Annotated in this window: 49 protein-coding genes (2 of these 49 only partly in view); 26 read left to right on the top strand and 23 right to left on the bottom strand. The window is 44.0% G+C overall.

All coding sequences use genetic code 11. The features are described from left to right. The 9 genes from G7092_RS28915 to G7092_RS28875 all read left to right on the top strand — a co-directional run. Positions 1-179, top strand: the final stretch of a protein-coding gene (locus G7092_RS28915) for a SusC/RagA family TonB-linked outer membrane protein (RefSeq protein ID WP_166095513.1). It extends 3,163 nt beyond the left edge of the window; the window shows 179 of its 3,342 coding nt (coding positions 3,164-3,342); the start codon falls outside the window, past its left edge; it ends in the stop codon at positions 177-179. Between the two features lie 11 nt (positions 180-190). Continuing rightward, positions 191-1,639 (top strand): RagB/SusD family nutrient uptake outer membrane protein, encoded by a 1,449-nt coding sequence (locus G7092_RS28910; RefSeq protein ID WP_166095510.1) that lies wholly within the window; start codon positions 191-193, stop codon positions 1,637-1,639. Positions 1,640-1,658: 19 nt separating this feature from the next. After that, positions 1,659-2,342, top strand: coding sequence for a fasciclin domain-containing protein (locus G7092_RS28905; protein WP_166095508.1), 684 nt, complete (start codon positions 1,659-1,661; stop codon positions 2,340-2,342). An 82-nt stretch (positions 2,343-2,424) separates the two neighbouring features. Further along, a complete protein-coding gene (locus G7092_RS28900) occupies positions 2,425-4,119 on the top strand; it encodes a glycoside hydrolase family 28 protein (protein ID WP_202985452.1) in 1,695 nt (564 codons plus the stop codon). 71 nt (positions 4,120-4,190) lie between these two features. Further along, entirely contained in the window at positions 4,191-5,642 is a 1,452-nt protein-coding gene (locus G7092_RS28895; RefSeq protein ID WP_235953966.1) for a polysaccharide lyase 6 family protein, read from the top strand. A 15-nt stretch (positions 5,643-5,657) separates the two neighbouring features. Further along, positions 5,658-7,712: a discoidin domain-containing protein gene (locus G7092_RS28890; protein ID WP_166095505.1), complete on the top strand. Its 2,055-nt coding sequence runs from the start codon at positions 5,658-5,660 to the stop codon at positions 7,710-7,712. Positions 7,713-7,924: 212 nt separating this feature from the next. Then, a complete protein-coding gene (locus tag G7092_RS28885; protein WP_166095502.1) occupies positions 7,925-9,352 on the top strand; it encodes an alpha-L-fucosidase in 1,428 nt (475 codons plus the stop codon). 2 nt (positions 9,353-9,354) lie between these two features. After that, positions 9,355-10,155 (top strand): hypothetical protein, encoded by an 801-nt coding sequence (locus tag G7092_RS28880; RefSeq protein ID WP_166095499.1) that lies wholly within the window; start codon positions 9,355-9,357, stop codon positions 10,153-10,155. 34 nt (positions 10,156-10,189) lie between these two features. Further along, positions 10,190-11,074: an AraC family transcriptional regulator gene (locus tag G7092_RS28875; protein WP_166095497.1), complete on the top strand. Its 885-nt coding sequence runs from the start codon at positions 10,190-10,192 to the stop codon at positions 11,072-11,074. Between the two features lie 399 nt (positions 11,075-11,473). Here the strand turns inward: G7092_RS28875 and G7092_RS28870 are convergent, their stop codons facing one another. From G7092_RS28870 to G7092_RS28850, 5 genes are all read right to left on the bottom strand, one after another. After that, complete coding sequence (locus G7092_RS28870; protein WP_166095495.1) at positions 11,474-12,457, bottom strand: NAD-dependent epimerase/dehydratase family protein; 984 nt, start codon at positions 12,455-12,457, stop codon at positions 11,474-11,476. 107 nt (positions 12,458-12,564) lie between these two features. Beyond that, positions 12,565-12,795 (bottom strand): hypothetical protein, encoded by a 231-nt coding sequence (locus G7092_RS28865; RefSeq protein WP_166095492.1) that lies wholly within the window; start codon positions 12,793-12,795, stop codon positions 12,565-12,567. A 75-nt stretch (positions 12,796-12,870) separates the two neighbouring features. Next, complete coding sequence (locus G7092_RS28860; protein ID WP_166095489.1) at positions 12,871-13,236, bottom strand: response regulator; 366 nt, start codon at positions 13,234-13,236, stop codon at positions 12,871-12,873. A gap of 150 nt (positions 13,237-13,386) precedes the next feature. Continuing rightward, positions 13,387-14,016, bottom strand: coding sequence for an NAD(P)H-dependent oxidoreductase (locus tag G7092_RS28855; RefSeq protein WP_202985451.1), 630 nt, complete (start codon positions 14,014-14,016; stop codon positions 13,387-13,389). 108 nt (positions 14,017-14,124) lie between these two features. Beyond that, positions 14,125-16,371 (bottom strand): transglycosylase domain-containing protein, encoded by a 2,247-nt coding sequence (locus G7092_RS28850; RefSeq protein ID WP_166095487.1) that lies wholly within the window; start codon positions 16,369-16,371, stop codon positions 14,125-14,127. Between the two features lie 117 nt (positions 16,372-16,488). Here G7092_RS28850 and G7092_RS28845 point away from each other — a divergent pair, with 117 nt between their 5' ends. The 3 genes from G7092_RS28845 (at position 16,489) to G7092_RS28835 (ending at position 18,726) form a co-directional block, all read left to right on the top strand. Beyond that, a complete protein-coding gene (locus G7092_RS28845; protein ID WP_202985450.1) occupies positions 16,489-17,568 on the top strand; it encodes an Mrp/NBP35 family ATP-binding protein in 1,080 nt (359 codons plus the stop codon). Positions 17,569-17,694: 126 nt separating this feature from the next. Beyond that, entirely contained in the window at positions 17,695-17,973 is a 279-nt protein-coding gene (locus tag G7092_RS28840; RefSeq protein WP_166095485.1) for a NifU family protein, read from the top strand. A 114-nt stretch (positions 17,974-18,087) separates the two neighbouring features. Then, positions 18,088-18,726, top strand: a complete 639-nt coding sequence (locus G7092_RS28835; protein WP_166095483.1) for a peptidase associated/transthyretin-like domain-containing protein — start codon at positions 18,088-18,090, stop codon at positions 18,724-18,726. A gap of 106 nt (positions 18,727-18,832) precedes the next feature. Here G7092_RS28835 and def read toward each other — a convergent pair whose 3' ends face one another. Continuing rightward, on the bottom strand, positions 18,833-19,405 hold the full coding sequence (gene def / locus G7092_RS28830) for a peptide deformylase (RefSeq protein ID WP_166095480.1): 573 nt from the start codon (positions 19,403-19,405) through the stop codon (positions 18,833-18,835). A gap of 23 nt (positions 19,406-19,428) precedes the next feature. Continuing rightward, positions 19,429-20,655, bottom strand: coding sequence for a M16 family metallopeptidase (locus G7092_RS28825; protein WP_317170017.1), 1,227 nt, complete (start codon positions 20,653-20,655; stop codon positions 19,429-19,431). A gap of 155 nt (positions 20,656-20,810) precedes the next feature. On the opposite strand from G7092_RS28825, the gene hpt reads away from it, so the two are divergent. Further along, the gene (hpt, locus tag G7092_RS28820; protein ID WP_166095476.1) at positions 20,811-21,347 is read left to right on the top strand and encodes a hypoxanthine phosphoribosyltransferase; all 537 of its coding nucleotides are present in this window, start codon (positions 20,811-20,813) and stop codon (positions 21,345-21,347) included. 110 nt (positions 21,348-21,457) lie between these two features. Here hpt and mfd read toward each other — a convergent pair whose 3' ends face one another. Next, positions 21,458-24,814 carry a transcription-repair coupling factor gene (mfd, locus tag G7092_RS28815; RefSeq protein WP_166095473.1) on the bottom strand — a complete coding sequence of 1,119 codons (3,357 nt, stop codon included), beginning with the start codon at positions 24,812-24,814 and terminating at the stop codon, positions 21,458-21,460. 233 nt (positions 24,815-25,047) lie between these two features. Here mfd and G7092_RS28810 point away from each other — a divergent pair, with 233 nt between their 5' ends. The 3 genes from G7092_RS28810 (at position 25,048) to G7092_RS28800 (ending at position 26,377) form a co-directional block, all read left to right on the top strand. Next, on the top strand, positions 25,048-25,461 hold the full coding sequence (locus G7092_RS28810; protein WP_166095471.1) for a DUF4199 domain-containing protein: 414 nt from the start codon (positions 25,048-25,050) through the stop codon (positions 25,459-25,461). Continuing rightward, positions 25,454-25,768, top strand: coding sequence for a DUF2752 domain-containing protein (locus G7092_RS28805; protein ID WP_235953965.1), 315 nt, complete (start codon positions 25,454-25,456; stop codon positions 25,766-25,768). The genes G7092_RS28810 and G7092_RS28805 overlap by 8 nt, the downstream gene beginning before the upstream one ends. Positions 25,769-26,014: 246 nt before the next feature. Further along, on the top strand, positions 26,015-26,377 hold the full coding sequence (locus tag G7092_RS28800; RefSeq protein ID WP_166095468.1) for a TM2 domain-containing protein: 363 nt from the start codon (positions 26,015-26,017) through the stop codon (positions 26,375-26,377). Between the two features lie 225 nt (positions 26,378-26,602). On the opposite strand, the gene G7092_RS28795 is transcribed toward G7092_RS28800, so the two are convergent. Next, positions 26,603-28,258: a M28 family metallopeptidase gene (locus G7092_RS28795; RefSeq protein WP_166095466.1), complete on the bottom strand. Its 1,656-nt coding sequence runs from the start codon at positions 28,256-28,258 to the stop codon at positions 26,603-26,605. A 706-nt stretch (positions 28,259-28,964) separates the two neighbouring features. Then, positions 28,965-31,415 (bottom strand): phosphoenolpyruvate synthase, encoded by a 2,451-nt coding sequence (gene ppsA, locus G7092_RS28790; protein ID WP_166095463.1) that lies wholly within the window; start codon positions 31,413-31,415, stop codon positions 28,965-28,967. 307 nt (positions 31,416-31,722) lie between these two features. On the opposite strand from ppsA, the gene G7092_RS28785 reads away from it, so the two are divergent. Then, complete coding sequence (locus G7092_RS28785; protein WP_166095460.1) at positions 31,723-32,613, top strand: helix-turn-helix domain-containing protein; 891 nt, start codon at positions 31,723-31,725, stop codon at positions 32,611-32,613. Between the two features lie 160 nt (positions 32,614-32,773). On the opposite strand, the gene serS is transcribed toward G7092_RS28785, so the two are convergent. Continuing rightward, entirely contained in the window at positions 32,774-34,045 is a 1,272-nt protein-coding gene (gene serS / locus G7092_RS28780; RefSeq protein ID WP_166095458.1) for a serine--tRNA ligase, read from the bottom strand. Positions 34,046-34,195: 150 nt separating this feature from the next. Between serS and rsmI the strand changes: the two genes are divergently transcribed. After that, positions 34,196-34,918 carry a 16S rRNA (cytidine(1402)-2'-O)-methyltransferase gene (rsmI, locus tag G7092_RS28775; RefSeq protein ID WP_202985449.1) on the top strand — a complete coding sequence of 241 codons (723 nt, stop codon included), beginning with the start codon at positions 34,196-34,198 and terminating at the stop codon, positions 34,916-34,918. Positions 34,919-35,136: 218 nt separating this feature from the next. Next, positions 35,137-36,765, top strand: coding sequence for an apolipoprotein N-acyltransferase (lnt, locus tag G7092_RS28770; protein ID WP_166095453.1), 1,629 nt, complete (start codon positions 35,137-35,139; stop codon positions 36,763-36,765). 424 nt (positions 36,766-37,189) lie between these two features. On the opposite strand, the gene G7092_RS28765 is transcribed toward lnt, so the two are convergent. From G7092_RS28765 to G7092_RS28740, 6 genes are all read right to left on the bottom strand, one after another. Further along, complete coding sequence (locus G7092_RS28765; protein ID WP_166095451.1) at positions 37,190-38,044, bottom strand: BadF/BadG/BcrA/BcrD ATPase family protein; 855 nt, start codon at positions 38,042-38,044, stop codon at positions 37,190-37,192. Next, the gene (locus G7092_RS28760; protein ID WP_166095449.1) at positions 38,041-38,421 is read right to left on the bottom strand and encodes a response regulator; all 381 of its coding nucleotides are present in this window, start codon (positions 38,419-38,421) and stop codon (positions 38,041-38,043) included. Before G7092_RS28760 ends, G7092_RS28765 begins: the two co-directional genes overlap by 4 nt. A 66-nt stretch (positions 38,422-38,487) precedes the next feature. Then, on the bottom strand, positions 38,488-39,804 hold the full coding sequence (locus G7092_RS28755) for a TolC family protein (RefSeq protein WP_166095447.1): 1,317 nt from the start codon (positions 39,802-39,804) through the stop codon (positions 38,488-38,490). A 50-nt stretch (positions 39,805-39,854) separates the two neighbouring features. Beyond that, positions 39,855-42,980: an efflux RND transporter permease subunit gene (locus G7092_RS28750; protein ID WP_166095445.1), complete on the bottom strand. Its 3,126-nt coding sequence runs from the start codon at positions 42,978-42,980 to the stop codon at positions 39,855-39,857. A gap of 113 nt (positions 42,981-43,093) precedes the next feature. Beyond that, the gene (locus G7092_RS28745; protein ID WP_166095442.1) at positions 43,094-44,176 is read right to left on the bottom strand and encodes an efflux RND transporter periplasmic adaptor subunit; all 1,083 of its coding nucleotides are present in this window, start codon (positions 44,174-44,176) and stop codon (positions 43,094-43,096) included. Between the two features lie 34 nt (positions 44,177-44,210). Beyond that, positions 44,211-44,645, bottom strand: a complete 435-nt coding sequence (locus tag G7092_RS28740; protein WP_166095440.1) for a MarR family winged helix-turn-helix transcriptional regulator — start codon at positions 44,643-44,645, stop codon at positions 44,211-44,213. A 306-nt stretch (positions 44,646-44,951) separates the two neighbouring features. Between G7092_RS28740 and G7092_RS28735 the strand changes: the two genes are divergently transcribed. Then, positions 44,952-46,754: a M61 family metallopeptidase gene (locus tag G7092_RS28735; RefSeq protein WP_235953964.1), complete on the top strand. Its 1,803-nt coding sequence runs from the start codon at positions 44,952-44,954 to the stop codon at positions 46,752-46,754. A gap of 441 nt (positions 46,755-47,195) precedes the next feature. After that, the gene (locus tag G7092_RS28730; protein ID WP_166095438.1) at positions 47,196-48,521 is read left to right on the top strand and encodes an APC family permease; all 1,326 of its coding nucleotides are present in this window, start codon (positions 47,196-47,198) and stop codon (positions 48,519-48,521) included. Positions 48,522-48,532: 11 nt separating this feature from the next. Here the strand turns inward: G7092_RS28730 and G7092_RS28725 are convergent, their stop codons facing one another. Beyond that, positions 48,533-48,946 carry a hypothetical protein gene (locus G7092_RS28725; protein WP_166095435.1) on the bottom strand — a complete coding sequence of 138 codons (414 nt, stop codon included), beginning with the start codon at positions 48,944-48,946 and terminating at the stop codon, positions 48,533-48,535. A 388-nt stretch (positions 48,947-49,334) separates the two neighbouring features. Next, positions 49,335-50,864 carry a glutamate--tRNA ligase gene (gene gltX / locus G7092_RS28720; RefSeq protein WP_166095433.1) on the bottom strand — a complete coding sequence of 510 codons (1,530 nt, stop codon included), beginning with the start codon at positions 50,862-50,864 and terminating at the stop codon, positions 49,335-49,337. Between the two features lie 181 nt (positions 50,865-51,045). On the opposite strand from gltX, the gene G7092_RS28715 reads away from it, so the two are divergent. Together G7092_RS28715 and G7092_RS28710 are read left to right on the top strand one after the other, a co-directional pair. Next, positions 51,046-52,266: a sensor histidine kinase gene (locus tag G7092_RS28715; RefSeq protein ID WP_166095431.1), complete on the top strand. Its 1,221-nt coding sequence runs from the start codon at positions 51,046-51,048 to the stop codon at positions 52,264-52,266. Further along, entirely contained in the window at positions 52,244-52,759 is a 516-nt protein-coding gene (locus G7092_RS28710; protein WP_166095429.1) for a DinB family protein, read from the top strand. The genes G7092_RS28715 and G7092_RS28710 overlap by 23 nt, the downstream gene beginning before the upstream one ends. Before the next feature lie 115 nt (positions 52,760-52,874). Here G7092_RS28710 and G7092_RS28705 read toward each other — a convergent pair whose 3' ends face one another. The 3 genes from G7092_RS28705 to G7092_RS28695 all read right to left on the bottom strand — a co-directional run bounded on the left by G7092_RS28705 (position 52,875) and on the right by G7092_RS28695 (position 54,710). Further along, the gene (locus G7092_RS28705; protein WP_166095427.1) at positions 52,875-53,249 is read right to left on the bottom strand and encodes a DUF6249 domain-containing protein; all 375 of its coding nucleotides are present in this window, start codon (positions 53,247-53,249) and stop codon (positions 52,875-52,877) included. Positions 53,250-53,397: 148 nt separating this feature from the next. Next, entirely contained in the window at positions 53,398-53,898 is a 501-nt protein-coding gene (locus G7092_RS28700) for a hypothetical protein (protein ID WP_166095425.1), read from the bottom strand. A gap of 122 nt (positions 53,899-54,020) precedes the next feature. Then, positions 54,021-54,710: an SIMPL domain-containing protein gene (locus G7092_RS28695; protein ID WP_166095423.1), complete on the bottom strand. Its 690-nt coding sequence runs from the start codon at positions 54,708-54,710 to the stop codon at positions 54,021-54,023. Positions 54,711-55,057: 347 nt separating this feature from the next. Here G7092_RS28695 and G7092_RS28690 point away from each other — a divergent pair, with 347 nt between their 5' ends. Both G7092_RS28690 and G7092_RS28685 read left to right on the top strand, forming a co-directional pair. Further along, positions 55,058-55,639 carry an RNA polymerase sigma factor gene (locus G7092_RS28690; RefSeq protein WP_076376698.1) on the top strand — a complete coding sequence of 194 codons (582 nt, stop codon included), beginning with the start codon at positions 55,058-55,060 and terminating at the stop codon, positions 55,637-55,639. Next, positions 55,636-56,142: an anti-sigma factor family protein gene (locus tag G7092_RS28685; RefSeq protein ID WP_166095421.1), complete on the top strand. Its 507-nt coding sequence runs from the start codon at positions 55,636-55,638 to the stop codon at positions 56,140-56,142. Before G7092_RS28690 ends, G7092_RS28685 begins: the two co-directional genes overlap by 4 nt. Positions 56,143-56,501: 359 nt before the next feature. Here G7092_RS28685 and dapF read toward each other — a convergent pair whose 3' ends face one another. Continuing rightward, entirely contained in the window at positions 56,502-57,287 is a 786-nt protein-coding gene (dapF, locus tag G7092_RS28680) for a diaminopimelate epimerase (RefSeq protein ID WP_317170016.1), read from the bottom strand. A 188-nt stretch (positions 57,288-57,475) separates the two neighbouring features. Here dapF and G7092_RS28675 point away from each other — a divergent pair, with 188 nt between their 5' ends. Beyond that, positions 57,476-57,671: the 5' portion of a Do family serine endopeptidase gene (locus G7092_RS28675; protein ID WP_166095418.1), read on the top strand. The gene runs 1,343 nt beyond the window's last position; the window shows 196 of its 1,539 coding nt (coding positions 1-196); it begins with the start codon at positions 57,476-57,478; its stop codon lies beyond the right edge, outside the window.

Genomic DNA, 57,671 nt, shown 5'->3' with positions numbered 1-57,671 from the left:
CGCGCTATAAGCTCCAAAACATCGGAGCCTATATATACGGTGCAAACCTGCTTACCTGGACAAATTACTCTTGGTATGATCCTGAATTTTCTTCCAGCTCCGCCCTCACCCCGGGTAATGATAATGGCCGTTATCCGCGCAGGCGCGAGTTTGGTTTTGGTATAAATGTTAATTTCTAATTCATCGAGATATGAAAAAAATATTAAGCGTTACTTTTTTAACATTGATGATCACGGTATCGGGCTGTAAAAAGCTGCTTGATCAACCCCCTAAAAGTCAGTTGGGAAGTGATAAGTTCTGGAAAAATGCAGATGATGCCAAAGCAGGCGTTGCAGGTATATATGATGGTGTTCAGGATATGTTTAACAGCCAGTTTATTTATTGGGGCGATGGTCGTAGTGATAACCTCACATTCCACCCAACTTATAATGATGGCCTGCCTTTGGCTATTAATGTATTAACACCCAATACAAACGGTGCTGATTGGACGCTGCTTTATACCACCATAAGCAGGGCCAACTTTGCTATAAAATACATTCCAACTATACCGGTAATTGATCCGGCATTGTCAAAAGATTACCAGGCGCAGGCGCTGGGCATCCGGGCTTATTGTTATTTCTGGCTGATAAGGCTTTGGGGCAATGTACCGCTATGGACCGAACCCTATGAAGACCTGAGTACCGACCCCTATAAAGGGGTAACGCCAGCAGCTGATATTATGAAAAATGAGATCCTGCCCGATCTGCTCAAGGCTTATGATCTGTCTGACAAAACCGCGTCGGTTGTTTGGAACCTGAATTCCGGGGGAATTGCAGCCATGCTGATGGATGTGTATATGTACAACCACGATTATACCAACGCGTTGTTATGGTGCGATAATCTATTAGCCTTAAAACGCTACAGCCTGGAGCCAACGGCTACCTGGAAAAACATCTTTACATCGCCTACCAACTCGAAAGAAGATATCTGGAGCTTGAACTGGGATTTTACAGTTGATGGCGGCAATAAAACATCACAGGAAATTGGAGCAGGGGATACCAACAGCGATTTTGCCGTTGACCCTGCATTGTGGACCTATTTTACAACCACAACCGCCGATATCCGTGGCGCCCAGAGCATTGATTTTAAAGTGAACAATCACGATAAAATATGGAAATATTATGCTCCAAACCTGGATAAAAACGGCAACCAGATCTACCCGAATTCGCCGCAGGCCAACCTGTTGTTCCCTTTATATCGTTTGGCTGATATTTATCTTTTACGTGCTGAGGCTTTAAACCGGACAGGTGACCTGACCAACGCGCTTGTTTACTTAAACATGGTACATACCCGTGCCGGTTTGCCTGCTTATAAGGCAAGTGATTTTACCAGTGCCGATGACATGCTTTATGGCAATCCGGTAAACGGGAATGGCATTCTGCGTGAGAGGCAACTGGAATTCTTTTGCGAGGCTAAACGCTGGTTCGATCTGCAACGCAACGGTATCATCGTTTCAATAATGGATCCTTTAATTAAAGCAAGACAAGTACAAAAGGGCTTCCCTCCAACGGGTTTTGGCGATATCCGGAAGATATTCTGGCCAATCAATCAGAATGTATTGAATGCCAACACTAAACTCACTCAAAATCCACCTTATTAATTTATATCAAATGAAGAAGATGAAACAAGCACTTGTATGGCTTGCAGGGATGGGCCTTTTAATAAGCATGGCCGGCTGTAACCTGGCGGGATTAAAATTACAGGAAAATGCCGACTATCACCCCTATGTGCTTGATCCGCATATCAACAAAACCACCTGGCAGTATATTAAGGACCGCAGCTACAACTTTGCCGGGAAGGATACCATTTTTAAGCTCATGCGCCAGGCAATCGAATATTCAGGGATCGACACCAATTTATATATTAAAACCAATTGTACGTTTGTGCTATTGCATAATGATGCTGTTTTCAGAACAACGGTAGTAAATAAAGCGCCAACCATAACGGCAGATTGTTACTGGGGCAAATACCTGGTAAACGGCAAGCCGGGTACCAAATGGAGCGATTATCCTAAAGAACAGGTGAAAAACTACCTGTTGTATTTAATTGTACAGGGAGCATATTCATTTAATAATTTAACACCAACAAATGTGGTGGCCACCACGCTGCAACCTCAAAATTACGATCCGCTAAACCCAACATCGATCATGACCTTGCGGGTTAATAACGATCAGAACTTTACCATGCGGTTAAATGATTTTTCAAATTCAGTAGCTTATGTGAGTGTGCGTACCAGTAATATTCTGCCCATCAACGGGGCTATACAGGTAATTGACAGGGTTCTTTTTTATCAAACAAAATAGTACAGTGGTTTAATTGGTTCGCCGGTCTCGGCGGGGCTCCCCGCTGTGGCCGGTTCTTTAAACACACCGAAATTAAAAGCAAATGACAGATAAACACGACAACTCCGTAACCCGTCGTAATTGGCTGGGTACTATGGGCAAGATATCGCTGGCAACAGGGCTAACAGCGGTCAGCGCAGGGTCATTTGGAGCAGAACGCCCGGTTAAGGTAAAAGCAACCAATAATGATATTGGCGCGAGGGTGTATAACATTCGTGATTTTGGCGCCAAAGGGGATGGTAAAACACTGGATACCGCAGCCCTGCAATCAGCTATTGATGCTTGTAATAAGGAACAGGGCGGAACAGTACTGGTACCTGCCGGTGTATTTGTGATTGGCACGGTGGAGCTGAAAAGCAACGTTACCCTGCATATCGCAGCACAAGGAAAATTGCTTGGCAGTGCCGATGGTAAACAATATCATGCCTGCGAAGCTATCCCCCTGGATGTTGGCTGGACTATGAACGACGGCAACGTAGGACTGATATTTGCAGTTAATGCCGAGAATATCACCATTGAGGGTAACGGAACCATTGACGGCCAGGGCGCGCAATTTCGCAGCGATACCAAAGGTGTATTGCCACCAGCCGGTATCTCGGGGAATCATCGGCCGTATCATTTGCTTTTTTATCAATGTAAAAACGTAACGGTACGCGATATTTCGCTTATCAACAGCGCCTATCATTCCATCAGGGTTTGTATGTGCACCTTAGGAAAGTTTGAGGGCTTATATATCCGCAGTAAAGTAATCCATAACAATGATGGCTTTCACTTTATAGGCAGTACTTATATGCATGTTTCCAATTGCGATGTACAATGCCAGGACGATGCCTGTGCGCTGTTTGGGAGCTGTAAGTTTATAACTGTTTCAGATTGTTCGTTCAGTACGCGCTGGTCCGTGTTCCGGTTTGGAGGAGGGGAGGCCGAGAACATCATGGTTTCCAATTGTATTATTTATGAAACGTATGGCTGTCCTATAAAAATGCGCTGCTCACCCGGTTCGCGGTTTGAGAATATCTCGTTTTCAAACCTGGTGATGAAAGATGTAACTGGACCTATTTCCATTGGTTCGGGCAACGGTAAATCATCCGTTAATATCGTCGCGAATACCCCGGCAGTTGTGCGTAATATTTCCTTTAACCATATTCATGCCACAGTGGTAAAACCGGTGCAGCTTCGAGGCTCGGAGTTTACCAGTAAATACAATCCCGGCGAAATATTTTCATGCGTTACGCTGAATGCTATGGACGATATTTTTCTGGAAAATATCAGTTTTAACGATGTCCACATCGCATTTCCGGGCGGAGGTACAGCCGAGCAGGGTGCTGTGCGCGATGTGCCAAAAGTAGCAGCAGAATATTACCAGATAGGGGTACCACCCGCGTATGGTATATACGCCCGTAATGTACGCGGATTAACCCTCCATAACGTACGGCTGACCATGGACAGTCCAGACATGCGCCCGGCTGTTATACTCGATAATGTGGAAGACTGTTCTGTGAATGGCCTGAGCGCACAAGGACAAAAGGGTTCTGAATCGTTACTCCGTTTCATCAACACCCGTGATGTTTTGGTCAGTGCCCTAAGGGTATTAACACCTGTTACTAATTTACTACAAGCCGAGGGTAAAGAATGCGCTAATATTATCATAGATGGAGGAGATGTTGTTAAAGCCGACAAGGCCCTGATATTATCTTCAGGCGCGACTGCACAGGCGGTGAAACTACAGGGTTTGTAACAATGGTGTTAAAGCCAATGGAGTTTATCAATTAGCTTATTTGTGCAGATTAACCGTTAAAAAATAAACCGATGTTAGTTGTATACTCACAAAAACATATCCCAATGCACAAAAAGCATCCCAACTATCTAAAAAGCAATATGGCCAGATTGGCTGTTATGCTGATAGCTTTACTATTAATGCCTTCAAAAAAATTGTTAGCAGAAACGGTTACTGTTTCATCAATTGCCGATCTGCAAAAGGCCATTGATAAGGCTAAAGCCGGCGACTTGATCTTACTGGCCGATGGGGTTTATACCACCACCGAAGACATCATTGTTCGTGGAAAAGGTACCCGCGAAAAACTGATCACCATTGCCGCGCAACATATTGGCGCTGCCGAAATTACCGGTAAGGGAGGGTTTAATTTACAGAGCCCGGCAGCGTATATTATTATCCGTGGCTTTAAATTCACCCATGCGGCATCCAAAACCAAAACCGGGATAGGTACGACTCATTGCCGCTTTACCCAAAACATATTTGAAAACCAGGGCGATGGAGAAGATTTAACCGTTGCCGGCAGCGACCAGGAGGTAGATTATAACACGTTTCAAAACAAAAATGCCATGGGCCGGTTCATCGCCATTCGCGGCGAGGGCAAGCAAATAGCCGAACGGCTGTATATCCACCATAATTACTTTAATAATTTCGCCAGCCAGGGCGGTAAAAATGGAGCCGAAGCGCTTCAGTTTGGGTTGAGCGGTTTTAGCTTATCATCAAGCAACAGTGTGGTTGAATACAACTTGTTTGAACGCTGCGAAGGCGAAAATGAGCTGATCTCGGTTAAAGCATCGGCCGTAACTCTCCGGTATAATACTGTTCGGGATTGCCCGGCGCAGTTTACCCTGCGTCATGGCAACAAAAGCCTGGTATATGGCAACTACTTTTTCAATACACCTGGACTGAGGATATTTGGCGACGATCACCTCATCTACAGTAATTATTTCGAAAACTGCAGCTCGGCCATCGTGATAGGCAATGGCGATGGTGAGGTTGCCGATGGCGCCCAGCTTACCGCGCACGATCGGCCAGACAGGGTGCTGATCGCTTTTAATACATTGGTTAATAATAAAGAAAACATTATCCAAACCGGGCGCAAAAACGGACTGGGTGCCACTTATATTACAGTGGCCGATAATATCATCCAGGGTGGCGGACCGGCGGCTAGCATCGCTGGCCCATATGCTAATCCGCAATGGTTGGGTAATATCGTATTCCAGGTAAAGGATGCCGGGAGCATGCCGGCAGAAGGTTATACTACTGTTGATCCTAAACTTGTAAAAACTGCTTCAGGAACGTATCATTTACAAGCAGGTAGTCCCGCTATTGACCATGGAACCGCGGCTTATCCTGCTGTAAATACCGATATGGATGGTCAGCCGCGCGTCCAGCCTTTTGATATTGGTGCCGACGAATTAAGTAATGCGCCCGTAAAAGCACATGCGCTTCATCCATCCGAGGTTGGTTATCAGGCTAAAAATTAAACAGATTTGATCAACATGAAAAACAGTAGTGTATTTATATTATGCTGGCTCGTAGCTGTCAGCGCATTTGCACAAAAAAACAAAAGCCAGTGGGTATACCGGGGCAAGGATGGCAAGCTGGTTTACAAAACTACTCCCAGTGGCGACAGGATCATGGATTTCTCATCCGCCGGTTATATGGGCGGCGGTGTGGCATTGCCAACAGTCCCTGTAAAACGGGTAGTAAAACCATCGGGGAATGATGATACCCAGGCTATACAAAACGCTATAGACGAGGTGTCGACGATGCCTCTGCAAAATGGATTCCGCGGCGCGGTGGAGCTTGCTCCGGGTACATTTACCTGTTCTGGTCCAATTCTCTTATCAACAAGTGGGGTGGTATTACACGGTAATGGCAGTGGCGCGAACGGAACCACCATCAAAATGGTTGGAGATCACCATACAGCGATTGTTATCGGTCGCGGAAATACCGATATCCCTTTAGGCCGGACAGAAAAGGCCGATAGCAGCGCCGTTAATGCTGCCAAAACAGTTATTGCCAATGCCTATGTGCCATCGGGTAGTACATCCTTTACGGTTAGTGATGCATCTGGATTTAAAGCAGGCGATATAATAGCCATTAACCGGCCGGTAACCGAAAACTGGGTACATTTTATGGGAATGGATAATATGTGGCGCGATGGTAAAAAAGAAACCTGGCTCAAAGTAGGGGCACGCGGGATTACGAAAAGAACGATAGTGGCTATTTCGGGTAATAAAATAACGATTGATATTCCGCTGGCCGACTCCTACGATGCTCAATTTTTAAATGCTCCGGGTACAACCATCGTCAAAGCAAAACCGGTATCTCGGGTTACGCAAGTGGGTGTTGAAAATATACATATCCAATGCCCGCCGCTCGAAATTGATTACGGCCATGCCCCTTATGCAGGCATCCGTGTTGGCGGCGACGATTGCTGGGTAAAAGATGTGTACTGCGAAGAAACGATGAACACCACCGTGCTTGCCGGTAACCGTATTACCATGGAAAAGGTGATCGTGAAACATACCTACGCTAATCTCGGCGCATCCAAACCAACAGATTTTAGTTTGGAAGGCGGACAGAACCTGATCGACCGCTGCGAGATCACCGGTGGCAATATGTATTTTGTGTGGACTTCATCCTTAATTTCCGGTCCGAATGTTTTACTCAACTGCACCTTTAGGGGTACGCGGAGCCGGGTGCAACCGCATCAGCGCTGGGCAACCGGTCTTTTGGTGGATAACTGTACCGTGCCCGATGGCGGCATCGATTTTATGAACCGGGGTATTGCCGGTTCTGGCCACGGCTGGACGATGGGCTGGGCCGTAGCCTGGAATTGCATCGCCAAAACATACATTATTCAAAATCCGCCGGGCGCGGCAAATTGGGCCATTGGTTGTATCGGCAAACGTGAACAAACCGCGCGCTTGTTTGACAGCGAACCTGTTTTACCCGATGGCAATTTCGATTCGCACGGTTCGCCGGTGGAGATAGCAAGTCTTTACCTCGCCCAGCTGACAGAACGTTTAGGCATTAAGGGACTTAAAAATATAGGGTATGCAGGCAACACGATAGATATGTTCCCGAATAAGCAGGTTAGCTTATTGCCGCTAAAAACGCAAACAGATAAACTGGGCTTTAACGAAGCCATTGACCGCCCGGTAAATACCAGCGATGTAAAAGGCAGTACCCGCGAATTTGGCGGCGAAAAAGCGATCGACGGCAATCCCGCTACTTACTGGCGCACCAATGATGGTGTAACCAAAGCGACACTGGAGGTGGATATGGAAGGTCCTGTAAAAATAAACACCCTGCAACTCAACGAGGAAGGCCAACATATAACAGCCTATAAAGTAGAAGCCCAGTTAAACAGTGATTGGAAGTTGTTGACACAGGGAACAACCATCGGGAAAAACCAGGTGGTAAAATTCCCGGCGACCATTGCCTGGAAAGTTCGCTTAACCATACTGAAAGCCAATGATTATGTGGCCATCAATAACTTTGGTTTGTATATGGAAAGGGGGAGAAGCCCTGACAGTAAAATATAACCCGAACGAAAACGTTTGCGTAGATTATTGCAGCCAAATGTGGTACCAAACACCACGCGCATTGTATAGTAGATAAAAGCTATACAAATGTATGCTCATAACCAATTAATATAACCGTAGGCCATACTGGCTATTTAACCGGTTGCGCTCATTTATTCAATAGTAATATTATAAACCAGGGCAGGTACTATATCTGCCGAAATAAAAACCTGATGAAGAAACTTTTTATAGCCTGTTTGTTGTCTGTATTTTTTATACCTAGTGTTTTTGCTCAAAAAGAGCTTTCGCGCGATGAGCGCATGAAATGGTGGCGCGAGGCCCGTTTCGGCATGTTCATTCACTGGGGCGATTATGCCGAACTGGGCGGTATATACAAGGGTTACGAGGTTGGTCATGGCGGCGAATGGATCATGAACCGGGCTAAGATACCCGTTGCCGAATACCAGCAATTTGCCAAAAAATTCAATCCCGTAAAATATGATGCCGATGCCTGGGTAAAACAGGCTAAAGAGGCGGGTATGAAATATATTGTGATTACAGCCAAGCATCACGATGGCTTTGCCATGTTTAAATCAAACGCCAGTAAATGGAACATTGCCGATGCCACACCTTATGGTAAAGATGTTTTAAAACCTTTGGCTGCTGCCTGCAAAAAATATGGTATCAAACTCGGGTTTTATTATTCGCAGGCGCAGGATTGGAATAATCCGGGTGGAGCTGCTGCCCGCAAGGTAAGCGCCGAGGGCTGGCCAAATCCCGATTCGGCCAAAATAGATGCTTATACTAAAGACCACACCGGTCATTGGGATCCGGCCCAAACCACATCAACCATGGCCGAGTATATCGATAGGGTAGCCGTTCCGCAGGTAAAAGAATTATTGACCAATTATGGCGATGTAGCCGTAATCTGGTGGGATACGCCAACCAACATGACCGATGAGTTTGCTCAAAAACTGAACGATGTGTTAAAGCTGCAGCCCAATATCATCACCAATGATCGCTTAAAGCGCCCCAACTTTGCCGGAGATTATAAAACTCCCGAGCAAAAAATCCCTAACCTGAGTGAGCTGGATGGTAAAGACTGGGAAACCTGTATGACCATGAACGGCACCTGGGGCTATAAAAGCTATGACCATAAATGGAAATCGCCCGAAACACTGATCCATAACCTCGTTGATATCGCATCAAAAGGAGGCAACTACCTGTTAAACGTTGGTCCAAATGCAGAAGGAGAATTTCCGCAGGAAAGCATAGCCTCTTTAAAAAAGATGGGTGAGTGGATGAAAGTAAATGGCGAAGCCATATACGCCACCAAAGCAAGTCCGCTGCCTGCGCTAAGCTGGGGTCGTTGTACACTTAAACCCAATGGCAAAAATACCATACTGTACTTATCAGTATTTAACTGGCCCGCAGATGGCAAACTGGTTGTTCCCGGCTTAAAAAATGAAATAGTTAACGCCAAAATGCTGGCAGGTGGAACCACCTTAAAAACCGATGCATCCAACGATGGAGTAACTATAAATGTACCAGCCAATGCTACAGATAATATAGCCACTGTAATTAAGGTGGAAGTGAAGGGAGCGGTAGCATCCCAAACAGCCAATCAAAATGGTAAAATGAAAACCGGAGCGCTTGATTAACAATGAAATTTAATACCCCTGTATTTTTAATTATCGGCCTGCTGATCATGAGCAGCAGACTAAAAGCCCAGATTGTGCTGAAAGCTGATGGCAGCAGCGATGCTTATAAGCAGATATCGCGCATATTGGGTGGCGATGCCTGCGAAGTGCCCGATTGTGCCCATCCGGTTAAACATGTTACCGAGGCTTTTGATAAACAGCTCAATGAGTATGTGTTTGTTTTTCACAGCCATGTTAAGGAAGATAATGACCGCTGTAAAAACTTCGACCGCGAGCGGGTAGAGATCAAGACTTATGGCCCCTCTGCTGCTAATTTGAAAGGAGAGCTGGGCGAAACGGTTGAATACAAATGGAAATTTAAAATAGACAGTGGTTTTAAAGCCCAGCCCACATTTACCCACATTCACCAGATCAAAGCCGGCGATGGCGATGCCGGCGCACCTGTCATCACCTTTACGCCCCGGTATGGTCAGCCCGATCAGTTCGAGGTTATCCATACCGGGTCGGAAAAGGCAAGTTCGCAGGGCGTTTTAACCAAAGTAAATCTGGGCGATTTTAAAGGAACCTGGGTTGAAGCGACAGAAACGCTGCATTACGATACCCATGGCAGTTATACAGTCACTATTAAAAGGGTGGCCGATGGCAAAGTATTATTGAACTATACCAATAAGGATATCGATCTGTGGCGAAAGGGAACATCATTTTGCCGGCCAAAATGGGGAGTATACCGGAGCTTAAAAAGCACGGAATATATCAGAGATGAGGATGTTGATTTTGCCGATATCTCTATCCGGGAGCAATAGTTTTTGTTTTGATAACCAATTAAAATAAAATTGAATGAAGCCACAATTACTCAAAGTATCTGCAGGTCCTGCTCAGTCTTTCAGTGTACGACAAGACCTCATTCCATGTATTAACAACAGGTGGCATTACCACCCCGAAATTGAACTGATCCATTTTAAAAAAGGAAGCGGGACACAGTTTGTAGGTGATAATATCAGGCCATTCAATGCCGGGGATATTGTGATGATAGGCGCATATCTGCCGCATTACTGGCGCTTTGATGATGTTTATTTTGCAAAGGAAGAAACCGCCCCGGTTGATATCAGGGTAGCTCATTTTTGTGAGAATTTTTGGGGGAATGGGTTTTTACAATTGCCAGAAAATAAAATGATCAAAACGGTATTGGAAAAGGCCCGCCGGGGTATACAAATTACCGGCAGGGCAAAAAATGCCATTGCCGGGATTATGGAAAACCTGCTTACTGCCGAAGGATCAAAACGGATCATTTTACTGATGGAGGCGCTGAATATTATTGCCGGGTATGAGCATGCCGATATCCTGTCGTCTATTGGGTTTAGTCCGAACATGGATAAATCGGGCAATGATTGTATCAATGTGATTTACGAATACTCCCTGGCTAATTTCAAAAACAAGATCCATATGGATGAGCTTGCCGATTTGGCCGGCATCAGTCCAAATTCCTTTTGCCGGTATTTTAAATCGCGCACGCGTAAAACCTACTCCAAGTTTTTATTGGAGATAAGAGTGGGGCACGCCTGTAAATTACTTATCGAAAACAGGCTGCCTTTAAAGCAACTTTGCTATGAAAGCGGGTTCAACAACTTTACCAATTTTCATAAATACTTTAAGCAGATAACCGGTAAAAGCCCGCTGAATTATCAAAGGGAATTTATCCAGACAAAAACAAGCTCCTGGTAGGGGAAGGACAAAACAGCGAAAAGAAAAAGGCCTATTGAAGCGTAGACGCTAACTCTCACATAAGTTCAAGCGAAGGATGCTTAAACCGGCATGGGGCCAATAAAAAGCATGGGGATACGTGCGATTCCCTCCCTTGGGAGGGTAGGGAGGGGGTCTGTGCTACCTACATTGCGAATAAACCCCTCCCTGCCACCGCGCAATCCATCGCACCCCTCCCTCGGGAGGGAATTTAAACCGGAAATAGCTCTCCGTCATTTCAGGAACCCTTCAAGAGATGAAAAGTGGGTTTACATAAAAACGCACTATTTGACAGTGAAATGAATTTAATTCATTGATTATAAGTAAATTAAATTAATGTTAACCATAAAAAGTGTAAACCATGTAAACCCACTTTTGTCGCTATTCAACCGGATAGGGGCCCTGTTCAAAAACAGTATCATGATATCCCTTACTGCCTATTTCGCGGGATAAGGGACTCCTGAAATCGATGCCTTCGCCAAGGCATTTCAATACAAAGTCAAAATCATATTTGGGTTGCCAGCCCAGCTCAATGCGGGCTTTGGTGTTCACATACACACGGTCTATATGCGGAAACATGGTCCAGTTTTGCTGCGCAAAAAGCTGCTCATAATCCGGGAAAAGCCGTTTTACCACTTTCGGAGCATGATTATGGAGCTGAGCCAGATCATCCCTGGTAAAGGGCGTTGTACCCGAAATAATGTAGCGGCCAAACCCGATAGATTGAGCTTTTTCAACAGCCAGGAGATGTGCATCAACAACGTCTTCCATTTCTACCCGTCGGTATAACAGTTCGTTGGCCTGTACATTGGGCGCGCTGTATTTTCCTCTTACGGCGGCATCATCATCGGCTTCGGGGAAAAACCGGGATGTTCGCAAAACCACTACTCCTAAACCATGCTTGCGGGCAAACATTTCACAAAGACTCTCGGCTGCTATTTTAGTTACACCATAAATGTTTTTAGGGATAGGCGTTATTTCCTCGGTAATCCAGGCCGCAGGCTCACCAGGCGCGGGGTTCATCGCCGCTCCAAACGTACTGGTGGTGCTGGTATAAACAAAGGTGGTTATGCCGGCAGCTACGGCCTCTTCGAGCAGTACCAGTGTCCCCGAAACATTGGTGTCGATAAAATCCTGGTTGGAGTGGGTTACGATGTGGGGTTTGTGCAGCGTTGCTGTATGGATCACGGCATGTACATCCTTAAGGCAATTGCAAACAAATTCGCGGTTGGTTATGGAGCCTATATGATCTGTAAACGCTGATGCTTTAATATCTACACCCTGTGCCTGCCTGCCTTGTGCTCTGAGGCTTCGCAAAATGGCTTCGCCGAGATGCCCGGCGCTTCCGGTTACAAGAATACTCATGAAGCAAAAATATCATGTTTGCTTTATAAAAACAATGAAGACTTATACTGGGATATAGAAAGGGATTTATGTAGATTTTATTCCACAAAGGAGTAACCGAAAAATAACTACATCCTGAACCGAAGGGATACAGACCGGCCTAATGCCTGAGCCAATTCCGGATCAATCAGTGGGCCTTCTCCTTGTTGGATCCATGCGCCGCGGATATCTTTTTGAAGGGTTATTGTATCGCCGTTTAATAATATTTCAAGCTCGGTGGTAGCTTTATTAATTGGTGTAGTGTTTACCTGGTAAACGTGGTCGGTATCGTTATATGTTATTCGTAGTGGCAGGCCCATCTTTTTCTCCTCGGGGGTAAATATACAATTGTTGTTTATAAATCGGGCATTTTAAACAAAACTGGTAGCATTTGTTCAGGCGGCCAGTTGGTGCCCAACTGTTTCTATCAGGTTGTTCATACCAAAAGGCTTATGCAGTACATCATTGGGAGCGCCTTCCTGTTTTAAAAAACTTTCGGTGTCTTCAATGTCGGTACAAATAATTACGGGGAGGGCTTGGGTTTCTTTATTCCACTTAAGCAAACGGCACACATCTATGCCATCAATGCCGGGTAACACGGCATCAAGGATAATCAGATCAGGCTCATTTTGGCGGATGCTGCTGAATATCTGGGCTGCATTGTCGAGGGTAATTACTTCATAACCATTACTGGTTAATATGTATGACATGACCTCCGTCATTAAGCCATTATGATCAACTATCAATATTTTTTTTGCCATGATCTTTTTAATCATCATGATAGTTATGCAAAGGCCATGCCATTGATTCACTTGGCATTAAGAGAGGGGAGAAGGAAGAGTCAAGAATCAAGCGCCGGGATTTTAGAACTGGCTTTTCTTAATTCTTGACTCTAATATCTTGATTCAAATTTATATGTGAATAAACAGTTCTTCTTTTGGACGGCGTACTTTGATCATTTGGCTGTAACGATCATCATCGGCACGGAAACCAACGGCAGCTATAACCGATGCGGTTAAGCCTTTTTCTTTCAGGCCCAGTATTTCATCAAATTTTCCGGCATCAAAACCCTCCATTGGTGCAGCATCAACACCCAGTTCGGCAGCGGCGCTTAACAAAACACCTAAAGCGATGTAAGCTTGTCTGTGCGACCAGGCTATTTTTTGCTCATCGGTGCGGCTGCTCAGGGTTCCTAGAATAACCTGTTCGTAACCCTGCAGCGTTTCGCGGGCAACGTTGCGGGTTGAAGCAATCAGGTCGATAAATTTTTTGCCAAAATCTTCATCCAGCGTAGTTAATGATGCAAAAACAAACAAGGCAGACGAATCAGTAATTTGAGGTTGGTTATAACCTGCAGCACGTAATTTGGCTTTGGTTTCTGCATCCTGAACAACAATTACTTTGTATGATTGCAAACCATATGATGATGGCGCTAATTGTACAGCGCTTAATAAACTATCTAATTGAGTGGCAGTTATTTTTTTTGTAGTATCGAATTTTTTAACGGCAGAGCGCCATTGTAATTTTTCTATGAGTGACATGATATTCTCTATTTGTTAAACAAAATTAGATGTTTAAACAATTAAAATAGTCACCCAGATGTAAATTGAATGTTTAAACATTCAATTTACATCAATGTCATCCGCAAGCTATAGATTGGCCTTTTGTTTCAGCTCATCCTCTTTATCATCTTGTTCTTTTCTCAGACGTCGCTTTTCTTGTCTTATTTCTTTCCGGGTTTTGCCGGCAGTATCAATATTATCTATTTTTAACTTATACTCCTGTTTAAGCGCTTCAATTTGCTCTTTTAATTTCTCTTTAGCGGTTTTCTCTTTTTGCTTTTCCTGTTCTTCGGCCTTTTTCGCGGTAGTATCTTTTTTACCGAAGAGACGCTGGAAGAAGTTTGGCTTTTTTACCGGATCTTCCAGTACTGGCATCACTTCATTATCGTCGCTTTGTTTCATCAGGCTGTCGGCAGTGGCGGTATCTACCGGCGCAATAGCCCTACGCAGGCTTTCGCGCAGGCGAACGCCATAAAAGCCGTAGGCATTGGTGTCGCGGGCCGTATAGCCCTTTTGCGCCATTAATTTACCAATCAGGTTAAAATATCCATGCAGGCCCGGCCGCAGCGTACCATCGGGTTGAAAAGCATATAAGCCGCCTTTTGGATAGGGTACGATACTAGCCAGATAAATACTTTCGCCAAGGGTAAGTTCCGATGGCGATTTGCCAAAATAATAATGAGAAGCCTCTGATATGCCGTAAATACCGCGTCCCCATTCAATAATATTAAAATAAACCTCCAGCATCCGGTTTTTAGACATGATGCGGTTATTTTCAATGATCCACACAATCAGGATCTCTTCAATTTTACGGGCAAGTGTTTTTTCGCGACTCAAAAAGGCGTTTTTTACCAATTGCATGGATATACCGCTGCCTCCCCGTTTAAACTTTTTGGTTTTAAAATCGGTCACTAATGATTTACGCAGGGCTTCTTCCACAAAACCATGATTGGTGTAAAAGGATGGGTCCTCGGCCGTCATTACCGCATTGCGCAGGTTTGGCGATATTTGTTCCAGCGGGGTGAACTCCGGGTTTTCCGGACCGATCACATGCGGCGACATGGGCTTGCCTTTTTCATATGGCGTGTATACAAAAGTGCTGTTGAGTTTGGTCAAGTCGGTTTTGCCATATTTCACTATCCTGAAATTATCCTTGCTCAGGCGCGAATCAAATTGCAGGTCATCAGGTTTGGATGAATCCATGTAAAAATTAAGCGCATAGTTAAGCTTGCCGGCAACTTGTATACCATCCAGGGCATCAAACATACCGGAAGGGAAAGAATCGAAGATGTCGGTCGCGTTTAACCAACCGGTATTAATCTTAACCTCATATATTTTTACCGGGTTTAGCGTGTATTTGATAAATGGGCGCGCGGTAAGTTTTTTAATATGAATAAGTGATGAGCTGTCGATAGACACATAATTACTGCCCACAAACACATTCGCATCAATAGATGCATTTGGGAAAACGATATTGCCCGATGAAATACCCGGGTGATTAATGAGCAGGTTATGCACAGCCCATGAACCATAAATTTTTGTTTCGCCGCCACTATGTTCCACCTTGGTGAGTTTGGTACTGATGGTATCAAAATTTAATACCAGCCTAAACTTTTTCTGGATGATAGGCAGCTCCACTTTTTTGCCATCGGCATATAATTTTACGTCTATATCTTTATCAGATGGGTGCATTTTACCGGCGATATGCCAGGTGGCCGAGCCATTATCCACATCAATGGTTGAGGTAAGGTTACCATCTTTGATCAGCGCCGTTTTGGCCAGCAGTTTCAACCGGGTACTATCGTCCCTGAAACTGATTGAAAAGTTATTCAGGTGCAGGTTATCCGGAATCTTGTAAAGAACTTCATTCACCAGATGATCGGCCAGATCGGCCAGATCAACCTTGTCATGAGTGGCAGTTGTGTCTTTTTTCTTTTTAAACAGAAAGTCGAAGTTTTTAACCCCCTTTACACTGGTGAGGTTAATGAAACCGTCCTGCAGGGAAACATCGGCTAATTTAATATCGCCAACAATAAGCGGCAATAGCTTTACACTTACCACCAGGCTTTTGATATTCAGCAAACTGTCGCGATTTTCTGGTACTATCGAGATATCAGAAAATGCTACTGTGCTGGAGCCTGTAAAATGTGCCGAACCTATTTTTACATCTAAATTATAATCACTCCTGGCTTTTGCTTTAGCTTTGCTGATAGCTTTTTGAAGCAAGGCCTCACGTTTTGAATAGGCAATGTAGCCACCTATTAAAAGGATAAGCAGTAAGGGTATCAGTATAAATGCGGCTATGCGTATGTATTTAGGATTAAGACGCTTCATGTGTAAATTTTTCCAAAACTAAACTAAATCTTATCCCCTGCAAACGGTTGTTTCTGCAAATTGTTTCTTTAACAAACGCAAATCAACGGCCTGTTTTCATAAATTTGCCATAATATTATGATAATTACCAAAGAACAAGTTTTACAAGCCCTGGGTAATGTAGAAGAGCCGGATCTGAAAAAGGACCTGGTTACCCTGAACATGATACAGGATATTCATATAGATGGCAACAACGTTAGCTTTTCGGTGATACTAACCACACCGGCCTGCCCGCTGAAAGCAATGATTGAAAATGCATGTCGTAATGCTATTAGTTATTTTGTAAGCAAAGAGGCTGTAGTGAACATCAACATGACCTCGAGGGTTACATCGCAAAAAAACACCGGCGTTCCCGGTGTTAAAAATATTATAGCGGTGGCGTCGGGCAAAGGAGGCGTTGGTAAATCAACTGTGGCTGCAAATCTGGCACTGGGATTAGCCAAAGCCGGAGCTAAAGTAGGTTTGATAGACGCTGATATTTATGGCCCATCGGTTCCCATTATGTTTGGTTTGGAAGGCGCACGCCCGCAGGCCAGCGAGGTTAATGGTAAAACACGTATTGAGCCTATCGAAAAATACGGAATCAAGCTGTTGTCCATAGGTTTCTTTACAGATCCTAACCAGCCTGTGCCATGGCGCGGACCGATGGTATCAACCGCGGTGAAACAATTGTTTAATGATGCCGACTGGGGCGAGCTGGACTATTTGGTAATAGACTTGCCACCAGGAACAGGCGATATACATATTACGGTTACACAAACCTTCCCGGTTACCGGGGCGGTAATTGTAACCACGCCGCAAAATGTGGCTTTAGCCGATGCTAAAAAGGGGATAGGCATGTTTTTAATGCCGGCCATTAATGTGCCGATACTGGGTGTGGTTGAAAACATGTCGTACTTTACACCAGCCGAACTGCCCGAAAATAAATATTACATTTTTGGTAAAGGCGGCGGTCAAAAACTGGCAGCGCAACTGGATGTACCATTTTTAGGTGAAATTCCGTTAGTAAAGGGGATAAGCGAATCTGGCGATGCTGGCAAACCAACCATCCTGGAAGAAGATGGGCCAATGACCCAGGCATTTTTAGAGATGGCCCGTCGTGTAGCACAGCAGGTGGCTATTTCAAACGCGAAAGCTGTTGGTTCATTGGTTCAATAGTTCAAGGTTTATTGGTGCCTGGTCATGAATTAGATAAGATTACATGGTTAAGACCAATGAACTAATAAACTGATGAACAAATAAACAAATTGTTGTAACTTTACTTTATATTATAATTTAGTTAAAATGAGTTTATTAAGTCAAGTAGAGACAGCCTTAGATACCATCCGTCCGTATTTGGAGGCTGATGGCGGGAATGTTTCGATTGAGGAGATCACCCCAGAAGGTGTAGTTAAATTAAAATTGTTAGGTTCATGCGGGTCGTGCCCAATGAGCATCATGACACTTAAGGCCGGTATTGAACAGGCTATTAAAAAAGCTGTTCCGGAAGTAACCGGTATTGAAGCCATTAACCTGACAGACATTGACGACCCTAACGCGGTACTCCCTGAAAATTTGAGATAATGTTAAGTATTGTTAAAATGCCTGCCTTATTTACGGCGTTAACGTACTTTTGATTAAAGTTTTGAAACTTTCCCGGGTATAGCCTGTAATATATCCGGAAAGGATGATTGGTATATGAAATATCTGATAGCCATATTATTTTTATTTGCGACAATTGGAGCCGTTGCACAAAAACATGACGATAGGCCAGTTGTGCAGTTTACAGGTGTAGTACACAATGCCGACAGTACCAATGTGATTGTGCCATATGTATCCATTACCAACACCTCTACGCATAATTCGGTAGGCCAGTCAAACTACAAGGGCTATTTTTCATTTGTGGCGCATGAGCAGGATACCTTACGCTTTACTTGTGTGGGATATGGGCCGGTAACGGTTGTTATACCCGCCAACGTGCCCAACAAAAGCTATACTTTACAGGTTAGCATTAAACCGCAAATCATTAACCTGCCTACATTCCATGTATTTCCATGGGCTACTACCGATGAGTTTAAGAAAGACTTTTTGGCTGTAAAACTAGCGGATGACGATTTGGAGATAGCACGTAAAAATATAAGTCGTACATCGTTAGTAGCTTTAGGAAACGTATTGCCACGTGATGCACAGGAAATACAAACCGCTACAGCACAGGGTATGCATACCAGTATCGAGAACTCGCATTCGCTTATGCCAAACCCACTGCTCAATCCCTTTGCCTGGGGCAGTTTGATCAAACAGATTACAGATGCTGATAATAAAAGCAGTAGTAATTAAGTCTGAAGTTACATAAATCTCCCTATTTGATTGGAGAGGGCTCTATTGGGTCAAAACGTATTCGTTTTAACTTAGAACTAAAGCCCCCAGACTTACTGCTTAAAAACTATCTTCCTTTTTTAACCGCCGGGAATTTCATTTTGTAGTCAACGTCAACCATCCCTTTTGAAATATCGTTCAGCTTTTTCTCGATAAGACGTTTGCGCAGCGGACTTAATTTATCGGTGAATAGTTTGCCTTCAATATGGTCATATTCATGCTGTATCACGCGTGCGGCCAGCCCCTTGAAGGTTTCTTCATAATGTTTCCATTCTGCATCGTAATAAGATAGTTTTACCACGGGTTTGCGGTACACATCTTCCCTGATATCGGGGATACTCAGGCAGCCTTCGTTAAAGCCCCATTCTTCGCCGGTCTCTTCTAATATAGTAGCGTTGATGAAAACTTTTTTAAAGTTTTTCAGTTCGGGCTCATCATCGCTGAAAACAGAAGCGTCGACCACAAATAAACGCATGGACATACCCACCTGCGGGGCGGCTAAACCAACGCCATGCGCGGCATACATGGTTTCAAACATGTTTTCAACCAATTCTTTAATATGAGGGTACTCGTCTGGTTCAATGGCTGTTGCTTTTTTCCTTAAAACAGGATCTCCGTAGGCGATGATAGGATACTTCATTTTACAAAAATACAGGTTTATTCTTATTTAGGTTCAAAATTCAATGTAATTAGCTTGTCAACATCAAAAATTTCGTTGCTTATTTCCAATAATTGATCGGCTGTTACGGCATTTATCTTGGCAAAAACATCTTCCAGCGTGTCAATATGGTTAAAATCAAGCAAACTTTTTGCCATCGATATAATCAGGCTCATGCGGTTTTCCTCGGCTAGTGCTATCTGACCAATAAACTTTTCTTTTGCCTGATGCAGCTGCAATGTGCCCAATTTTTGCTCGCGCAGTTTTTTCAATTCTTTATGTACCAGACGGGAGGCTTTTCCCGCTTTCTCGGCATCTGTTCCAAAATAAATAGAAAAAATGCCGGTATCGGTAAGTGTGGTATAGTTCGACTCAATGGTGTAGGCAATGCCATACTTTTCACGGATCTCCAGATTCAACCGGCTGCTCATACCCATGCCACCCAACAAATTATTAAGCAACAACAAGCCAGTTTTATGTTTGTGTGACGATGAATAAGCCTGGTTACCAATGATACAATGCGTTTGTGATATCGGTTTTTTAACAATATGGATGCCATTTTGATTAGCCTGTGGCGCTATCCTGTTTTTTTGAGCCGAATTTGCAGGGATTCCACCAAAGTATTTTTCGGATAGTTTGATGATCTTTTTAAAATCGTAATTGCCATGAACGGCAAATATCATTTCGGAAGTGCTGTAATTGGCCCGTATAAAGGCGCGGATATCATCGCCATTCATTCTTCCGACAGACTCGGTTGTGCCTAAAATATTATTACCAATGGGGTGGCCTTTAAAAAGTAATTCTTCAAAATCGTCCTGTATGGCCTCTTCGGGCTGATCAAGGTAGGAGGCTATCTCGTCCAGAATTACACCTTTTTCTTTTTCCTGCTCATCCTCCGGAAAGGTGGAGTGGAACAGGATGTCTTCAAACAGATCCATGGAGCGCTCCAGGTGCTGGTTCAGCAGCGACGCGTGTATACAGGTATATTCTTTGGTAGTATAGGCATTCAGATCGGCACCCACCAGCTCCAGGCGGTTTAAAATTTGGTTGGTGCTGCGTCTTTCGGTTTCTTTAAACAACAGATGTTCAATGAAATGAGCGAGGCCTACCTGTTGTTCGCTCTCATCGCGTGAGCCTGCATTTACAATAAAACAGCAATGGGTTATGGCAAAAGGTGCATGCTTATATAATATCCGGATGCCATTGGGTAAAGTGTATGCCTGATAATCGATCATATAGAGGGCAAAGATACATTATATGCGGTATAATTATTTTGGTGCTATTGTAAGCGATTTATACTATTTTAGGGCGAAAATCGTAATGTGTATGTAATTACTTAACATACTATAGTTGAAAATACCCCCAAACATTAAAGCAGCCCTCACTTATGAAAATTAAAATAGCCGATCTTGAATTTGAACCCCTTATCAGCGAAAAATCTATAACAGAACGTACAACGGCTATTGGTCAGCAGTTAAATGCCGACTATCAGGATAGTATACCCGTATTTGTTGGTGTACTGAACGGCAGTTTCTTGTTTATTGCCGATCTCATCAAACAAATTGACCGCCCCTGTGAGATTGCCTTTACCAAACTGGCCTCATACTATGGCGGAACCACCAGCAAGCTCAAGATCCGTGATGATATTGATTTGATCATGGATATTAAGGACCGCGACGTAGTGATCATTGAGGATATTGTGGATACCGGTAATACTGTGCATTACCTGATAGATAAATTGAAACAACGTAATCCATCATCCATTGCCGTTTGCTCTTTGTTATTGAAACCATCAGCGTTGCTGAGCCCGATTGCGGAACTGAAATATGTTGGCTTTGAAATTGAGAATGAGTTTGTGGTAGGATATGGCCTGGATTACCAGGAAATGGGTAGGAACCTTAGAGATATTTATAAAAAAGTTTAGGACCAACGTCATTGCGAGGCACGAAGCAATCTTTAAGCTATACAGGGAAAATTGATCTGCCTAAGTAGAGATTGCTTCGTGCTTCGCAATGACGATTGTGAAATAGGAGCTTAATCCACCCCAACCATACCCGCAATCTCGTTCAAAAACAATACTGCCTGGTCAATACTATTTACCCCTTCAATACTCAGGCGCAGGGTGTTTTTTACTTCTTTGAGATTGGTGCGGCGCATGTTGCTTTGTACAAAAGTGAGCACATTGCGGAAGGCGTCGGTCTCGAAATAGGCGGATTGCTGATCGCTGATAAAATAGCCCCGCAGTACATTCTTTTTAAGGGAGATCTTTTCAAAGCCGATGGCTTTGCCCAGCCACTGCATACGCATGGTGTTCAGCAAATCATTAACTTGCGGTGGTACTTTGCCGAAACGATCATGTAGTTGCTGCTGAAAGGCCGCCAGTTCCACTTCATTTTCCAGCTTGGATAATTCGGTATACAGGTTATAACGTTCTGATATATTGGTCACATACTCATCAGGGATCAGGATCTCCAAGTCGGTATCAATTTGGGTAAAGGAAATAAACGGACGTGGTTTTTCGTCCGGGAAAACACCTTTAAACTCATCGTCCTTCAATTCCTGTATGGCCTCGTCCAGTATCTTGTGGTACATATCAAAACCGATTTCGGCAATAAAGCCACTTTGTTCGGCGCCCAGCAGGTTACCGCTGCCGCGGATGTCCAGATCGCGCATGGCTACGTTAAAACCGCTGCCCAGGTCGCTGAATTCCTCAATGGCACTCAGACGCTTGCGGGCTTCACTGGTTAACGTGGATAATGGCGGACTTAACAAATAACAATAGGCCTTTTTATTGCTTCGCCCTACACGACCACGCATCTGGTGCAGATCGCTCAGACCAAACATGTGGGCGTAGTTGATGATGATGGTGTTGGCGTTCGGGATATCCAGACCGGCTTCAATAATGGTGGTAGCTACCAGTACGTCATAATCGTGGTTCACAAATTTCAACATCACATCTTCCAGCGCGTCACCTTCCAGTTGCCCGTGAGCTATACCCACACGGGCCTTGGGGACCAGTTTATGGATCATGCCGCCCAGTTGCGGCAGATCGGCCACGCGGTTATGGATAAAGAATACCTGTCCGCCGCGTTCCAGCTCAAACTCTACGGCTTCTTTGATCAGCGTATCGTTAAACACATGCAGCTCGGTAACTACGGGCTGCCTGTTGGGCGGTGGTGTGGATATGATAGAAAGATCGCGAGCGCCCATCAACGAAAAATGCAGCGTACGCGGAATCGGTGTAGCCGTAAGCGTGAGCGTATCTACATTGGCACGCATTTGTTTCAGCTTCTCTTTGGTGGATACGCCGAATTTTTGCTCCTCGTCGATGATCATCAAACCCAAGTCCTTGAATTTGACGTCCTTGCTTACCAGGCGGTGCGTGCCGATGATGATATCAACTTTACCCTCCTTAAGCTTCTCCAAAGTATCCTTGATCTGCCGACTGGTTTTAAACCGGTTGATATAATCAATATTAGCCGGAAACCCCTTGAGTCTGTCGGTAAAGGTTTTGTAGTGCTGGGCTGCTAAAATGGTGGTTGGTACCAGTATGGCCACCTGCTTGCTATCGGCCACAGCTTTGAATGCTGCACGAACGGCGACCTCGGTTTTACCAAAGCCTACATCCCCGCAAATGAGGCGGTCCATAGGGTGCGGCGATTCCATGTCCTTTTTAAAATCGGCAGTAGCTTTTTCCTGGTCGGGCGTATCCTCGTAAAGGAAGGAGGCTTCCAGCTCGGTTTGCAGGTAGCTATCGGGCGAAAAGGCATTCCCTTGCTGGGCTTTACGCAGAGCATAAAGCTTGATCAGATCGCGGGCTATGTCCTTAACTTTTTTTTTTGTTGTTTTCTTCAGGCGCTCCCAGGTATCAGTCCCGAGTTTATTCATCTTGGGTACCGTACCCTCTTTGCCGCTGTATTTGGATATGCGATTAAGCGAGTTGATATTCACATACAGCAGATCATTATCGGCATAGATCAGGCGGATCATCTCCTGTTGTTTGCCGTTCACCTCCACCTTTTCCAGACCAGCATATTTACCAATGCCGTGGTCAATGTGGGTTACATAATCACCCGGTTTCAGGTCGCGCAGTTCTTTCAGCGTAATAGCCTGCGAACGTTGATAGCCCTTTTTGAGCTTGTATTTATAGTAGCGGTCAAATATCTGGTGATCGGTATAGCAGGCCAGTTTTTGTTCATGGTCCACAAAGCCTTCCCGGATAGAAACGCTGATTGGGGTGAACTTTACTGTTTTATCCAGGTCGTCCAGAATGGCGTATAAGCGCTCTACTTGCCGGGCCGAATCGGTAAGGATAAAGTTCTCGATCTTTTCGGCCTCGTTATTTTTAAAGTTGTGGATAAGCAGCGTAAAATCCTTATTGAACGATGGCTGCGGCCGCATATCAAAATTGATGGAGGCCGTAGGCTGATAGAAGAATTGTTTACCAAATTCTACCACCGGGAAATCAAATAGCTGATCGGCTATTAGTTTTTCGTCGGTAAAGCCAAATTTGGGGTCTATCCATTCGGGGTTCTGCGTTTTTTCTTCGGCGGAGAGGGCTTTCCATAGGTTTACCGCCTTTTTAAAGCCGGTTTGGATAATGTCAAGCGTAAACTGTACATCTTTGATCCATACCTGGGTGCCGGGTTCCACATATTCCAGCAGGGATATATTGCTTTCGGTTAAAAACTTGGATTGTACGTTGGGTACAATGGTGATGCTTTTAACCTGTTCAACAGACAGCTGGCTTTCAATCTCGAACGTACGGATCGACTCAATAAAATCGCCAAAGAACTCTACCCGGTAGGGCAGGTTATGCGAAAACGAGAAGATATCAACGATACCGCCGCGAACAGAGAATTGCCCGGGCTCGTACACAAAATCAACGCGATCAAAATCATACTCAATTAAAAACTCGTTGATAAACTCAATGCTCAGTTTGCTGCCAACGGCTATCTCGAGCGTGTTTTTTTCGAGTGATGAACGGTCGATCACTTTCTCGGCAAGAGCCTCCGGGTAGGTCACGATCAGTTGTCCAAACTCGGTAGAGTGGTTAAGCTCATTCAGTACTTCGGCACGGGCCAGTACATTGCTGCTATCGGGCTGGGTAAATTCAAAAGGTTTGCGGTAGGATGATGGAAAAAGCAAGGCTTCTTTACCAGTGAGGTTTTCGAGATCGGCCTGAAAATAGCCGGCTTCTTCCCGATCGGGCAGTACAAATACCATGTGCTTGTGCTGCAAAAAATACAATGCTACCGCCATGGCCGAATCACTTGATCCGACTAACCCACGTAGCTGTATCCTCGGATTTTTGGAAGCGTTAAGGGCTGTTGCCAACGCTTTAATCCTGTCATCAGCTTTGTATCTGTCTAAAATATCACGGATGTTCAAAACTGATGCAAAGGTACGGAAAAAGGATTAGGGGAACAAGGAATAAGGATTTGAAGACTAAAGGCTTTTATAAGTTGTTTTAGAAAGGTCCTTAACCAGGCGATTTTATTCCTTATTCCCAAAAATCTTTGCTCCCAAATAAAACAATCTCTATGAATTGTTACTTTTTAATGGTAAATTCAATAAACTTATCATTATAACCTACCTATTGTTTTAACCTAATTTTATAAACCATGAAGAATGCAATTATTTGGGGTATTATCATTGGCGTATTAAGTGGAATTTGGATGTTGGTGATGCACGGTTCGGGTATTTCACCCACCGACGAAAAAGTGGCCACACTGGAGTACTTTTCATTTCTGATCCCGGCCTTTGGGTTATTTATTGGGATCTACAACTATCGTAAAAACGACTGCAAAGGCCATATGGGCTTTTTGGAAGCTTTGATACAAAGTTTTAAGATATTAATTGCTGGCGGTATTGTAACCGTTTTTGCTACTATATTATATTTTAGCTACGCGCATGTATCTATGGGCAACGTAATGGAGGCTTCATCCGGCCGTATATTCGGCGCTTTACTGGTAGGTGTATTATTAGCGTTTGCCGTATCTTTACTGTTCCATAACAAAGCGAACAAGGTTGATTAAAAGGCTCTTTTCAAAATATTTTGAACTGGTTTTCTGGATAGCTGCCATGCTGGCCCTGGCTTTTAGTACGCCCGGTGCCGAATCGCATTTTACGCTGTGCCCCTTAAAACTGATGGGCTTTAAATGGTGCCCCGGCTGCGGACTGGGGCATTCTATTATTTATTTGTTCCACGGCGATATCCGCAACTCCTTTCATGCCCACTGGCTGGGCATTCCTGCTGTGATCGTTATTTTTCACCGGATTTATGTTTTGGGTAAGGACAGGCTGGGTTTTGGGCATGGGTTTGGTGAAAAGCATACTTTATAAAAACAATAAACTTCTTGTCATGCTGAACGCAGTGAAGCATCTATCCGGCTATAAGTAGATCTAAGAATAGATCCTTCGTCCCTCAGGATGACAAGAGTATATAACTTCCGGTCCTATATTTTTCACCGCCAAAACTTCCTCACTCACCGACATGTTCCTGCCGCTAACCAGTTTTCCATAGGCTCGTTTTACTTATCGTAATACCTTTATATCATCAAACAAACGATAACCTTAAACGCTACGAAGATGAACTCTTACCCAAACGCATATATGATGTTCGACGGCATGACAACCGAAGAATTCGCTGTTTTACAACAGGCTACCGCCTCATTGACAGAAAATCAACAGCGGTATTTTATAAACATTTACGGAGGTAAAAGAAGAAACCCGCAGGATATTATGCTGGCCACTTTACTGGGCTTTGTAGGAGTATCCGGCGTACAACGCTTCATGACCGACCAGATAGGTATGGGCCTGGTTTACTTCTTCACCGCCGGCTTTTGCTTTATCGGAACTATTGTGGATCTGATCAACTACAAAAGTATCGCCAACGATTACAACAAAGAAATGGCTTTCGAAAGTTTCAACATCGCTAAAATGAGCAACTAAATAAGTCCTTCGGGGATGATAGTTTCACTATATATCAAAAAAAATCCACCTTCTGTTACGGGGTGGATTTTTTTAGTTTTACGGAATATTTCTTATAAATTATGTCATTGCGAGGAGGAACGACGAAGCAATCTCCTCGGAAGCATAAACTATTCGCAATATAAACGCGAGGAGATTGCCACGCTTCGCTCGCAATGACATGGTTGTTAGGGTTTCTAAAGAATGTTATTTCCCTAATGCCTTATCTCTCACCGCCTTGAATTCCGAATGCGGTTTCCAGCCGGGGAAGGTAGTTTCGTTGCTGAGTTTGGTGCCTATGCGGTAAAGGATATCAGCTATCTGGGCCATACCAGTGGCGTCCATGTCGGCGCTGTAATTATCTGCCGGTTGGTGATAGCGTTGATCGTTGTATTCCTTTTGTTTTTCTTCGCCATAGGTGGCACCTTGTGTTTTGCTGATGCTGCCATTGTTGATATCCAGAGCCGGAACGCCCAGTTTGGCAAAGTTAAAATGATCCGACCGGTAATAGCTGCCCGCACCCGGGTGACGGTCGCCCACGGTAGTGAGGCCGTCCTCTTTGGCAATATCGGCCACATAATCTTCCAGGTCGTTTTGTCCCTTGCCGGTGATCGCAATGTCTTTGGTTTCGCCATAGCTGCCCAGGGCATCCATGTTCAGGTCGGCAATGGTTTTATTGAGTGGATAAACAGGATGGGTAGCATAATACTCCGAGCCCAGTAAGCCCTGCTCTTCGGCAGTTACCGCTAAAAATACAATAGAGCGTTTGGGTTTTTCTTTAGCCTGCTGAAATGCTTTGGCTACGCTGATGATAGCGGCTACACCACTGGCATTATCCACCGCGCCGTTATAAATGCTGTCGCCTTTGGCATCGGGCTTGCCAACGCCCAGGTGATCCCAGTGAGCAGTATACAAAATATACTCACCCGGAGATGTGCTGCCTTTGATGGTACCAATAACATTATGTGATGTGGAATATTTAAGCTTATTATTGATAGTTAAAGAAACCGAGCGGTTAAGCGGAACGGCCTTAAAGCTTTTACTACGGGCTATAGCGCGCAGATCGCCCGTAATGCCGGCATCGGCAAATAATTTTTTGGCGACATCTTCTGTAATCCAGCCTTCCACCTTACAGCGCGACATATGCTTATCTGCCTGGGTAAGATAAAGTTTGGCTCCCGAATTACTGTTGGATACCACTTCCCAGCCATAACTGGCCGGTTCTGTTTGGTGCACGATGATCACACCGGCAGCACCCTGACGGGCGGCTTCTTCAAACTTGTAGGTCCAGCGGCCATAATAGGTCATGGTGTCGCCTTTAAATATGGTGGGGTCGCCGCTTTTAAAGCCGGGATCATTTACCAGTACCACCACTGTTTTGCCTTTTACGTTTAACCCGGCATAATCATTCCAGTGATATTCGGGAGCTACAATACCGTATCCTGCAAAAATCAGTGGCGAGTTTTTAAGCTGTACCGAATCAACCTCACGGCGACTAAACGTTACAAAATCGGTCAGTTTATGCAGGCTCACAGGCGATTTACCACCGCTGATCTCCATAGTTTCTGACGGCTGACTGGTAATTTCCACCATAGGGACATCCTGTAAATAGCTGCCGTTATTGCCCGGTTCTAATCCGGCTTTTTTAAATTCGGACGAGATATAGGCGATGGCTTTGTTTTCGCCGGCGGTAAAAGGTTTACGGCCCAGGAGCGAATCATTGGCCAGCACTGCGATGTGCGATTTGATCTCATCGGGTGTTATGGCTTTGGGGGTTTCTTTGCTGCTCTTGTCATTCTGGCTGCATCCGGCAAGCAGGGCAATGCCGCCTATGGCCAACAGGTAATGGTATTTGTTTTTCATTAGGGATAATTTGTTTTTTAATGGTAATGAAGCTATCATGAGCCGTATTATACATTCCAGTTGGTGAACCTTTAGCTCATGATGGTTTCATTAGGGATAGTTAACTGTTTATCCCAAATGTAGCTAAAGGGGAGGCGTAATGCAAGTGGTCGCTATAATATGGTAGCCGGTTTATTTGTATTTTGGAATGGGATAAAACATAAATAAGCCGACCCCCAAAAAAAGAGACAAATAAAAATTAACCAAACTGAAAACCCCTCAGTGGCAATCAGAATAAACACAGAGCCATAAACAATATTGGCTATGATAGAATATATCCAAAGAGCTTTTTTATCCGCGTACTTTTTAAAATTAAATTGTAAAAAATAAATAACGCAACCAACAATTTCGGGCAAACCGATCGGTATAGCTAAATAGTTGCGCCAGCTAGTTGGCTCATCAACTTCGCCCATAAAAACCAACTGCGCAAATATTAATAAACAGACCGCTGGTACCAAATGGCTCCAAAACAAGATTGCGGCAATTCTTTTATGACTTAAAGGCACTGTCTCGACCCCAATTTAATTTTCTCTATTTAATGCTGACGGAACTCGACGAATGTACTTAAAGGAAATGCTTGGTACAAGCAAAGACACTCCATTGATAACAACAAAAGCGACTTTTTAGGGTCGCCTTTGTTGTTATTTGTCGGTATTATATAAAATTGTCAAGCAATCTGCTTCACTTGATAGGTAGCCTGGTCTTCAATTTTCTTAATCGCCTCAACCGTTTTCAGGAATGAATCGGGGGTTATGGAGATACTGTCGATTCCCTCTTCCACCAGGAATTGGGCAAAGTCGGGATAATCCGATGGCCCCTGGCCGCAAATACCTACCTTGATACGGGCCTTTTTGGCAGCCTTGATCAATTGTGAAATCATCATTTTTACAGCCTCGTTACGTTCATTATAAATCTCGGCTACCAGTGCCGAATCGCGGTCGAGGCCGAGCACCAGTTGGGTGAGGTCGTTGGAGCCGATAGAGAACCCATCAATATAGCGGGCAAACTGATCAGCCAGTATCACGTTGGATGGTACTTCGGCCATCAGGTATACTTCCAGCCCATTTTCGCCACGAACCAGGCCGTATTCCTTCATGGTTTCATAAACCCGCAGCAGCTCGTTAATAGTACGGCAAAAAGGGATCATGACTACCACATTTTTCAACCCCATTGTTTCGCGTACCTTTTTTATCGCGCGGCACTCCATGCCAAATGCTTCCTTATAGGCAGCAGAGTAATAGCGCGAAGCTCCCCGCCAGCCGATCATCGGGTTTTCTTCCGATGGTTCAAAGTAACTGCCCCCGGGCATGCTGGCATACTCGTTGGTTTTAAAATCTGAGAAGCGTACAATCACCTTATGCGGATAAAAAGCCGAAGCTATTTTACCGATCCCGAAGGAGAGCTTGTCTATAAAATAAGTTTGCTCATCGGCATAGCCTTTAATGGTCTCTTCAATCAGCGTGGTCAGGGCTTCATCTTTTAGTTCCCGGTGCTGCAAAAGGGCCTGTGGATGTATTTTAATATAATTGCTGATGATAAATTCTTCGCGCGCCAGGCCAACACCACGGTGCGGATACCCGGCCAGCTTAAAAGCGATATCTGGCGAAGCCACATTCATCATGATAGGGGTATCAACAGATGGGAGGGTGCTCAGATCATACTCCTGTATTTTAAAAGGAATCTCCCCGGCATAGATATACCCGTTTTCGCCTTCGGCGCAGGATACGGTTACCTGCTGGCCAGTGCTCAACAACTCCGTGGCGTTACCGCAGCCCACAATAGCGGGTACGCCGAGCTCGCGGGCCACAATAGCGGCATGACAGGTACGGCCGCCTTTATTAGTGACGATGGCCGCTGCCTTTTTCATCAAAGGCTCCCAGTCGGGGTCAGTCATGTCGGTTACCAGTACATCTCCGGGCTTAAAGTTTAGTTGTGCCAGGGAAACAGTATCTACATTATCCAACAAGTGTACCCTTCCTGATGCTATTTTATCGCCAACGGCAATACCGTGTAACAGTAACTGTGTGCTTTTGGCTTTCGCATCCATGGTAAATACCTGCATAGTTTGCTGCGTTTTGCGGGAGTGGATAGTTTCTGGCCGGGCCTGTACAATGTAAAGCTTTTGGGTTTCGCCGTCGACCGCCCATTCTATATCCATGGGGCACCATTTGCCCTTAAGGGCGGTGTAATAATTTTCGATAGCAACCACCCAGCTGGCCAGTTGCAGGGCCATATCATCTGTAAGGCAAAAACGTGCTTTTTCGGTTTCGGTAGTAGGCACTACTTTTACACGCGGTTCATTAGCTTCGCCATAAACCATCTTACTATCCTTAGTGCCTAATTTTTTTTCGATCAAAGGGCGCAGACCAGGCTTGCCCAGCAAGGGTTTAAATACGGTAAACTCATCGGGTTTTACGGCTCCCTGAACAACCATTTCGCCCAGGCCAAAAGCGCCGTTGATCACCACTACATCTTTAAAACCACTCTCGGTATCCAGTGAAAAAGCCACGCCCGACGCACCAATATCCGAACGCACCATTTTTTGCACGCATACCGAAAGTCCTATCTTAAAGTGATCATACCCAAAACTTTTGCGGTAGCTGATGGCGCGATCGGTAAACAGCGACGCAAAACAATCGCGTATAGCATTCAGCAGATCATCGGTACCGGCAATATTTAGATAAGTATCCTGTTGCCCGGCGAAAGAAGCATCGGGCAGATCTTCGGCGGTAGCAGATGAACGTACAGCCACGTCAACATCCGTTTTTTGGTAGTACGTGCATAAAGCGGTATAAGCACCGGCTATTTGTGTTTTGATGTCATCGGGGAACTTTCCGTCGCGGATGAGCCCGCGGATAGTACCGCCGCAGCGTTTAAGCTGTTCCAGATCGTCTACATTGGTTTGGCCGATGAGGGTGTCGATAAACACATCAAGCTTATTATATTTTATAAAGCTGTAATAGGCATCGGCAACCACAATAAACCCGAAGGGGATGTCGATTCCTAATAATTTCAAATTTTGAAGCATTTCCCCCAAAGAGGCATTCTTGCCGCCAACACGGTCGATATCATAGATGTCAGCCTCGTTGAGTTGCAAAATATAGTTTGTTGTTTCCATCTGTAAATAATTTTGAATTAGTGGGTTAGTGAATTAGTGATTTTTTTACGTGCCTGGTGTGTGTTTAAAAATCAGGACTAACTCATCTTCATTTTTTTCTACAAAACTATCGGATAGCTTGTTTGGAAACAGGAGATTCTATACAATAAATGATATTATATTAACCAATTATATCTATTTTTGATATAAAAAGGTGTATATAATATAATTTATCTCATAGAGTAAGGATTTATAGAATAAGGAGCAAGAATCTTTTGAGGCGATAAAAAATCACTAATTCACTAAATCAATAATTCAGTAATTACCAATGCGCGCGCGGTTAAAAAAGTTGAGTACACCGGCTAATCAGTCGTTCAACCTGGAGCTTACCGGGCATTATCATTCGTATAACGAATTGCATTATCATCCAGAAATAGAGTTGATATATATTATAGAAGGGCATGGCGTATTGTTGGTTGGTGATAAAATCGAGCCTGTAGCCGCCGGTGATTTGCTGATGCTGGGCGGAAATCTGCCTCATTTATTCCGGTTTGACACCCATACTTTTGAATATCCTTTGCAAAAGCAGGGGAGGATAAAGCTGCCTGTACAATTACTTACATTACATTTTAATCCCGATATATTTGGTGCGCCGTTTCTCAGTTTGCCCGAAAATGAATACCTGCGTACGGTGATACGCCGGGCAGGGAACGTGCTTGCATTTCAGGGAGGTTTGCGTACGCGGTTAAAAGTTTTGTTAAACCAATTGCTTAACGCTGCTGCCAGCGAGCGGATACCCTTGCTGATGCAATTATTGGCTCCCATTGCCGCTGAAAAAGAATACCGATCCTTAAATCCGCAGATACAGCAGCATTCCTTTAATGCGGGTGATGAAACCCGGCTTACCAAAATTTACCTCTACACGCTTAATAATTTTCACCGGGTTATTACCTTAAAGGAAATATCGGCGGTTATTTATATGGTGCCTAATGCCTTCTGCCGGTACTTTAAATCGCGGGTGCAGAAAAGTTATTTTGACTTTTTGCTGGAGGTACGCGTGAATCATGCCTGCAAACTACTCAAAGAGACCGATTACAGCATTGTCATTATCAGTTACGAATCGGGTTTCTCCAATCTCTCCAATTTTAACCGGCATTTTAAAGCGATTACGGGGAAGAAGCCTTTGGCTGTTAGGAAGGAATTTCAGCAGTATTTGTAGACCTCATCCAACCTTTTACAAAGGAGAGGGCTTTAAAAACAAATATGTCATTGCGAGCGATAGCGTGGCAATCTCCTCGCGTTCATACATGCGAGGAGATTGCTTCGTCGTTCCTCCTCGCAATGACTTTGTTTTGCCTTAGAGTTACCAGAGAGTGGCTTTAATCAATCCACTCAAACTTGGTATACGGTACCAACGCTTCCGGTATCCGGATGCCTTTTTCGGTTTGGTTGTTTTCTAATAGGGTAGCCACAATACGAGGTAATGCTAACGCGCTGCCGTTGAGGGTGTGGGCCAGCTGGGTTTTACCTTCGGTATTTCGGAAACGCAGTTTAAGGCGATTGCTTTGGAAAGTTTCAAAGTTGGATACTGATGAAACTTCCAGCCAGCGTTGCTGTGCGGCGCTCCAGGTTTCCATATCATAGGTTAAGGCTGATGCAAAACCCATATCGCCGCCGCAAAGGCGCAATACGCGGTAGGGCAGACCTAGTTTTTGCAGCAGACCTTGTACATGAGCGCTCATCTGTTCCAAAACCTCGTATGAGCGGTCGGGTTGTACTATCTGTACAATTTCTACCTTATCAAACTGGTGCAAACGGTTCAGGCCGCGTACGTGTGCGCCATATGAACCCGCCTCACGACGGAAGCATGGTGTATGTCCGCAATTTTTTACCGGAAGGTCTTCGCCTTTCAATATCACATCGCGATACAGGTTGGTGATAGGCACTTCGGCGGTTGGTATCAGGAATAAATTGTCCACACCAACATGGTACATTTGCCCTTCCTTATCCGGCAGTTGTCCTGTCCCAAAGCCCGATGCTTCGTTTACCATCAGGGGTACGCTTACTTCGCTGTAGCCCGCTTTTTCGGCTTCGTCAATGAAGAAATTGATCAAAGCGCGTTGTAGTTTAGCTCCTTTGTTTTTATATACCGGGAAACCGGCGCCGGTGATTTTAACACCCAGTTCAAAATCAATTAGGTTGTATTTCGCGGCCAGTTCCCAATGCGGCAGGGCATCGGCGGGCAGTGATGGTTTAAAGCCGTTTTCCAACACCACTTCATTTTCCTCGGGGGTTAAACCTTTGGGTACGGAGCTGTGGGGCAGGTTTGGCAACAGCACTAGTTTTTGGTATAGTTCCTCTTCGATCAAAGCCAACTGTTCGCCCAGTTTTTTGATGTCATCTTTCCATGCGCCTGTTTTGGCTTTGATGGTTTCTGCTTCGTCTTTTTTACCCGCGCGCATCAGGTCGCCAATTTGTTTGGCGGCTGAATTGGCCTCGGCCGAAACGTTATCCATACTGGTTTGAGTTTGACGGCGTTTATCGTCTAACTGAATTATTTCATCAACCAGCTCGGCCTGTTTAAAATTTTTTACAGCCAAACGTTCTAAAACCTGTTCCCGGTTATCGCGGATATAACTAACTTGCAGCATTATTTTATTTTTAGGCAAAGATATAATTAGTTCATAGTTTATGGTTCATAGTTCATGGTTTTTCGTTTATGGTTCATAGTTGATTTGCAAAAACTATGAACTATTATCCATGAACCATGATCCCTAACCATGAACTATGAACCATCAACCATGAACGAAAAAGGTAAACTATACTTAGTACCCACCCCAATAGGCAACCTGGAGGATATTACCTTACGGGCCATACGTGTTTTGAAAGAGGCCGATTTGATATTGGCCGAGGATACGCGTACATCAGCGCCGCTGCTCAAACATTTTGATATTCATCAGAAAGTGTTTTCGCACCATCAGCATAATGAGCACCAATCATCCAACGAAATAGTAAAATTTTTGCTGGAAGGAAAAAATATCGCGCTGATATCAGATGCCGGAACACCAGCCATATCCGATCCGGGTTTTTACCTGGTGCGAGAGGCCCTGAAATTTGATATCGCGGTGGAATGTTTGCCCGGTGCCACGGCTTTTGTGCCAGCACTGGTGAATTCGGGTTTCCCTACAGATAAGTTTTGTTTTGAAGGATTTTTACCGCTGAAAAAAGGCAGGCAAACACGCTATAAATTCCTGGCTGCCGAGGAGCGTACGATCATACTATATGAATCGCCGCACCGTTTACTGAAAACATTGGACGAAATGGCCACTTATTTTGGGGCCGATCGCCAGTTATCCGTATCGCGCGAGCTCACCAAAATGTTCGAAGAAACCGTTCGCGGTACCGTAACCGAGGTAAAGCAATATTATGAAACACATCCCGCAAAAGGGGAGTTTGTGATCTGCGTAGCCGGGGCCGAAGCCAAAACATCAAAGAATAAATATAAAGACGACGAAGAGGATTAAAAAAGGTGGCCTGTCATCCTGAGCTTGTCGAAGGACGCACGCAGAGGCCTGCCCGCCATGCTTCGACAGGCTCAGCATCACAGCCCGGGAAAGTGAATAAAAATAAAAAACATGTCATTGCGAGGAGGAACGACGAAGCAATCTCCTCGTATACATAAACGCGAGGAGATTGCCACGCTATCGCTCGCAATGACATATTATAAATTAATATATTGTTGATGAAAAAAAACCTTCCTTTAGCCATACTTTCCGGATTATTATTGTGGATAGCGTGGCCGCCTACGCCTTATACTACCTTTTTGCTGTTTATTGGTTTTGTGCCGATGCTGCTGGCGATAGAAAACATTATCCAATCTACATCTGCAAAAAAAGGGAAGCAAATATTCACCTTAACCTTTATTGGTTTTTTTATCTGGAATACGGCCTCTGTTTACTGGGTGTACAACGCATTGAAGATGGTAGGTGAACTGGTGGCTATCCCCATTACGCTGATCCCATATTCGTTGGGGCCGCTGCTCATGGCTTTGGCCTGTTGGCTGTATTACCGTTTGCGACTGGTAACCAGTCGTGGCTGGGGTTTGGCCGGGTTGGTTTGCCTATGGATAGGCTACGAATACCTGCACCAGAGTTGGGATCTGAACTTTCCCTGGATGACTTTAGGCAACGGTTTCGCGGTGAGTCACCAGTGGATACAGTGGTACGAATATACAGGTGTTTATGGCGGCACCATTTGGGTATGGGCGGTAAACATACTGGCATTTTTGATCTACATAGGTCTGCGCGAAACGCAGGCAAAAAAGCTGCGCCTGAAACTGATCAGCGCGTTTGTGCTGGTGATTTTGCTGCCGATTAGCTTTTCGTTATATACCTATTACAACTATACCGAACAGAAAAATCCATCGAACGTAGTAGCGGTTCAGCCCAATATTGATCCTTATGCAAAAGAGAGTGATATCCCGGCCAACCTGCAGATCGATATCATGATCCACCTGTCGCGGAGTGTGGCCCAGCCCAATACCGAGTTTTTTTTATGGCCCGAAACGGCCATCCCGGAATATATGAACGAGGACGGGATCAACAATAATATTTACTTTAAACAGGCCCAATATTTTTTAAGGAAATACAAAAACAGCACCCTGATTACCGGCGGCGAAACTTACCGTTTGTATAATTCACGCGCTACCTCAACGGCCAGTCCAACGCAACAACCGGGTGTATTTGCCGATAATTTTAGTTCGGCCATAGCCATTGAAAACAGCGGGAATGTTCAGATCTATCATAAATCGCGGCTGGTACCAGGGGCCGAGTCCCTGCCTTTTGGCAATACCTTATCCTTCCTGAAACCGGTGTTTGAACACCTGGGCGGTGCTACAGGTGCTTATGGCGCTCAAGCCGACGCAGGCGTGTTTTACTCGCAAAGCGGTATCGGTGCCGATCCGGTGATCTGTTTCGAATCCATCTGGGGCGAATATGTGGCGCGCTCGGTGCAGAAAGGCGCGCAATTCATCGCGGTGATTACCAACGATGGCTGGTGGGAAAACACATCGGGTAAAGACCAACACCTGGATTATGCCAAGCTGAGGGCCATTGAAACCCGGCGCTGGGTGGCACGCTCAGCCAATACCGGCATCTCGGCTTTCATCAACCAACGCGGCGACATTGTACAGCAAACCAAATGGTGGACACAGGCTGCCATAAAACAGGATATCAATCTTAACTCCGAACTGACTTTTTATGTGGAGCATGGCGACTATTTGCCCAAAGCAGGTAGCTTTATTGCGGTTTTATTGATCGGGTTTGTGATGGTTAAGGGGAGGTTTAGGAAGAAGGCGGTGGCAGCGGTTTAAAACAGTTTTTTTAAAAAGTCTGTCATCCTGAGCGGAGCGAAGGATCTATTCACTGGTAGGTACGGCGTATACCCGCTCTTGGCCGCGGGAGGGCCAGTCACTTTTGTCGCCACAAAAGTAACCAAAAAGGCTGTCAGCAGAAATACTTCTTTGCGCTCATAGCCTTTGCCCTGCAAATCAGTCAGAACCAGGGCTGCAATTATTTTGCGCTACTTCGTTCCCTCAATCTGCGCTTCAGCAAAAACTTGCTATGCCCCGCATCCGCACACGTCCACCATTGTTCTGCCCGCTTTCGCCCGAAGCTTATCTGCTGACGAAAAAGGAAGAAAATAGCAAGTATATAATTGACGCAAGCTACTAATATGCCAATCCGTTTGATAGGTACCAATGAACTAATGAGCTATTGAACCAATGAACAAAGTTGCTACTCTTCGTTCCTCTTTAAAATAAAAGCCATCAGATCATTGATGGGCTGTTTGATTACTTTGCCGGTTTTAACACCATGTTGATGGCAAAGGGTGGTTAATTCTTCGGCAAAAAAATAGGCAATGGAGCCCACGAAGTGACACTTGTAACGGTGATATTCGGGGTATGATTTGATGTTGGTGTCAATAAATTCCAGTAAGCCCCGTTCCAATAATTCCTGTCCATAGGGGGTGGTTTTTATTTCGCTTACAAAACGCGAGAATGAGGCCAGGTAGGTATTGGCATTAGGTCGCTGATATACGTTTTTGATCACGATCTCTTTATTCAACCCGTATGCTTTATTAAATGCTTCATTGATATCGCCAGGCATATTGCCATACAGAAAATCGGTGATGAGGGCCTTCCCAAACCAGGTTCCTGAGCCTTCGTCGCCCAAAACAAAACCCAGGCCATGCTGGCCATCGTGTATGTTCTCTCCATCAAAATAAGAGATGTTTGATCCCGTACCCATTACACAGCAAATTCCTTTTTCGTACCCGCAGGTAGCATAGGCGCAACCCAGAAGATCACTGTCGACACTCACAAAAGCTTTGGTGAATAACTGACTGATAGCGTTGGAAACGATCTCATGCCTGTCTGGACTGGAGCAGCCGGCCCCGAAAAAATAGATTTCAGAAATATCTTGGGCATGTGCCACCATATTGGGCGCCTGGTCCTGTATTATTTTGGCTATTTCTTTTTCGGTTAAAAAGTATGGGTTTAATCCGGCGGTTTTGAATGATACTGGTTCCTGCTGTGGAAGGCTGAGCAGCCAGTCTGTTTTGGAAGATCCGCTATCGGCAACTAAGATCATGGACAAATTTCTTCGAGCGCTTTAATTGTTAATGGCTTATGTATAAATTGGGTAATATACTTGTTCCCTGACGATTCTTTCATATCTGTTGGGTCAAGAGAAGAAGAAAGCATAAATATTTTAATATCTTTTTTATCGATCAAAAGCTTATCGTATTCCTCTAAAAACTCAAACCCGCTCATTTGGGGCATACGGACATCTAAAAAGATAACATCGGGTTTTATAGTGGCCTCCCGGAGCAAAATAATGGCTTCGGCAGGCGATTGTCTTACAATGATCTGCTCTGCAAAGTTACTGTTTTCCAAAACCCTGCGCGTAACAAAGTTGTCGATGTAGTTATCATCAATCAACAGGCAGGTTTTGTAGGGGATTAACATCGTTCCAAAAATAGCTTTTTAAAGCAATTTAAGAAACATACCCTATAAATTAATACTTATTAGTACTTAATTAATATTAATACTGCTGGTGATTTGTTTTAAAGTAACTTCTGCAAGTTTTGATTGATACTGAGCAGCAAAGAACTTGGATTGTGCATCCAGGTAATTACGCTGGGCTTCTCTTATTTCTAAAGGCGTAATATTACCCAGCTTATATTTTTCTAATGATATATCCAGGTTCTTTTTAGCTATAGTTACGTTGGCTTGCCCCAGTTTAATCAGATCGAGCCCGGATAAGTAACTCACAAAAAAGTTATTGATTTGTGCCTCTACATTCAGCCGGATTTGCTTGGCGCTGATATTGGCATTGTCTATCTGGATTTTTGCATTCCTTTCCCGACGGTTCTGGTTAAAGCCGTTAAATATGTTGATGCTTGCGGTGAGACCGTAATTTAAGCCATGTACATTTTGCGACAGGGTAAAGCCGGCCGGTGTTTTACTATTGGAGAAGGTATAGCCCGAAGTTAAACCCACCTGCGGATACCGGGTTGAACGTACCTGCTTCAGGTTAATTTCGGCCAGGCGTTTGTTGATCTGTGCGGAAAGGATGGCCGGGTTTTGCAATTGTGCGCTGTTGATGATCTCGGCAAGGGTTAGTTTATCATCAATCAGGATGGTATCGGTTACGGCGAAATCGGTTTGCAGATCGCGGATCAGGAGTTGATTCAATTGTATCTTGATGGCCTTAAACTGCTGATATTGTGTTACCAGGTTGGCTGTATCGGTATTGAGGTTAACCTGTGCATTCAATACATCCAATCCCGAGGCGCGGCCAACTTTGTACTTGTCGTTAGCATACCGCAGTTGTGTACGCGAAATATCTATAGCCCCTTTGAGCGCTTTGATCTGCTCATTTTGGTTGATGAGATCATAGTAGGTAGTAATCACATTAGCAACCGTTGTTTGGATAGTATCCTTTAGCCGTATAGCGCTTAAAGTATCTATAGTTTTTAACTGATCATAATTGGCAAACATATTAAAGCCATCAAAAATGGTCCAGTTAAGGTTTACGCCATAGCTGTTGTTGGAGTTATGGGCATTAATATCATTCACCGTGCCGTCACTACGCGTTTGCTTGGTGTTTTGTCTGCTGTTGTTGGTAGCAAAATTGCCGGTAACCTGCGGTAAAACACCCGCGTTGCCCAGAGTAACATTGTTTGCCGCTATGGCAGAGTTATTTTGCGACAGCTTGATATTATAGTTGTTTTTAAGTGCTATCTCCACCGCCTCTTTCAGCGTAAGCAGTGGGGCATCCTGCGCCCAAGCCGTTATGCTGAAAATCAGGCTACAGAAAATTGAGAAAACTATTTTTCTGGTGATCATATTTTTTTTATTTGGGAATTTGGATGCCCGATCCCGGATTCATTATTTTATTAATTCTTTAATTCTGCAAATTCTGGTTCAGACTTCTCTGCTTCCGCATCTTCCGGTTCATGATCCGGGTCGCGGCGGGTTTTGGAGGCGAAGATCACATACATCAGCGGAATAATATAAAGGGTAAGCACCAGCGAAAACAACATGCCTCCCATAATGACAATACCCAATGATACACGGCTTTTGGCGCCCGCTCCCAGGGCAAACGCGATAGGAACAGAACCAAGCACAACCGCTAAGCTGGTCATTAATATGGGGCGTAAACGTGCTGTTGCGGCCTCAATGGCAGCTTCATACTTAGCCACGCCGTGTTCCATACGCTGGTTGGCAAATTCCACAATGAGGATACCGTTTTTGGTTACCAGCCCTACCAGGGTAATGATCCCGATTTCACTGAAAATATTAAGGGTTTGGTTAAACAGCCACAGCGATAAAAACGCGCCCGAAATAGCCAGCGGTACCGTGAGCATCACAATAAACGGGTCCATAAAACTCTCAAACTGTGCCGCCAGTACCAGGTATATGAGCAAGAGGGCAAAGCCAAAAGCGAACAGGATGTTTGATGATCCCTCGGCATAATCCCGGGATGGGCCGCTCAGGGCGGTACTGAAGGTATCGTCCAGTATTTCTTTAGAGATACGGTCCATCTCCTTAATGCCATCGCCAACGGTACGACCAGGCGCTAAACCAGCGGATACCGTGGCTGATTTATACCGGTTAAAGTGATAAATAGCCGGAGGGGTGGCGCCTTCGGTAACTGTTACTACGTTATCCAGCTGTACCAGGCCGCCTTTGGTGCTGCGCAGGTAAACAGATTTCAGATCGAGCGGCTGATCGCGGTTGGCCCGATCTACCTGGGCAACTACCTGATATTGCTTGCCATTGATGAGGAAGTAAGCCAGGCGGCCCGCGCTATAATACAATTGCAGGGTTTGGGCTATGTCATCAACCGATACCCCCAGGTCGCGCGCGCGGTCCCTGTCGGTTATTACCCTTAGCTCGGGTTTGGTAAATTTCAGGTTTACGTCGGTACCCTGAAAAACGGGGCTTTTAGATACCTCGGCAAAGAATTTGGGCAAGGCCGCGCGTATTTTTTCGAAATCCTGGTTTTGGATCACGTATTGTACGGGCAACGAAGTACGGGCCCCGCTACCACCACCGCTGATGGTTTGCTCCTGTATCACGTTGGCGCGGGCATCGGGCATTTTGCTCAACTTTTTGCTGAGCCAGTCGGCCAGTTGCTGCTGGGTTCGTTCGCGCTCATCGGGATTAACCAGACCGATACGGCCAAAACCGGTATTGGATGCGCCGCCGCCAAAAGATGGCGAAACGATCTCGAAATTAACCTTGGCCTCCGGAACGGAATCCTCCACCATTTGCGATACCTTGTCCATATATTTGGTCATGTACTCGTAAGTGGCGCCTTCAGATCCGGTAACGCTGTAACGCAACAAACTGCGGTCATCCAGCGGAGCCAGCTCAGATGGGATGACCCGTACCAAAACACCAATAATAATGAGCGATACCGCCAGGATCACGAAAGATACCCAGCGTACTTTCATAAACTTAACCAAAGTTTGAGTATAGGAGTTGGTCATGTTCACAAAGAAAGGCTCTGTACGCTCGTAAAACTTTGATTTTTTGTTGCTCTTGCGGATCAGCTTAACATTCAGCATAGGGGTTAACGACAGGGACACAAATGCCGATATCAATACCGCGCCGGCCACCACTACCGCAAACTCGCGGAACAAACGGCCGGTAAAGCCCTGTAAAAACACAATGGGTAAAAACACTGCGGCCAGCGTAACCGAGGTAGATACTACCGCAAAAAAGATCTCGGCCGAACCTTCAAAGGCTGCCTTGCGGATGGCCATTCCGGCTTCTACCTTTTTGTAGATGTTCTCGGTTACCACAATCCCGTCATCCACCACCAGGCCCGTGGCCAGTACAATGCCCAGCAGAGTTAATATATTGATGGAGAAACCAAAAACATACATGATGAAAAAGGCGCCGATCAATGATACCGGGATATCAATGAGTGGGCGGAATGCGATAAGCCAATCGCGGAAAAAGAGGTAAATGATGATCACCACCAGCACAAAGGATACAATGAGCGTTTCCTGCACTTCGGATATCGACTGGTTGATGAAGCGGGTATTATCCAGCGCCACATTTACTTTAATATCCGGTGGTAGATCTTTTTTGATCTGATCCAGACGTTTATAAAAATCTTTGGCTATCTGCACGTAATTGGCACCCGGCTGCGGCACAATAGCCAAACCGATCATCGGCACGCCCGATTCCTTAAAAATAGTTTCCTCGTTGGCCGATCCTAAAACGGCATAACCCACATCGCGCAAACGCACCACCCGGTTACTGTCCGATCGGATAATGAGATCGTTAAAATCTTTTTCTGTTGAAAGTTTTCCCAGCGCCCTGATGGTCACCTCGGTATTATTACCTTCAATTTTACCGGCAGGCAGCTCCACATTTTCTTTGGATAATGCCGCACCAATATCGGTTGCGGTAACGCCTTGTGCGGTTAACTTATTTGGGTCTATCCATAAACGCATGGCGTACTGGCGCTGACCCTGTATGTTAATGGTACTTACACCAGGAATAGTTTGCAGACCTTCCTGCAATACGTTTTCGGCATAATCATCCAGCTGGTTAATATTACGGGTATCACTCTGCACTTCCAGGGTAATAATCTGGTCGGCGCTGGCATCGGCCTTGGTAACAACCGGCGGCGCGTCAATATCCTGTGGTAACTGGCGCTGTGCCTGGCCTACTTTATCGCGCACGTCGTTCGCGGCGGTTTCCAGATCGGCATCCAGATCAAATTCCACCGTAATGTTGCTGGAACCCACCGAGCTGGTCGACGACAGGTTGCGGATGCCCGGAACGCCATTGATAGCCTTTTCCAATGGCTCGGTGATCTGCGACTCAATTACATCGGCATTGGCACCCGCATAACTGGTAGATACCGAAATGATAGGCGGATCGACCGAAGGAAAATCCCGTACCCCTAAAAATTTATAACCAATAATACCGAACACCACAATGGCTACCGACATTACCGTGGCCAATACCGGCCGCTTTATACTGACTGAGGATAAACTCATAGCTTTTTTTTGATTAAGTATCAAGTAGCTAGTATCAAGTATCAAGATATTTAAACAGTTAGATAATTATATGGCTGTCTTGATACTTGATACTAGCATCTCGATACTAAGGTTTATTTTATCACTTTAGCAATTTTCAAAGGAACCTTCGGTCGCATTTGTATAATGCCCGATACCACTACGCTATCGCCAGGCTTCAGGCCGTCTATAATCTGTATTTTGGTATCGGTACGCATATCGGTTTTTACCGGTTTGCTTTCCGCAACACCATTATGGTAAACATAAACCAGGTTGCTTTTCAGGTCGGGAATAACGGCCTGGGTGGGCAGCAAAATGGTTTTAGGTATCTGATCAAGCGTTAAATTAATTTTAGCAAATCCGCCGGCTGTAAGCAAGCCTTTTGGGTTGGGCGCTTTGGCCCGTACGGTAAGCGTGCGCGAATTCACGTCAATAGCGGGGTCAATAGCATATACGGTAGCCGTAAAATTTTCCCTCGAGCTGGCGGTGGTAAATTTGATCTTGCTGCCCGGGCCAATGATAGAAAGGTATCTTTCCGGAACGGAGAATGTGATCTTCGCCGGATCGATATTCACCAGCTGCGCGATGGATGTTTGCGGCGACAGGTAACCACCCGGGCTCACATTCCGTAAGCCGATAGTGCCCGAAAACGGTGCCCTGATCTCGGTGCGGGTTATTTGCGCTTTGATCATATCGCCCTGCGCTTTCAGGGAGTTCAGAGATGTTAAAGAGGTATCATATTCCTGTTGGCTGATGGCCTCTTTTTCTAACAATACTTTGTTGCGGTATTCATTTTGTTTAGCCAGGGCCACCTGGTAGTTTACCTGTTTAAGCGATGCTTCCAGGTCCTGGTTATAAACTTTAACCAGTAACTGTCCTTTTTGCACCTTGCTGCCTTCGGTAAAATAGATTCCGGTTATGTTGCCTGCGGTTTGGCTTACCAGGTTTACCTTTTCATTGGCATCAATGGAGCCGGTTACATCTATAATATTGTTGATAGCGGTATCCTTTACAATCATAATGTTAACGGAAACAGGACCGTTCTTTTTTTTGCCGCCTTTGCCCCCGGCAGCTATAGCAGCAGCAGATTCCTTGGCGCTTTTGCTAAAGAATTTGTTGTAAATTAGGTAAGCAACTAGCAAAGCCAGCGCGGTGTAAATGATATACCTTGTTCTCATATTAAATGAATCATTTTTGTGATTTAGTTTTTAATCAGGTTGTTGTTAGCGGGTTGATGTTGTTTTGCATGCGCAGTAATACGCTCTCAAATATTTTCATATCAGCCTCCGGGATACCTCTGGTGATATCGGCATTAATGCTTTTAAAGGTGGCCACAATATGCGGCACAGCGCGCTTGGCCTTTTCGGTAACTTTCAACAATTGTTCGCGACGGTCGTTCGGGTTATTTTCCCGGTAAACAAAGCCTTTGGCACTGAGTAGATTGATAATGTTTACAATAGCCGATTTATCCTTGCCTAGTAATTCGGCCAATGCTTTTTGAGATAATTGCCCGTCATGGTAGTAAATGAGCGATAGCACATAGTGATACCGGTTTACGTCCAGGTGTTCTGTACTTTTAGCGAGCAGGCTTTGGTACAATTTACCCAAACGTATCAGTTTGCGGGATATGGGTTCAATTAACGGCATTATAAGGTGACGCAAACTTAAACGGTATACAGTATAAATAGTTGTATGTATCAACCATTTTACAAGGTTAATTTTAGGTTAATGAATGGGGTGGGGTAGTGTTTACAAATGAGCGCTAGTAGGAGAATCTTAGCTTGCAAATAAATTATGTCATTGCGAGCGCAGCGTGGCAATCTCGTCGCGTTCATCTACATGCGACGAGATTGCTTCGTCGTTCCTCCTCGCAATGACATACATAAAATAAATCGATGTCATCGAGAGTCGATTCACCAATTTTTTGCATACATAATTTTTTTAACTTGCGCCATGAAACCATTTAAACATATCATTACTTTTTTATTAATCATATCTTATATGAGTCCATCTATCAGTGAAGCTCAAACTACGGCCAATATATCTTATACCGTGTCTTTCCCCGAGGCACAGGCGCACTATGCTGATATCGAAATGCATATTTCGGGCCTAAAACAAAACACGCTCGACTTGAAAATGCCCGTATGGACACCCGGCTCGTACCTGGTGCGGGAGTTTGCCAAAAACATCGAAGCTTTTAGCGCGGATGCCGGTGGAAAAACGGTGCCATCGCCCAAAATCAATAAAAACACCTGGCGTATCGATACCAAAGGCGTATCAACCGTAAATATTAAATACCGGGTTTATGCTAATGAAATTTCGGTGCGTACCAGTTATATCGATGTTACGCACGGTTTCCTGTCAACCTCGGGCATCTTTATTTACCCGGCAAACATGCTGCATCAGCCGTCAACCATCCATATTAAACCTTATAAAGACTGGGCCAAGGTTTCAACCAGTCTGGAAATGGTGAATAATGATCCCTTTACCCGTGTATCGCCCAATTATGATATCCTTTTTGATTCGCCTATTGAGGTGGGTAACCAGGATGTTTTTGGCTTTGATGCATCGGGTGTAAAATATGAGGTTTGTATGTACGGAGGTGGTAATTATGATAAAGAACGCCTGAAAAAAGATCTGCATAGCATAGTGGAGCAGGAAGTAGCTATTTATGGCGAAAACCCCAACAAGCATTATGTTTTCATCGTTCACAACCATTTACGTGGCGGCGGTGGCCTGGAGCATTTAAGCTCTACGGTTTTAGGCGCTTCGCGCGATAACTATGCAACAGAAAAAGGTTACCAGAACTTTTTAGGTCTGGCGGCGCATGAGCATTTCCATTTATGGAATGTAAAACGCCTGCGCCCGATTGTATTGGGTCCGTTTGATTATGATAACGAAAACTACACCACCAATTTATGGATAGCCGAAGGCTTTACCGAATATTACCAGGAAATAGCGGTTCGGCGTACCAATCTGTATTCGCCGGAAAACTACCTGGATGTATTGGCCGGAGAGTTTAATATACTGGAAAACCTGCCGGGCAAAAATGTGCAGACGGTGGCCGAATCGAGCTTCGACGCCTGGATAAAAGCATACCGTCCGAACGAAAATTCCAACAATACAACCATTTCCTACTACAACAAAGGCGCTATCATTGGCATGATGCTCGATCTCGAGATCATCAACAGTAGCAACGGTAAATACTCGCTGGATAATGTAATGAGGTATATGTATACCGAATATTATAAAACCAAAAAACGCGGCTATACCGATGCGGAGTTTAAACAGGGCTTTGAAAAATTTGCCGGTAAAAAACTGGATGATTTCTACAAAAAATATATCAATGGCCTAACCCCGGTTGACTATAACAAATACCTGGGCTATGCCGGCTATAAAATAAGCGACGATCTGGCCAATAATAACGACCCGGCATTGGGTGTTGCTACCGCAGCTACTGCCAATAAAAAACTAATTGTAACCAGCGTTACCCGCGGAACAGCGGCCTATATAGATGGCATTAATGTGAATGATGAACTGGTAGCTATAGATGATACCCCGGTTACCGATGCGGCAGCTATGTTGAATGGTAAAAAAGTGGGTGATAAAATAAAAGTGGATGTTATCCGCGATGGACTGCCACTTACGCTGCAGGTTACTTTATTAAAAAATGCACGCGTTAAATACAAAATTGTACCTGCAGGTAACGAAACAGCACAGCAACTGCTGGTACGTAAAAAATGGCTGAGTTTGTAATAGGTCTTAACTGGAATTTATGGAATTTAAGAATTTCCAGAATTTGACTTATCATTCGAACAATTCTTAAATTCCATAAATTCTGATCCAGACAACCAAAATAATTTCGTATATTTAAGTGAATAAACACCGTGGCCCTGCTTACTTGAAAAATGTAAGCAGGGCCATTTGTTTAAGGAGGTAAAAGAGTAAAAAAGCAGGCTGTTTTTTGCTTAGTTCATTGAATGCCAATCGTGTAGATCTTTTTAAATCAAATAAATCGTGTCGAAAATTTGTTAAAAAGTGTTAAAATCGATGGTTTTGATTCAGTTTTGAAAGGTTTTTGATGCGATTTTGCCCGCTTTTCACGTCGAAAAGTGTTAAAATTGAGCTTTAAAAAGTATTTTAAAAATATACGCTGTTTGATTTTTGTAATAAAGCTGAATTATATTTTTGTAACCTATGCCATCTGCCGCAGCCTTAAAAAAAATCAGACCTATACAGCTCGTCGCTGTCATCTTTTTTACCGTATCCGGCGGGCCCTATGGCCTGGAGCCACTGTTGAGTTATGCTGGTGATCATGGTGTCTTTTTGGTATTGTTAATAACCCCCTTACTTTGGGATGTACCGGCTATATTCACCGTACTGGAACTGAATAGCATGATGCCTGTCACCGGTGGCTATTATAAATGGGTTAAATATACCCTGGGCACCCGCTGGGGCTTCTACGAGGGCTGGTGGACCTGGCTCTACACCTTTGTTGATCTGGCTATATATCCTGTGTTGTTTGTGCAATACGCGGCTTTCTTTTTTCCGGTATTACAGCATTACCAGGTGCCGGTATGTTTGCTCATTATTTGGGCATCAGCAGGGTTAAATATATTGGGTATTGTGCCCGTGGGTAAAGTATCGTTGTTTTTGAGCGCGGCTGTACTGGCGCCGGTTATTGTTTTAATTGTGCTGGCCTTTTATCATCATACCGGCAGCCTGGGTATACCCTCGCCTTCATTAAAGGGCATTACTTTCCCGTCACTTGGGATGGCTTTATATACCATCATGTGGAACTGCCTGGGCTGGGATAATATCACCACCTATGCCGAAGAGGTTGAAAAACCGGTACGGTCATACCTGGTATCCATGATCATTGCCTTTATACTGGTAATAGTGGTTTATTTTTTTATCATTTGGGTAGCACAGCTATCGGGTATTAACCATGATACATTAACCAATGATGGTTTCCCGGCATTAGGGGTACTGATTGCTGGCAGGTGGTTGGGAATTGCTATAGCAGCAGGTGGAATGGCCAGTACATTGGGTATGTACGCTGCTGTATTGTTATCGGTATCGAGGGTGCCGCAGGTAATGTCTGAAGATCATTTGCTACCAGCAGGGTTAAATAAGCTTCATAGTCGTTTTAAAACGCCCTATATATCCATCATCATTTGTTCACTGGTGGTTAGCTTTATGGTACTATGGACCTTTGCCGATTTGTTAATTATTGATGTAACGGTTTACGGAGCCGGCTTATCCCTGGAATATATAGCGCTGGTTAAGCTCAGGCTAAAAGAGCCGCTTAAAACCAGGCCATTCAAGATCCCGTTAAGTGTTACCGGGCTTTGCCTGGTGCTGATTTTTCCTTTTCTGGTTTACGCTGTAGCTTTGGGTGGTGCGCTATCATCAACTCCCGAAGCACTTAAAGCGGCAGTATTTGCGGTAGCGGCATTACTAAGTGCCGAAGTGGCCTGGCGCATTATTTTGATAAGCAGGCCTCATCTAAAAACAAGTTGATCAGGATCGATTTAGTTTGAAGCTTTGGCTAACCTGTTAATAATGGGTGCCTCGAAAATAGCCGATAAAACGCCCGGCATATTTTTACTTTCTGCTGGTTTTTTGAAGTCATCGGGATAAAAGATGGCATCAACCCCAAGCGCTTTTAACAGGCTATCCGTTTTGGTATGGGCCTTGTTTTTATAGCAGTATATTTTTATTCTGTTGTATGCGGGATTGGTGCTCATGCGGCGCAATATTTTTTCCATGTCCTTAGCCAGATGGTCATACTCAAATATTACTACGTTTGGTTTGATTTCATGTATGGTTGGGAAAATGCTGTTTACCGAGGAGACATGCTTCAACATTTTGTTGTTGGACAGAAATTCAGCCGAAAAAGTATCAGCAGCAACCAATAGTACATTTTTAGATCGTATGCGGATCATAACCAATTAATTAAGGGGGCTCATAAAATTAGATTTTAAATATCATTTCTACAAAATATTATCGACAATTCTAATAATATTGATACAAAAAAAGCATAATTGATATAGCTGTTAAAATTCTGACAATCAGTATTTTCTAATATAATAAATAAATTTCGTTGAAAGTAAAATGGACACAATAAGCCTGCTGGCTGTCAAGTGGTAAAGTATTATTTTTTTTTGACCTTATTACGATAACCGGAGTTGGTTTGTTTCGCTGTTTTTAAGATATCATTATGCAGGCAAGCGCCTCTTAATGCACTCATGAAAACTTAACAAAACAGCCATTGCCTGGGCGGGCAATGGCTGTAAAAGATTATATTAATGTGGTTACAAAGCCAGCATATTGTTAAGCCTGGCTGCTGAATGCTTCTAATGCTTTCGCTATCCGGCTGATGGTTTCTTGTCTGCCCAGTAATGCAGCTATATCAAACACGTGCGGGCCAAACTTGCCCCCAACCAGCATAATGCGAAAAGGCAGCATAACATCACCTGCTTTTAGGGCTTTTTCGTCCATTAGAGCTTTAAAAGCCTCTTCAAAGCGGTGGGCCTCTAAAGCGGTCTGATCGCTGTTTAATAAAGCGGTAAGTGCGTTAAAGAAGTCGGTTTTGGCATCGGTCCACTTGGGTTTTACCGCATTCAGATCATACTCTTTGGGTTGTTCAAAAAAGTATCCCGCTTGCTGATAAAAATCGGGCAGTAAAACGCAGCGGTCTTTGATGAGGTTGATTACGGTTAACAGGTAATCTTCATCAGTAATCGTAATCCCTTTTTCTTCTAAAACAGCTTTTACTTTAGGCTTTAGGCTTTCAGCATTCAGCCTTTTGATCCATTCGGCATTGAACCATTTGGCTTTTTCAAAATCAAATTTGGCACCGGCTTTACTTACGCGTTCTAATGAGAATTTTTCGATCAGCTCATCCAGTGTAAATAATTCCTGGTCGGTACCATCATTCCAGCCCAGAGTAGCCAATAAGTTTAAAAAGGCTTCGGGCAAAAAGCCCAGCTCGCGGAACCCTGGTGTAAGTTCGCCTGTTTTGGCATCAAACCAGCTCATAGCATACACCGGGAAGCCTAAGCGGGCACCATCGCGTTTGCTGAGCTTGCCATGGCCATCGGGTTTTAATATTAGCGGAAGATGTGCCCATTGCGGCATATCGGCTTTCCAGCCCAGGTAATCCCATAACAGCAAATGCACGGGGGCCGATGGCAACCATTCTTCACCACGGAAAGCGTGCGAAATTTTCATCAGGTAATCATCAACCACCACCGCCAAATGATAAGTGGGCATACCGTCGGCTTTTAACAATACTTTATCATCAACCTGGTTGGTTTCAAAACTTACGTGCCCGCGAATCATGTCATGAAAGCTGATGGTTTCATCAGCAGGCATTTTTATGCGGATCACATGTGGCGTACCGGCATCCAGCAAGGCATCAACCTCGTGCTGAGGCAATGAAAGTGAATTGCGTAAGCTATCGCGATAAGCCTGTCCATATTGAAAATTAGGGATCTCCTTGCGGTTTTTATCCAGCTCTTCGGCTGTATCAAACGCGTAGTAGGCGTGGCCCTGCATTACCAGGCGTTCGGCATATTCACGGTAAAGCGCCTTGCGCTCGCTTTGACGATAGGGGGTATAAGGGCCGCCAACCACCGGACTTTCGTCGGGCTGCAAACCGCACCATTTCAAACAATCTAAAATATATTCTTCGGCACCTTCTACATAACGGGTTTGGTCGGTGTCTTCAATTCTTAAAACAAAATCGCCATGGTGTTTTTTGGCGAATAAATAGTTGAACAATACGGTACGTACGCCACCCAGATGCAAACCACCCGTTGGACTTGGCGCAAAACGAACTCTTACTTTTTTATCGGTCATGATGGGGCAAAGATAATTTTATTACCGGGAAGTTTGAAAATGCATATGGTTCATAGATCATAGTTCATGGTTTTTGACGTGAATTAAACATATCGGGGCTATGAACTATGATCTATGAGCCATCGGCTAACAAAAATTATATATTCCAAATCAATTTTACGTTATTTGGACTGTGCCCAGTATGAACCCATACCAACAAAAAAAGCGCTGGAAATATTTTCTGCTTGCGTTTGCCGTAGTTATTGCCTTTGGCTCTCTATTTTATACCCGCTATCTGGTTAAAAACATAGCCCGGTCTGAGCGTACGCGCGCGCAGGTTTGGGCCATGAGCATGAGGCAGTTATTTAATTCGGACGATGATGACTTTTTGCAGTTTACAACCGGTGTGCGTGATAGTTTAACTGTGCCGGCCATTGTTGTGGATGAAAAGGGTGATATTAAATACAGCCGGGGATTAGATACTACCAAAGTCTTTGTAAAACTCCAGGCGGAAGGAAGTAAGACAAAGAAATACGATCCGGAATATTTTAAGTCGGAGCTGGATTACATGAAAAAACAACACGCGCCTATTAATATGAAGCTGAAAATGCTGGGTGAGCAGTGGTTTGTTTATTATAAAGATTCGCCTTTATTGCAACAATTACGCTTGTTTCCTTATGTTCAGCTTACGGTGATCGCAATATTTTTGCTGATGGCTTATACGGCATTCAGCTCGTCGCGCAAATCGGAGCAGGATCAGGTTTGGGTAGGTTTGGCCAAAGAAACAGCGCATCAGTTGGGTACGCCCATATCATCATTAATGGCCTGGATTGAGTTGATGAAGGAAAAGTTTAATGCCGAAGGTGATACCCTGATAGCCGAAATGGAGAACGACGTTCAGCGCCTGGAGATTGTGGCCGATCGCTTTTCGAAAATAGGATCAAAGCCGGTATTGGAAGAACATGCCGTTTATGCCGTGGTTAAAGATTTTGTTGATTATTTTAAAGTGAGGGTAAGTAAGAATATCAGCTTTGAAATGACCGGTAATCCACATCTCAAAGCCGGACTTAATATCCCTTTGTTTGATTGGGTATTGGAGAACTTACTAAAAAACGCGGTGAACGCTATTGACGGTAAGGGAAGCATCCATATAGAAATAGGTGGCAACAAAGTAAAGAATCAGGTTTTTATTGACGTAACGGATACCGGTAAAGGGATACAACGTTCCAAATTTGACACAGTTTTTCAACCGGGTTATACCACAAGAAAACGTGGCTGGGGGTTGGGCTTATCGTTAACCAAACGTATGATAGAGAATTACCATAATGGGCAGATTTTTGTAAAAGACTCCGAAATAGGTAAAGGAACAACATTTAGGATCGTATTAAAAAACACACGTCATGATAAGCAAGCCATCTCCTGAAGAATATTCGGCATTTGCCGCCGGGTATGTAAGCCTGGTGCCAGATACCCATGTTATTGAATTATTGGAACGCTTAATGGAATCAAGCTATCAGCTGTTTAGTAAGTTAACGGATGAACAGGCCGCCTATACCTACGCTCCCGGTAAATGGACAGTGAAACAGGTGCTTGGCCATATGATAGATACCGAACGTACGTTTGCTTACCGCGCGCTTGTTTTTTCGAGAAACCATGTTGAACTGCCTGGTTTTGATCAGGACGTATATGTCAATAACACTGATTTTAATGCCCAAAGCATACAGGATCTGGCTGCGGAGTTTAAAGCCACCCGGTTATCCAATATTTATATGGTTAAGGCATTTAGCGAAGAACAGTTGCTGCGTACGGGTATTGCCAGTAACCACCTGTTTTCGGTAAGGGCATTTGTTTATATGATGGCCGGGCATGAATTGCATCACTTAAAGGGTTTAAGTGAGTGTTATCGGGTATCATAAATGAAAAACCACGCGTCATTGCGAGGAACGAAGCAATCCCTAACTTTACAGAGTGGCTCTGCATATCGGGGATTGCTTCGTTCCTCGCAATGACGTATTTGTAATAATCTGGGTCTTATTTTTGCAAGGTAGGCTCATCTTTATCCAAAACTTCCTTTTTTTCTATCCGGTAAGAAAGGATCAATCCTGCTCCGCCGAATATCGCAATCAGGGCTACATAAAGGAAAAAGGCTTCATCATCCATATAGCGAAAGATAGTATGATCTAAAATAAAGGCCAGGAACAAACCAATGCCTGAACCAATAAGCAATAACCCCCATTTTAGGTTTTGATAAGGCGCTGATTGAGGTTTGTAACTCCGTGGATCCATACCACGTTCAATCATGGATAGTTTTTCACGTTTGTTCAGATAAACGATCCCGAAGATCATTGTGAAGAAGCCGAGGGGTACTAAAATTCCAGCTAATACACCCAGTTGAGCAGTTTCCATACTATTTAAATTTTAATAAGTTAATTTAATTTTTCTTGTTTCTAAATCACCAATGCGGTGTATTTGTAAGTTATGACCACACAGTTTTTAAACAGGTTACACCCTGAGAGAAAAAAAGATAGGTGAATGGTTAAAGAGGGAAGAGAAATTATAAATTGATGATACTTTTCATGGATAACAGATGTTTGCTCATGAAAGCGAGGTCGGGATAGTTTTCGACATTTTGGGTCTTTTGCACCCTTATTGTGATTTCGTCAACATAATAATCATGCAAAGCCGTTATGGTATTGATATAAGAATAGGACGCTTTTTCTAAGGTTTTGATAAGCGACAATTCCCCTACAACTTCAATGCCCTTATGACCATCAATATAATTGACTAAAGCCATTTTTTTATCAACTGCATATGCTAATGATTCCCATGTGCCGAATCGCGTACCCCAAAACCTCCCATCGGTAAAATGATATAATGCAGGCTTATGGTCCTCATAGTATTCAATTAAGGTTAAATCGTAATAGTTATTAAATTTTTCTGAAATGAAGGCTCCAATATACTTTCCATTGTTACAATTAATACTCAAACAATCACCTCTTTTATATTTTATTAATTTACCATTAACTTTATTAGCAGATGTGGCTTTAACTTTCATGTTCAAATAAGAATTAACAGAACTAAATATAATGTTATTAATTAATCATAAAAAAAGCCCCTCTAAACATAGATGGGCTTTTTTATGCAATTGCGAAAACTCCCCCTTCAAGGGGCCGGGGCTTACTTTATCTCAAACGTAGCTTGTATCTGGAAGCTCAGTTTTATCTTTTTAAAGTCGATGTCTGATTCGGCTGGTCCGGCAGCGTCCGCGGCAGCTGCTTTGTACATCATCATTACGCGTGGTTGAGGAAAGCTGCTGTTATCGCTTTCGGTAATGCTCAACGCAGAGCCTAATTTATCGCCCAGGCCATTTACCAGGAAGGCGGCTTTGTCGCGGGCTGATAATAATGCTTTTAATTTCAGCGAATTTTTTAACTCATTGATCTTGGAGTAGTCATAGCTCTGAATGTCGGTTGATTGAATGCCTTTTGGATCAACCTTAGCCAGTATCTGGTTAAATTTATTCAGGTCGGTAACTTTAACCAGGTATTGTTTGCTGGCCAAAAAGTCCGGAGCTTTTTTCTTTTGATAGGTATTGTTCCAGGCCGAAACGTTGTTTATGGTGAAGTCTTCGCGCGGGATACCGGCATCTTTTACACCTTTTTCCAGTTGGTTTTCCAATACATCAATAGTAACCCGGTTTTTACCGTTCATATATTCCTGTAAAGAAATGGAAACGTATATAATGTCGGGTGTAACTTCCTGTTCGGCAATGCCTGTAACTTCAATTTTGCGGCGCAGATCAACCGTTTGCGCGAAGGTTCCGTAAGTAGTCATAATTAATGCTGCAAGGATAAGTAGCTTTTTCATGGGGTAAATTGTTTTTAGATTTTTGAAACGAGCCTGAACTGTATTTGTGTTTGTTTACCAGTTCGCGGATGGTTTCATGTGATAGTTATTTTATAAATATAATATGTTATGTGACTATGATAACGTACCAAAAGTTTAATATGTAACAGGTGTTATAATTTATTTGTACCGGGAATGGCTTATTAGGGTTGCATAAAGCTACAGCTTTGTTTTGAATTTTGTGGGGTAGAAGGGGCGCTAATAAATATTAAATTACATAACGGAAAGGCTGCCAGCTCAAATTTCATTAAATTTACATAAATCCTGTAACCTGATTTAAAACGGCGGCGTCAGAGAGGTTGTAACACATGCAGAGCAAGCTTTCAGATATCGAACTTATAGAACAAACCCTGGCGGGTAATCAATCGGCCTATGCCGATCTGGTTAAGCGGCACCAGCGTTTTGTATTTACCCTGGCCATGCGGTTTGCCAAGGGGCGTGAAGATGCTGAAGAGATTGCGCAGGACTGTTTTATAAAAGCATACCGCTCGCTGGCATCGTTCCAGGGGCAGTCGAAATTCAGTACATGGCTGTACAGTATTGTTTATACTACAGCAATGACGTTTTTAAGAAAAAAGAGGGTGGCAACAGATTCCATTGATGATGAAAACACCTTTATACAGGTTGAAAGCCGGGAATCTGGCTATGATACCAACAATATAGAAAATAAATCAAGGTCGTTTTATCTTAACCAGGCCATTGCACAATTACTGCCCGATGATGCTACTATCATTACCCTGTTTTATAAAGGGGAACAATCACTGGAAGAAATTGCCCAGGCACTGGGGATGGAAACCAACACGGTTAAGGTTAAACTATTTAGGGCGCGCCAGCGTTTGAAAGAGAAGCTGGAGCACAATTTAAAACAAGAGGTGAAAGAACTGATATGAACACGATTGAGGAAAAACTCTGGAATTATATTGATGGAACCTGCAGCCCGGCTGAACAGGATGCCATAGCCAGGCTTATTGAGCAGGATGATGCGTATGCCCAAAAGTATCAGGAGCTACTGGCGCTTAACCAGGAGTTTGCAGCAATGGAATTGGATGAACCGCCGATGGCCTTTACTTATAATGTGATGGAAGCCATTCGCACAGAGAATGCGATGCAGCCATTAAAATCCAATATTGATAAACGTATTATCCTGGGCATCGCTGTTTTCTTTGTGTTTACCATATTGGCTTTACTGACATTTGTATTGGCCAATATTCATATTTCCGGAATTAATATCAGCGCTGCAGATATTAAACTACCAGCCGGTGTAAAACTACCCAGTACCAGCAGCATTTTCAGTGGTCCGCTTTTAAAGTGGTTTTTGATATTTGATGTAGTGCTTGCTTTATTTTTAACAGATGCCTATCTGCGTAGAAAAAAGATCGCCAGGCAGTTATAGTTAAGAGGGGAAATGTGTCTGCGAAAACCGACAAGTGACTATACAATTAGTCAATTATGTAATCTGTATATCAGATTTTGAGTATTACTGAAGTATCCTGCTTTACATTATCATTAAATTTACAACCATCAGTAATTTTGGTATAGTAATTGTATAACCCTATATGAACTGGTAAACTTACCGGTTTAATTGTGATAAGGTTTAGGTTGAAAGTCCCCCGGAGCAAGTCTGGGGGGCTTTTATTTTTTTTAGGAAAAATTTAATTTGTCATTTTGAGGAACGAAGAATCTGTTACTCATTATGCATGGTGTTGAATAGATGCTTCACTACGTTCAGCATGACAAGCAAATGAAAAGGGCCTAAATCCTCACCTCTCCGCTAAATACCTGTACCGCGGGACCTTCTAAAAAAATATCGGTAAATACCTTGCCGTCATAATTAAAACGGATATTCAGATTGCCTCCTAAAACTTTAATAGGGGTGTTGATGTGGCCGGTTTGGTTGTTATATTTAGCCATGGCCAGGGCTACGGCGGTAACACCAGTTCCACAGGCAAAAGTTTCGTCTTCAACGCCGCGTTCAAAGGTACGTACAAAGTATCCGTTGCTGGTTGGCTCTACAAAATTTACGTTGATCCCTTTTTCCCGATAAGTAGCATTATTGCGGATGGCTTTACCTTCCTGATACACATTGCGATGTTCCAGGTCATTCACTTGTTTTACATAATGAGGAGATCCGGTATTGAGCACATAAGCATCACTATCGGTGTTAATCTGGTCAACATTGATCATTTGCAGGCTCACCCAATCTCCGCTTTCGGAAATTTTGGCATGGTGCGGCCCGTCAACTGCCAGAAATTCAGTCTCCGAGTCGATGATTCCCAGGAACTTAGCAAAAGCAACTATACAACGACCGCCATTACCGCACATGCTGCTGGGGGCTCCGTCGGCATTATAGTAAACCATTTCAAAATCAAAGCCTTCTTTCTTTTGAAGAAACATCATGCCATCGCCCCCGACACCAAAACGACGGTCGCATAGGGTTGATATGAGCTTGGGGTTGGTATGATCTATCTTATTTTCACGGTTATCAACCAGTATAAAATCATTGCCGGCACCCTGGTATTTATAAAATCGTATATTCACAGTAATGTCATTTAATATCAGCTATTTTATGTTGCTCAAATTGAAGGGCATCATTGGAATAGCCGGGGTATTTTAATTTAACAAAATTTAACAAAAAACCCATTAACTAATGGTTGACTATGTAGTCTATATGGTATTAAATTTGAGTTGTTAAATTATATAAACAAAATAAAGAAAGGCAAATATAAATGAAAAAGATAGGTTTAACACTATTAACCGCTTTTGTAGGAGGTGCACTTGCTTTAGGCGCATATAAGGTGATCGAGAACAAATACTCGGATAACATGAGCTTTGAGGAAAAGCAAAAAGTGTACTTTACCAGTAATAAATCAACCCCGGTAGTATCCTCAACCGGCTCGCTTGATTTTACGGAAGCGGCTGCGG

Origin of the sequence: Mucilaginibacter inviolabilis (genome assembly GCF_011089895.1) — a bacterium.
Classification (GTDB): Bacteria; Bacteroidota; Bacteroidia; order Sphingobacteriales; family Sphingobacteriaceae; genus Mucilaginibacter; species Mucilaginibacter inviolabilis.
This window is presented reverse-complemented; position numbering and strand designations above follow the sequence as displayed.

Bases quoted from the DNA above. Each gene is read 5' to 3' on its own strand.
- G7092_RS28845 (WP_202985450.1), top strand. From the start codon at position 16,489: ATGATAATTACCAAAGAACAAGTTTTACAAGCCCTGGGTAATGTAGAA.
- G7092_RS28745 (WP_166095442.1), bottom strand. From the start codon at position 44,176: ATGAGAACAAGGTATATCATTTACACCGCGCTGGCTTTGCTAGTTGCT.
- G7092_RS28735 (WP_235953964.1), top strand. From the start codon at position 44,952: ATGAAACCATTTAAACATATCATTACTTTTTTATTAATCATATCTTAT.
- G7092_RS28895 (WP_235953966.1), top strand. From the start codon at position 4,191: ATGTTAGTTGTATACTCACAAAAACATATCCCAATGCACAAAAAGCAT.
- G7092_RS28810 (WP_166095471.1), top strand. From the start codon at position 25,048: ATGAAGAATGCAATTATTTGGGGTATTATCATTGGCGTATTAAGTGGA.
- hpt (WP_166095476.1), top strand. From the start codon at position 20,811: ATGAAAATTAAAATAGCCGATCTTGAATTTGAACCCCTTATCAGCGAA.
- G7092_RS28885 (WP_166095502.1), top strand. From the start codon at position 7,925: ATGAAGAAACTTTTTATAGCCTGTTTGTTGTCTGTATTTTTTATACCT.
- G7092_RS28715 (WP_166095431.1), top strand. From the start codon at position 51,046: ATGAACCCATACCAACAAAAAAAGCGCTGGAAATATTTTCTGCTTGCG.
- G7092_RS28785 (WP_166095460.1), top strand. From the start codon at position 31,723: ATGCGCGCGCGGTTAAAAAAGTTGAGTACACCGGCTAATCAGTCGTTC.
- ppsA (WP_166095463.1), bottom strand. From the start codon at position 31,415: ATGGAAACAACAAACTATATTTTGCAACTCAACGAGGCTGACATCTAT.
- G7092_RS28755 (WP_166095447.1), bottom strand. From the start codon at position 39,804: ATGATCACCAGAAAAATAGTTTTCTCAATTTTCTGTAGCCTGATTTTC.
- G7092_RS28880 (WP_166095499.1), top strand. From the start codon at position 9,355: ATGAAATTTAATACCCCTGTATTTTTAATTATCGGCCTGCTGATCATG.
- gltX (WP_166095433.1), bottom strand. From the start codon at position 50,864: ATGACCGATAAAAAAGTAAGAGTTCGTTTTGCGCCAAGTCCAACGGGT.
- G7092_RS28750 (WP_166095445.1), bottom strand. From the start codon at position 42,980: ATGAGTTTATCCTCAGTCAGTATAAAGCGGCCGGTATTGGCCACGGTA.
- G7092_RS28690 (WP_076376698.1), top strand. From the start codon at position 55,058: ATGCAGAGCAAGCTTTCAGATATCGAACTTATAGAACAAACCCTGGCG.
- G7092_RS28910 (WP_166095510.1), top strand. From the start codon at position 191: ATGAAAAAAATATTAAGCGTTACTTTTTTAACATTGATGATCACGGTA.
- G7092_RS28865 (WP_166095492.1), bottom strand. From the start codon at position 12,795: ATGGGCCTGCCACTACGAATAACATATAACGATACCGACCACGTTTAC.
- G7092_RS28860 (WP_166095489.1), bottom strand. From the start codon at position 13,236: ATGGCAAAAAAAATATTGATAGTTGATCATAATGGCTTAATGACGGAG.
- G7092_RS28710 (WP_166095429.1), top strand. From the start codon at position 52,244: ATGATAAGCAAGCCATCTCCTGAAGAATATTCGGCATTTGCCGCCGGG.
- def (WP_166095480.1), bottom strand. From the start codon at position 19,405: ATGAAGTATCCTATCATCGCCTACGGAGATCCTGTTTTAAGGAAAAAA.
- G7092_RS28685 (WP_166095421.1), top strand. From the start codon at position 55,636: ATGAACACGATTGAGGAAAAACTCTGGAATTATATTGATGGAACCTGC.
- G7092_RS28695 (WP_166095423.1), bottom strand. From the start codon at position 54,710: ATGAAAAAGCTACTTATCCTTGCAGCATTAATTATGACTACTTACGGA.
- G7092_RS28835 (WP_166095483.1), top strand. From the start codon at position 18,088: ATGAAATATCTGATAGCCATATTATTTTTATTTGCGACAATTGGAGCC.
- G7092_RS28800 (WP_166095468.1), top strand. From the start codon at position 26,015: ATGAACTCTTACCCAAACGCATATATGATGTTCGACGGCATGACAACC.
- G7092_RS28700 (WP_166095425.1), bottom strand. From the start codon at position 53,898: ATGAAAGTTAAAGCCACATCTGCTAATAAAGTTAATGGTAAATTAATA.
- G7092_RS28870 (WP_166095495.1), bottom strand. From the start codon at position 12,457: ATGAGTATTCTTGTAACCGGAAGCGCCGGGCATCTCGGCGAAGCCATT.
- rsmI (WP_202985449.1), top strand. From the start codon at position 34,196: ATGAACGAAAAAGGTAAACTATACTTAGTACCCACCCCAATAGGCAAC.
- G7092_RS28740 (WP_166095440.1), bottom strand. From the start codon at position 44,645: ATGCCGTTAATTGAACCCATATCCCGCAAACTGATACGTTTGGGTAAA.
- G7092_RS28730 (WP_166095438.1), top strand. From the start codon at position 47,196: ATGCCATCTGCCGCAGCCTTAAAAAAAATCAGACCTATACAGCTCGTC.
- G7092_RS28890 (WP_166095505.1), top strand. From the start codon at position 5,658: ATGAAAAACAGTAGTGTATTTATATTATGCTGGCTCGTAGCTGTCAGC.
- G7092_RS28760 (WP_166095449.1), bottom strand. From the start codon at position 38,421: ATGTTAATCCCCTACAAAACCTGCCTGTTGATTGATGATAACTACATC.
- G7092_RS28875 (WP_166095497.1), top strand. From the start codon at position 10,190: ATGAAGCCACAATTACTCAAAGTATCTGCAGGTCCTGCTCAGTCTTTC.
- G7092_RS28840 (WP_166095485.1), top strand. From the start codon at position 17,695: ATGAGTTTATTAAGTCAAGTAGAGACAGCCTTAGATACCATCCGTCCG.
- G7092_RS28905 (WP_166095508.1), top strand. From the start codon at position 1,659: ATGAAACAAGCACTTGTATGGCTTGCAGGGATGGGCCTTTTAATAAGC.
- G7092_RS28850 (WP_166095487.1), bottom strand. From the start codon at position 16,371: ATGAAGCGTCTTAATCCTAAATACATACGCATAGCCGCATTTATACTG.
- G7092_RS28900 (WP_202985452.1), top strand. From the start codon at position 2,425: ATGACAGATAAACACGACAACTCCGTAACCCGTCGTAATTGGCTGGGT.
- G7092_RS28705 (WP_166095427.1), bottom strand. From the start codon at position 53,249: ATGGAAACTGCTCAACTGGGTGTATTAGCTGGAATTTTAGTACCCCTC.
- G7092_RS28725 (WP_166095435.1), bottom strand. From the start codon at position 48,946: ATGATCCGCATACGATCTAAAAATGTACTATTGGTTGCTGCTGATACT.
- G7092_RS28795 (WP_166095466.1), bottom strand. From the start codon at position 28,258: ATGAAAAACAAATACCATTACCTGTTGGCCATAGGCGGCATTGCCCTG.
- serS (WP_166095458.1), bottom strand. From the start codon at position 34,045: ATGCTGCAAGTTAGTTATATCCGCGATAACCGGGAACAGGTTTTAGAA.
- lnt (WP_166095453.1), top strand. From the start codon at position 35,137: ATGAAAAAAAACCTTCCTTTAGCCATACTTTCCGGATTATTATTGTGG.
- G7092_RS28765 (WP_166095451.1), bottom strand. From the start codon at position 38,044: ATGATCTTAGTTGCCGATAGCGGATCTTCCAAAACAGACTGGCTGCTC.
- G7092_RS28855 (WP_202985451.1), bottom strand. From the start codon at position 14,016: ATGTCACTCATAGAAAAATTACAATGGCGCTCTGCCGTTAAAAAATTC.